This window comes from Exiguobacterium sp. s161, assembly GCF_018619045.1.
Lineage (GTDB): Bacteria > Bacillota > Bacilli > Exiguobacteriales > Exiguobacteriaceae > Exiguobacterium_A > Exiguobacterium_A indicum.
In genome coordinates this window covers 400,707-458,377 of sequence record NZ_JACSNH010000001.1, presented here as the reverse complement: position 1 = coordinate 458,377, position 57,671 = coordinate 400,707, and the positions used below count along the sequence as shown (strand labels likewise).

The following is a 57,671-nucleotide window of genomic DNA, read 5'->3' as shown; positions in this document are numbered from 1 at the left end:
CCCCGTTCGCTAAGTGCACGCGCGACACTAGTCGTAAAATCCATTCGAATCTGTTCCCGTCCACCGATTTCCTCAATTAAGGGGGTGATTAATCGGGTATAGTTAGATTGTTCGAGTCCATCTTCGAGCTGACGGATGACCTGCTGGAGCCGCGTTGCCGAGGCACCGACATAGTCTGTCGCTCCATCCTTGAGTCGAATCGTAGAAAATGATTGCATACTCCCACTCCTTTATCTTATTATCACTGTACCACGCTAAATTATTTAACGATAAGATACCGCGTTTCGGGCACATTGTCAATCGCTTTGCTTGCCAATTCTAAAAAATCGGAGGGTTACTCATGCAATTATTGAAATGGGACGGTCACGTCCACAGTCCATATTGTCCACACGGTACGAAGGATCCACTCGAAGCCTACATCGAGCGCGCCTTAGAGCAAGGCTTAGAACGGATCAGCTTCACGGAACATGCCCCTTTACCTGAAGGTGTGACGGATCCTGCGCCAGATAACGATTCCGGAATGTCGTTCGCGACAGCCGATGCCTACCTGAAGGAATTAACGCAACTCCGCGAGACATACAAGAATCAGATCGACATCCGGATCGGGATGGAGTTCGACTACTGGGAAGGACATGTCGACGGCACGCGTGACATCATCGCCCGCTACGCTGACGTCTTGACTGACGGCATTCTCTCATTGCATTACTTATACATCGATGAGCAATATTACGGCGTCGACTTCAGCAAGGAAAGCTTCGGTGAGATCGTCACGAAACTCGGAAGCGTCACGGCGGTCCACGAACGCTATTATGAAGGCATCCAAGCCCTCGTCATGACGGACCTCGGTGCACACCAGCCGAAGCGCCTCGGTCACTTAACGTTACCGACGAAATTCATCCAAGCCTATCCGCTTGAGTCGAACCCAACGAACCTCGACGACACGTTACGGAAAATCCGTCAGGCGAACTTCACACTCGACGTCAACACGGCAGGACTCCGGAAACCATTATGTGGTCTTTCCTATCCTTACCCGGAACTCCTGCAAGTCACGCAGTCGTTATCGATTCCGCTCGTCTATGGATCAGATGCCCATCTCGCAAAAGATGTCGGTGCTGATTTTGATTTCAAATGGTAAGAACGTAAATAGATAAAAGATCGCGCGCTTCACTTACTCTGACAGGAGTTGTGTAAAGCGCGCGATTTTTTTATTCTGTTTCGCTATACGGAAACGATCCTGACGTGACAGGTGGCAGTGATGCCGCAAGTATTTTAAGACGATCAACTGATACGTTACCGGCTAACAAAACCGTCTGTTCGCCGTCTTGATAAAACAAGCTAGCTTCTCGTTTCGTCTCATGGACGTAAGCTTCTATTCCATTCGCCAATGTCACGACCTCCGACGGTTTGCTGTCCATCGGTTGCTGCGGGAGCTTCGAAACCGTAAGGATTGATTCTTTTCCAGCAAACGTCCATGTGATTGGCGCGTCTTCCGCATCACTCCAACTCATTTCGTTCGTTGTGAATGTCGAAAATGGGAGCTTCAAGCCACGTGATTCCGAGCGTTCCGTTGTAACAGGTCCTGTCGCAGGAAGAACACCAGTTAATATCCAGCGATCAGACTGTTCATAAAACAAAACGATGTAATGATGTGGTCCTTCCGGAGACTGCAGCGTGACAATCGCTTTTTGACCAAGAATCGCTTCCGACAAGATATTATCATTAGTCGGTACGGCGGTTTGTCCGTTTTTATAGGTCAGCTGTATTTGCTCGACGCTCGCTTTGCCTGGTGTATCTGCATCGACGGATGGCTCTTTAATTAAAATTTCTTCGATTTCATCTTGTCCTTTAGTTGGTTTCACGGATGTAACTTCTGCAGATGGTTTTACAGCATGATCTTTTGTCTCCGTTGCACACCCCGATAAGACACAACTACTGATCAATACGACAGTTGTCATCGACTTCATAAAACGCATTGCTCCTCCCCCTTACCATACCTTTACTTCTTTTAGTATGGCAGGTCGATTCCTGCTAGTATCCGAATAAATTCTCACAAACAGGAAACGTTTTATTAAAAATCAAGTCAAAAAAGACCGGTAAACGTATCGCATACGTCTACCGGTCTTCTGGTTTATCTATTCTAAGTTGGCATGTTTCCCGTACATCGTTTGCGAATCGAGCTGTTTGTCTTCCATGATTTGCAGAATCAAGGCATCATAGAACAACAACATCGTCTGTTCGAACAACGATCCCATCGGTTGAACCGTCTCGTCCGCTGATACCGTTTGTTCTTTCGGAACTCCAGGCAATTGGACGACCAAGTCGGCTAATCGTGCTAACGTCGACGTCGGATTGATCGTGACGACGGCAACCGTTCCACCAAGTTCCTGTGCTTTCTCGACGATTGGTACCAACGTTTTCGTCTCTCCCGATCCGGAACCGACGATCAACAAGTCACCGTCACGCAAGTTCGCTGTGACCGTCTCGCCGACGACATACGCGTCGAGTCCCATGTGCATCAACCGCATAACGAACGCTTTCCCCATCAAGCCGGAGCGACCGGCTCCTGCGAGAAAGATTTGGTTCGCTTGCAGCACAGCGTCTGCCAGTTCTTTCGTCTCGGTCGCATCGATTGCTTCGACCGTCGAAGTCAGCTCTTCGATAATCGTTTGAATGTGTGTCATTTACGCCTCTTGTAGCATCCGGTGCATCGTTGACGCTGTTTCTTGTTTATCATCTTGTCCTGTGATCCCACCACCGACGATGATCAGATCAGGACATGCAGCGATGACTTCCGGTAACGTCTCCATCTTGATGCCACCCGCAACAGCTGTTTTTGCATTTGTCACAACCGATTTGATTGTCGCGAGATCCTCGAACGAGTTTTGACCGACTGCTTGGAGATCGTAACCCGTGTGGACACAGATGTAGTCGACGCCTAACGCATCGAGTTCTTTTGCACGTGTTGCGATATCTTTCACGGCAATCATGTCGACGAGAATCTGTTTGCCTGATTTTTTCGCTTCTTCGACTGCCCCTTTGATTGACATGTCTTCGGCTGCACCAAGGATCGTCACGATGTCAGCACCATGTGCGACGGCTTGGCTGACTTCGTAACCGGCAGCATCCATGATCTTCAAGTCAGCGAGGACCGTTAAGTTCGGGAATGCGGCTTTCATTTCTTTGACGGCGCGGAGCCCTTCGTTGATGACGACCGGTGTGCCGATCTCGACGATATCTAAATTGTCTTCCCCGATTTCTTTGACTAAAGCGATCGCACCTGCTGTATCGACTAAATCAATTGCGAGTTGTAATTTCATTTTGTATCTCTCCCATTCTTCTCTGTATTGTCGTACCTGACACTTCCTTCAAACGTTCATGAAGGAACAGGACTAAATATAATCCGCAGGAGCATTCTTGAGAAGTACGCACTTTTAATTTACATAGTGCGTTTTTTCATACATAGTGCAGAAAAGTATACTGTCGATCGGAAGAAAGACTATACTGGAGCAGGAGGTGGATCGATGCCACATTTTGAAGACCGTCAGTTTAACTGTGAGAAGGAATTGACCCTCTCAATCATCGGGGGCAAATGGAAGATGCTCATTCTTTGGCACTTAGGCAAGGAAGGGACGAAACGCTTCGGGGAACTGAAAAGTCTGATGCCCGGGATCACACAACGGATGCTCGTCAATCAACTGCGCGAACTCGAGGACCACCACATCATTCATCGGGAAGTCTATCCGGTCGTACCACCGAAGGTCGAATACTCGTTGACGCCGCACGGTCATAGCTTAATGCCGATTTTAGATGCGATGTACGACTGGGGTAAGGATTATGCGAAAAACGTCCTGGAGATCGACTTCGAACAACAAAAGATATCGCCATAAAAAAGATGCTCACGGTCTCGTCTCTTTTCAGAGATAAGTCCATGGAGCATCTTTTTTTAGGATTCTTCCGTCGTATAGATTTTCGACATCGCCAGTTCATCGACGTATTCGCCATCGATGAAGAGTGACGCGATGCGTGTCCCTTCGATGTTGAAGCCAAACTTATGATAGAGCTCGATTGCCCGCAAGTTGTCCTTGCGAACCGTCAACTCGAGTCGGATGAGTCCTGCTTCAATCGCAAAGGCATCCACCGCTTCAAGTAGACCTGCACCGAGTCCACGACCTGTGTAGGCGTCAAGCAAGCCGATAACGAGATTCGCCCGGTGACGAATCCGACTCGGCTCACCACCAACGACGAGCACATAACCGACGAGTTGCTCGTCGACATCCACGACGAAGATGTCCGAGTTCGCAGCCTGACCGAATTTCTCGATGAACGCCTCGGCCTGTTCCGTTGAAAGGACGCGTTCTTCCGGCTCATACAACATGTATTTTGTTTCGCGATCAATGCGTCGCATTAAGTCCGATAAGGCTTTTCCGTCCATCAACGTGGCGCGTCGTATCATAAGTGTCAGCTCCATTCTAAAATTTATAATTTTATAATACTCTTTTGTATGTTTTTTCGCTAAAAAATTTAAAAAGTGATAACCCTAAAATTAATATAAAAAATAAAAAAATCCCAATTTAAATTTTAAATTGTAAAAAAATATAAATTATAATACGATGTTGTTATCTTGAAATATATGGAGGTTTTTTTGTGGATTCTATAAAAATAAGTAGTGGATTATGGAAAAGATTATTTTTATTTAGTTTTCTAAATATTTCTTTTATAGTCACGCTACTCTTCATTACTAACGGTGATATTATTGGATTGTTACCTTTTTTACTTATCTATTCTTGTACAGCCCCTTTTGTAAGTCTATTATTTTCAAAACAAGCTGCCAAAAAGGCATTTAATTTATTTATTTTTCAAGATGATCAACATTATAGTCCTGAGTATGAGTGGTATTTCCAAACTACACATAAACTTGCAACAAAAGCAGGTTTTAAAAAAATGCCAGAAGTAGCAATTTATGAATCATCTGACATGAATGCTTTTGCAACAGGAAGATCAAAAAATAGTAGTTTAATTGCTATTTCAACTGGATTGTTACATAAAATGGATTCAAATAGTATTGAAGCTGTAATCGCTCATGAAATTGCTCATATAAAAAATGGAGACATGGTAACACAAACACTTCTTCAAGCTTTTATAAATACTTTATTAGCTACAATTTTATTACCCATCACATTTTATAAATGGGCTTCGATTTTTATTTCAGACAAAGATTCTGAACCATTTATTTGGTTGATTTGGTTGTTTGAAGCCATCGTAACTTTAGTACTTTTATTTTTCGCCAATTTAATCACAAAAATGTATTCACGAAAACGAGAATTCGGAGCTGATTTTCTTGCAGCTCAATTAACAAATCCGCAAAAGATGATATCAGCTCTTCAACAATTAAATGGTGAACCGGACCTTTTACAGTCACAAAAAAAATTCGCATCTTCTCAATTTAATGGAACAAAAAAATGGTTACAGATATTTTCTACCCATCCATCAGTAGATAAAAGAATTAAAAGTTTACAAAAAAAGTTCAAATTAAATGACTTCTATTAAGTAAAATTTTTAAAAAAATATTAATAAAAAGTGTCAAAATCCTTAATAAGGATTTTGACACTTTTTTTGAAATCAACTGATTTCGTCGTATGGAGACGGTGGGAGTCGAACCCACGTCCGAAGGCATCGTATACTTAAGCTTCTACGTGTGTAGTCAATTTATTGGGATCTCGTCGTCAGGCTGCCAATTGACAGGCGTCCGTTCGACCAGTCTGATTCCATCTCTTCTCTTTCCCTCCAGACGGAAGGGTCCAAGCGTAGCCTGTTTAAAGTGAGACCCTAGAAATCAGCCGACCAGGCGACAGCTGCTAGGATCCGTAGCGGCAATTAAGCTGCTGCGAGTTGTGTGTTAGTTTTGCCAGTTATGGCTGGTGCGTTTTAACGAGGCCGACCCCTCGACACGCCACAGAAGACCGAACTACCCCCGTCGAATCCGTAACGTCCCCAAGATAATAAATTGGGGCTTTCCGAATACTAATATTCTAGCAGAAAAGTGTTACGGGTTCAATACTTTTGCTTATCGCGTAGTGCTCGTTCGATATCACGCTTCGCATCCTTCTTCTTCAGATCATCGCGTTTATCGAATTTCTTCTTCCCGCGTCCGAGTCCGATCAAGCATTTCGCGTAACCATTCTTGATGTAGACCTTCAGCGGCACGATTGTATAACCGTCCCGTGAGACCGCCCCGATCAAGTTCGTGATCTGTTTCTTGTGCAGCAACAGTTTCCGCGGGCGGAGCTGTTCATGGTTGTACCGGTTCCCCTGTTCGAAGTGGGCGATGTTTGAGTTCCAGAGAATCGCTTCTCCCCCGTCGAACCGGACGAATGCGTCCCCGATACTGATCTTTCCTTTTCGGACCGATTTGATCTCCGTTCCCGTCAAGACGAGACCGGCTTCAATCGTATCCTCGATCGCATAATCGAACGAGGCCCGTTTGTTGTTCGCTAAGACTTTCGAATCTGTTCCCTTTGGCATGTTCGTTCACCACATTTCCGATGCGGAAGCGCTTATTTGCGCTTCCGTTTCTTATTCGAGACCGCTTTATGGAACGGCGGTTTATCTTTCTTATTCTTTAACGAGAATCCTTTTCCTTTGCTTTGGTCGCTCTTACCTGACCGTTTCTTGCCGCGACGATCGTCCTTCTTCTTATCATCGCGTTTTTGTCCCGGACGTCCGCCGCTTGAGCGGATCGTCTTCGACTCGAACCGTTTCTTCGGTTGCCGTTCTGGCATCCCGACGACACTGAAGTCAATCGTCCGTTCATCGATGTTGACGTTCGTGACCTTGATTTCAACGACATCACCAATCCGGAACTGTTGCTTCGTCCGCTCACCGATTAGCTGATAGTTCGCTTCATCGTAACGGTAGAAGTCATCCGTCATCGCTTGAATGTGGACGAGTCCTTCGATCGTGTTTGGCAATTCGACGAACATCCCGAAGTTCGTCACACCACTGACGACACCTTCAAACGTCTCACCGATGTGTTGCTCCATATACTCGGCTTTCTTCAAGGCATTCGTTTCCCGCTCCGCATCTACCGCGCGACGCTCGCGTTTCGACGAATGGTCAGCGATTTCCGGTAAGATTTCCGAGTAACGGTCTTGCGTCTTTTGCGATTTGTCATTGTAGATGACATATTCACGCAACAGACGGTGAACCATTAAGTCTGGGTAACGACGGATCGGTGACGTGAAGTGCGTGTAGTAGTCCGTCGACAGACCGAAGTGGCCAATCGGTTCGATGTCGTATTTCGCTTGTTGGAGCGAACGGAGCATGACCGTACTGACGACGGCTTCTTCCGGCTCACCTTCGACGGCGTTGAGGATCGATTGCAACGTTTTCGGTGCAACTGACTCACCCTTGCGTTCGACGTTGATTCCGAAGTTACCGATGAACTTGAAGAACGTATCGAGACGTTCTGCTTTTGGCTCATCGTGGATCCGGTACATGAACGGCAGTTTTTGACGCTGGATGTGCTCGGCGACCGTTTCGTTCGCTGCGAGCATGAACTCTTCGATCAGCTTCTCAGCAACTGACCGTTCCCGGAGGATGATCTCACTCGTCTTGCCTTCTTCGTTGACGAGGACCTTCGCTTCTGGGAAGTCGAAGTTGATCGCCCCGCGACGTGAGCGGCGTTCGCGCAGGATTGCTGCGAGTTCCGCCATCTTGTCGAAGTACTCGACGAGATCTTGGTACTTTGCAATCACTTCTTCGTCTTCACGTTCGATGATTTTCCGGACGTCCGTGTACGTCATCCGTTCCGTCGTCTTGATGACACTTTGGAAGATCTCATGGTTGACGACAGCCCCGTTCGCATCGATTTCCATGATACAGCTGAGCGTCAGACGATCAACGTGCGGATTGAGCGAGCAGATCCCGTTCGATAGACGGTGCGGAATCATCGGGATGACACGGTCGACGAGATAAACACTCGTTCCGCGCTCACGCGCTTCTTCGTCGAGTGCTGAATCTTCTTTGACGTAATGCGAGACGTCAGCGATGTGGACACCAAGCTCGAAGTTACCGTTCGCTAATTTCTTGACGTGCACCGCATCATCGAGGTCTTTTGCGTCCGCCCCGTCAATCGTCACCGTCAATTCGTTTCGTAGATCGACGCGTCCGACTAAATCCTTCTCATCGATCTGATCCGGTACAGCATTCGCCTCAGCGATCGCTTCCGGTGAGAAGTCGACGTTGATCCCGTGCTTATGGACGATCGACAAAATATCGACGCCTGGGTCATTTTTGTGACCGATGATTTTTAAGACTTTTGCCGTTCCGGCGTAGCGACCGTCAGGATACTTCGTAATCCGGGCGAGGACTTTATGGCCATCGACGGCACCGAGTGTATCGTCGTTCGCGACGACCGGTAAGAACGTCAGTTTCGTATCATCCGGTTCGATGTAAGCGATTGATTCGATCCGTCCTTTTGGACTGACGAACGTTCCGACGAAATCAGCTGGTCCGCGTGAGAGAATCTTGAGCAGTTTCCCTTCACGACGATCGCCGCCGTTTGACTCGGCAAACACTTTGACGAGGACACGGTCGCCGTTATAGACGTTCTTCAGTTCCGGTGCCGGTAAGAAGATGTCGCCTTCTGAGCCGTCTTCCGGTGAGACGAAACCGAACCCGCGTTGGTGGACGGAAATCTTCCCAGCGACTTGACCGATTTGCGCGAGCGTTCCGTACTTGTTCGAGCGTGTCCGGGCGATCAACGCTTCGTCTTCCATTGCGTTTAGCGTCCGGATCAATTCCTTGAATGCTTCCGTATCCGCTAGTTCTAGTTTTTTCGTTAATTGATCAATCGAAAACGGACGTTCTTCCGTCGTGATGACCGTTAGTATTCGTTCACGTAATTCCAACGTGACACCTCCAGTTACTTGCTCCAGTTCAATGACTCCAGGAAGTCCAAGATGTCAGAGTGGAGCTGGTCTTTTTCTTTGTCGAGCGTAATGACGTGACCTGAGTTCTCATACCAGATCAGCTCTTTTTGGAAGGCACTGACTCCATCATGGATGATGTTCGCGGAGTCGGTGTTGATCATGTGATCATTGCGCGCTTGGACGACGAGCGTCGGTGCGTAGACGTCCTCGAGCGAATCGCGTGTCTCGCGCAGCAGTTCCTGTAAGTCCTTCAAGGTCGGCATCGGTTCGAAGGACGCCATCTCTTGGTCGATTTCTTCTTGTGATTTGCCTTCTCGCTTCTTGAATTCTCGTGCGTACTCGGTGACTCCTGCATACATGACTTCTTCACTTTTGATGTAGGCGGGCGCACACATCGGGATGACCGCTTTGACCGGACGGTTCATCGATAACTTCAGCGACATGACGCCACCGAGCGACAGTCCGCAAACAGCGATTTCGTCATAGCCTTTATCGACGAGTTCCTGATATCCGGCAAGGACATCCTGCCACCAGTCGGCTGGCCCGGTCTTCGTCAGCTCTTCGGGTGGGGCAGCGTGCCCTTTATATTGTGGTGCTAGGGACGTATAGCCTTGTTTTTGCAAGTAGCGACCGAGGATGCGGACATCCGCGCTCGATCCCGTGAATCCGTGTAATAGTAAAACGGCACGTGGGCCGGCTTCGAAAAAGAATGGTTTTGGTAAAGTGATTTTCATAAAATGATTCCCCCTCTAACTCTATACCCCATATCCGTAAAAAATGAATATCGAGAAATACAAAAAACGACAGCGCGATCATACGGCTGTCGTTTCAATGCTCACTTATAAAAAGCGACGAGTAACGCCAAGATGAAGAGTAATGCTCCTAAGATAGACGCCACACGATTTAGGACCGCATCCAAGCCACGAGCTTTTTGGCGACCAAATAATTGTTCTGCTCCACCCGTCAATGCTCCGAGTCCGGTCGTACGACCCGACATCAATAGAACGACGATGATGAGAAGAACGGAAACGACGATGAGGCCGACAAGAGCCACGTTATGAATGATCATCGATGATCCTCCTTCAGTAATATACGCTTCTTTCATTATAGAGAAAAACAAGTACGGGAACAAGGAATAGATTTAGGAACTTTTTCCTGCCTGCTCCACCTGATGAAAAAGAGACACCTGAATCGTCGACTCAGGTGTCTCGTCTCCTTATTGTTTAATCAATTCGAGATCAACTGGGATGTTCTTCTCGACTGTTTCACCTTTTAAGTGCTTGATGGCTGTCTCGACACCCATCTTCCCGATCTCAGTCGGTTTTTGAGCGATCGTTCCTGCCATTTTTCCGTCTTTGACGGCTTTGACGGCATCATCCGTCGCATCGAAGCCGATGACTTTAACATCATTCAGACCCGCTGCTTTTAACGCTTCAACCGCACCGAGTGCCATTTCGTCGTTGTGAGCGAAGACGGCTTTGATGTCTTTGTTGTTCTGGAGGATGTTCTCCATGACCGACAAACCTTTTGCTCGGTCGAAGTTTGCTGCTTGTTTTGCGACGACGTCAAGTTTACCGTCGACTGCTTCATGGAACCCTTTACCACGGTCACGAGTTGCGGATGCTCCTGGAATCCCTTCGAGCTCCACGACTTTAGCTTTATCGCCGACGAGTTCGATCATATACTCACCTGCTTGTTTCCCACCTGCGACGTTATCTGACGCGATGTGTGCGACGACGTCGCCTGCTTCTGCATTCCGGTCAACTGTAATGACGGGGATGTTTGCATCGTTTGCTGTTTGGACGGCTGCACCAACTGCTGCTGAATCCGTTGGGTTGATCAAGATGAGATCAACTTTCTTTTGAACCATGTCTTCGATGTCGCTTGCTTGTTTTGCCGCATCATCTTGTGCATCCGCGACTTGAAGCGTTGCGCCTTGTGCTTTTGCTTCTTGTTCTGCCCCTTCTTTTAACGAGACGAAGAATGGGTTGTTGAGGGTTGAAATCGAAAGACCAATCTTAAAGTCCTTCGTCTTTTTCTTCGTATCACTGTTGCTGCTGCCCGGCTGTTCCGTCGAACAGGCGGCTGCGAAGACCATTAATGCCATCATGACGACTGCAAGTAGTTTTTTCATCGGTAGATCCTCCTTTTGGAATATGGGTTACGCTGCTTGTTTCCGGTCCGCGAGTACCGCGAACAAAATGACTAAACCTTTGACGACGAGTTGGAAGAACGAGGAGACACCAAGCAAATTAAGTCCATTGTTCAGTGTTCCGATGATCAAGGCACCGATCAAGGTACCGACAATCCAGCCACGACCACCTGACAGGCTCGTCCCACCAAGGACGACCGCTGCGATGGCGTCGAGTTCGTACGATGTCCCCGCCGTCGGCTGCGCCGAGTTCAGACGGGACGTCAGGATGATGCCGGCAAGTGCTGCCATCAAACCTGAGAGTGAGTAGATCATGATTTTGACTTTATTGACTTGAATCCCCATCAACTTCGCTGCTTCTTCGTTGCCACCGATCGCATACGTATAACGACCGAACGTCGTCTTCTTCAAGATGAAGTAGAGGACCGCGAAGGCGATTAACATCGTTAGAACCGGTACCGGGAAGATCCAGAAGTAACCGCGTCCGAACAATTCGAACCAGCCACCTTGGCTCAGACCAGTGATTGGTTTCCCGTCCGTATAGACGAGCGTCAATCCCCGGAAGATCGTCATCGTCGCAAGTGTTGCGATGAACGGTGCGACTTTCCCGAGTGAGATGACCATTCCGTTTAAGGCACCCATGACAGCTCCGACGATCAATCCAGCCAGAACAGCAATCAACGCTGACGTTCCGTCCGTCATCAGACCCGCGACGAAGGCGGACGAGAGGGCGAGAATCGAGCCAACCGATAAATCAATCCCACCCGTCAGAATAACGAACGTCATTCCGAAGGCAATCAAGGCATTGATCGAGACTTGCCGTAAGATGTTAAATAGATTATTCAATGTTAAAAAGTCCGGTTCCATGATCGAGACGACGAGGACGATCGCGAACAATCCTGCGAGTGGTCCAAGCTTTTGTCCGATCCCAAGACGTCTCGGTTTTGCTTCCGTTACCTTGCCTTGCATCAATTCCATATCATTGTCCTCCTGTCGCAAGTGTCATGATGCTTTCTTGCGTCGCTTCCTGTCGTGTCAACATGCCGCTCATCTTGCCTTCGCGCATGACGTAGACCCGGTCGCTCATCCCGAGAATCTCCGGGAGGTCCGAGCTGACCATGATGATCGCGACACCCGCCGCAGCGAGTTCGTTCATGATGAGGTAAATCTCTTTCTTCGCCCCGACGTCGACACCACGTGTCGGTTCGTCGAGGATCAAGACTTTCGGTTGTGTCCCGAGCCACTTCGCGAGGACGACCTTCTGTTGGTTCCCACCGGACAGTGACTTCGCCGGCTGGTCCATCGAGCTGTGCCGGACCGAGAGCGACTTCAAATACCCTTCTGCGAAATCGCGTTCTGCCTGATCCTTGATGACACCAGAGCGGGATAACGAACGAATCGTTGGCAATGAGATGTTCTCACGTAGTGAAAAGTCGAGGAACAAGCCTTCGCCTTTACGGTCTTCGGTCAAAAAGCCAATGCCCTGGCGGATCGCGTCGTACGGTGTCTTGATTTTCAGCGACTGTCCGTTCAGTTCGATCGTTCCTTCTTTCAGGCGATCGACCCCGAACAATCCCCGCATGACTTCCGTCCGCCCAGCACCCATCAAACCAGAGAAGCCGATGATTTCGCCTGCCTTAACGGAGAATGAGACATCGTCGAATCGTTTCCCACTCGCCTGTTTGACCTCAAGGACGGTCGCGCCGATTGACACATCACGGTCCGGATACCGTTCACCCATCTCACGACCGACCATCTCTCGGACGATCTGTTCGAACGATGTCTCGGGAATCGCGTGTGTCGAGACGGAAATCCCGTCCCGTAAGACGGTGATTCGGTCGCAGAGCTCGAAGATTTCCTCCATTCGGTGTGAGATATAAACGATCGAGACACCTTGGTTGCGCAGTGCCGTTGCGACGCTAAACAAGGCACGAATTTCCCGCTCCGTCAGTGCGGCTGTCGGTTCATCCATGATGATGACCTTTGCGTCCGTCATCAAAGCTTTTGCGATCTCGATCATCTGTTGTTGACCGACTGATAACGTCCGAGCGAGTTGATCGACGTCCATGAAGACGTTCAATTCCGCAAGTTCACGTTCTGCCTGCCGCTTCATCTCCCCTTGCTTGAGAATCCCGAAGCGTGACTTCAGCTCCCGTCCGAGGAACAGATTCTCCGTTACCGTCAAATCCGGGAGGATGTTCAGTTCCTGGTGGATGAAGGCGATTCCCGCTTCTTCAGCAAGCTTCGGATTCTTATATTCGATGTCCTGTCCATCGACGCGGATTGTACCTGCGTCCGCTTTATGGACACCGGTCAAAATCTTCATCAGCGTCGATTTCCCGGCACCGTTCTCTCCCATCAAGGCATGGATCTCACCCGCAGCGAGTTCGAAGTCGACACCTTTCAGGACAGGGACGGGACCGAATGCTTTTTTGATACCTGTCATCTCGATACGCATCGCATGACCCCCTTAAAAGATTACGCCGGAATGGAAGATGACATTCGCGTACGGTGTCGCTTCTCCGGTCCGGATGATGACCTTCGCCTGCTGTGTCTGTTTCTTGAACTCTTCGTGCGAAACGAACGTCGTCTCGATCTGCATGGCTTCCAGTTGCTCGAGGACGTCCGGATTCGCTTCTTTGATCTCTGTCGCCAGTGTCAGCTGTTCAATCGCCATGTCACCGGTGACGACACGGACGACGTCGAGAAATGATGGTGTGCCGAGTTCCAACGCTAAATCAATTCGTGCGACCCCGTCTGGAATCGGTAAGCCACAATCGGCGATGACGATCGTATCGGTATGACCGAGATCGGTCAGGACTTTGCTGATATGACTGTTTAAGATACCGTGCTTCTTCATGCGTCTCCCTCCATCTGTTCCCGTGTCGGCATGCCGCCTTGAGCGCCAAGCGCACGGATGGATAAGCCAGCTGCCCGGTTTGCGAAACGAATTGCCTCAACAAGCGGTTGTCCTTCCGTTAACGCAACGGCTAGGGCACCGTTGAACGTATCCCCTGCTCCTGTCGTATCGACGACCGTCGTCTCGATCGCGGGAATCGTCACGATCGACGCTCCGTCGTAGAAGCGTGCCCCGCGACTGCCTTCCGTCACGATCAGTTTATTCGGGTATTCCATGAGCCAATGTTCGATCGGCTGGTCTTGTCCGAAGATCAAGCCACATTCATGTTCGTTTGGCGTTAAGTACGTGACGTGTTCAATCAATTCCGGACTGAGTGACATCGCCGGTGCTGGATTCAAGACGACTGGAATGCCGGCTGCATATGCTTCGCGAGCAACGGTCTCAACCGTTTCGATTGGAATCTCGAGCTGGAGTAAGATGATTTCACTGTCTGCGAGAATCGGTGCGAGTGTATCATCCGTAAATTGGACATGTTGATTGGCAGACTGAACGACGACGATCGAGTTGTCGCCTTCAGCGAGTGTAATGTGTGCCGTTCCTGTCCGTTCGCCTTCAATCGTTTTTAAGTGTGTCGTCTGCACTCCTTGCATTTTGAAGTTTTCGCGGATCGCTTCACCGTTCGCGTCACTGCCGACGCAACCAATCATTTCGACGGTACTGCCGAGACGCGCAATCGCCACCGCTTGGTTTGCACCTTTTCCACCCGGTACGGTATGAAAGGCATCGCCGATGACCGTTTCGCCTGCGCCTGGGCGGCGTTTACTTTCAACGACGAGATCCATCGAGATACTGCCGATGACACTGATTTGTTTCATGCTTCCTCATCCTTCCGTTTCGTCGTTTCCCGTTCGATGATCTCAACCGTCAACTCATGATGAACGGCAGCAATCGGTGTGCCTTCAATCCGTTGAATCAGGAGTTTCGCGGCCAGCTCTCCCATTTGGTAGATCGGCTGCGCAATCGTCGTCAACGGTGGTGAAATCATTTGTCCGAGTTCGATCCCGTCATAACCGATGACTTGGAGTTCATCTGGAATCGTAATCCCGCGTTCCGCCGCAACTTGGATTGCTGCCGCGGCAATGACATCACTCGCAGCAAAGATCCCGTTGCAATGATAGTGATCAAAGAGATAGTTCGCGGCGTCAAGCGCCCCTTGAAAATGGAATGGTGACTCGATGCTTGCAACGAGATGGGTTCCGGCGATTTCTTCGAAACCATCCCGTCGTTTCTTGATCGTCGGGAGTTTCGAAGGACCGCTGATGACAGCGAGCTCCGTCGCACCAGATGCAAGTAAAAATGATGCTGCCTTCTTCCCGCCTTCGTAGCCGTTTGAGGTCACCGTCGGAATCGCTCCTTGTAACACACGGTCTAACGCTACGACCGGCACTTCGAGTTCTTCATAGTTCGGATTGTTCGAGTAGTTCGTCGTGATGATCAATCCGTCGACATGCATCGCCTCGAGTGACTTGATATATTCGCGTTCTTTCTGAAACTGTTCGTCTGTGTTACACAAAATGACTTGAAAACCATGTTGATGTGCCATATCTTCCACAGCTCGCGCGAGTTGTGGGAAGAACGGGTTCGTGATGTCTGGAACGATCAATCCGATCAGTCCGGATCGTTTTTGGAACAACGATCGCGCGACCCGGTTCGGTCGATAATCCAATTGTTTGATTGCCTGAAGCACCGCCTTACGCGATTTCTCACTGACATAACCCTTTTCATTCATGACGCGTGAGACCGTCGCGACGGAGACATGTGCCGCTTTCGCTACTTCCCGGATGGTCGACATGTTTCGCCACCTCTTTCTTTTGATAACGCTTACAAGAATCATCATATTGTGTAACCGGTTACACATCAATCCTTTTTATATAAAATATATTTTATTTTTTTCGATTCCTCGGATTAGACTATAAAAAAGAAGCCTGACGCGGCGTCAGACTTACGATCATTCCGTATGATCATGCACTTGAACACTCTGAATCATGTCTTAAATAAAGACAATCAGTGAAAGACCAATCAAAATATTAATGAATCCTAGCCCATCCGTCGCTTTCGTGTACAATGACGGTTTATCTTTTTTGACGCTGTCATTCAGAAACATCAATGTCACGGCAATAACAGTCGTGATGCCGAGTGGCGCATTCAAAAAACTATCGGAATACGTAAAAAAGTTATTCGTAATGTAGGCACTGTTTAAGACGGACAATCCGAACAGTATTTTATGCATGCAAGTCACTCCTATAATCACCAGGATCTTACGAAACCGACTACTATCTAATTTCGCTTCTCCTTCATTATAGAATATTCTTCCAGTTACTCTTCCTTACACTATTGAAAGAAAGTAATTGGATGCATACGCAAATACACCGCAAGACAGCGTCACGCCAGCTTACGGTGTATTGATAGATAGCACTAGACGATTGATTTTCAGAGAAGACGGAGACTCCTGCGGGAATAGCGGAATAGGTAAGACCCCGCAGGAGCACACGCGACGAGGAGGCTTGCCTTCCGCCCGCAAAAAGCGACGTCTTGGACGAAAATCAATGAATATCTTCGCTTTGATTCTTTTTATTTTTCTTCTCTGTATACAAACGTCGAATCAAAGCCACAACGAACGCAATGATTGCCAGCGGCTCAAACAAATAAATCAATAGGAACGTGACATCGATGACGGCATCCTCCGGATTATAACGGATGATATAGAGCGCACCGGGTAAGATGGCAATCAGTCCGCCAATTCCGAGTGCCGTTCCCAAAATCAGACTCTGACGTGAAAATCGGCTCGTGATTTGATACAAACCGATGAATAGTATGAGTTCCGTAAAATAGATGAGGCGCAACGGGATGTCACCAATCGACGTATCAAGCCCTAAAAACAAAAACCGAAATAGCATGTCGATTCCCCCTTCCCTCTAGTTCTACCCCGAACAGCGTCCTCGTAATGCTTCATTTCCAGTTTCCCTGCATATCCTCGCTTCAATTAGGGAATAGCTAGAGAGTTACAGTCACATACAGAGAGTTGGGATCGGATGAAAGAAGAACACTCGATGAAGGTCGTCAGTTGTCTGAATGATTATTTCGAACGTCATCAGCAGCCCCTTCAGGTCGATCTCTTACGAGGTCTACCACCGATCGTGCTATTGTTGCGCGATGACGCGAAACGTGCCTTTCCGAAGGAAGCGAACTTGCACGATGAACTGTTACAAGACATCAAACGTTTGATTCAGGAATGTTTGGATCCCGATACACTACGCGAATTGGGAATCGATGTCGATCTCCCGGACTTTTTCGTGACCCGTGCACCGCTTCATTCTGCCCATCATTATCTCGTTACATTCATCGAAGACTGACTTCATGTTAAAAGCAGCTATTTCTTCTTTCACAAAACATGTGAAGCAAGAGATAACTGCTTTTTTTTTAGGGATAATAAAAATTAGGGATAATAAAAAACCGATAGCGCCAAAGCACTACCGGTTTTACTTCCCTTCACGTATGGTAAAGACGACTTAATTCTCAACCTCAAGAATCGCTTCGATTTCAGCTTCTACTTCTTTGTTGACCATTTGCGAACGTTTTTTACGTAATTCGAGATCCATCTCCTGATCGATGAACTGGTTTGTATGCTTATCGAAGCAATCAAAGCAGATCGGATAAAAATCTTTTGCTTCTTTGTTCAATGAGTTGAATTCCCACGTGTCGAGTTCCAAGTAACTGACTTGGTTGTTCGTTTCAGTTCCACAGATTTCACACTTCATCTTCATTCCCCCTTACGCGTCAATCTTCGCTTTTTCGAGTTGGCGCTCTTGACGTTCCTTGATACGCTTCAGACGTCCATGATACTTCATGATGTTCGCTTGAGATTGTTTCGCTTCGTCAGTTGTCGGTTCTAAATCGGCGATGCCCCAGAATTTGACGACGACGTCTAATACTTGGTCGAAGTATTGGAGTGGTCCATAGTTCGTATCAACAGCAATCGTCTTCATGCGTTCCGTGAAGTCAGGCATGACAGCACCTGGCATCGAGAAGTTGATGATGACGTCTTCGAAGAAAACGATGAAGTTCGGGTCAAGCTCTAGGTGTGCTTTGACCGTGTCACGATAGAACGCATAATGCAGTGCTTCGTCTTTCGCTAGACGACGGAGTAGCGTTGCTAAGTCTTTGTCGTGTGCCCCTGCGATTTTTGCGACGTTGTTGTAAAAGACGAGTGTCGCTAACTCTTGCAGTGACGTATATGCCATTGTCGCTAACGGGTTCGTGAAGTCTGGGAACCAGCCGTTCTCAACGACACGTCTTCTTAATTGATGAAGTCGCGTTGGATTGACGTTTCGCGTGACGAGTAAATACGTCTCGAGTAAGTTCGAGTGCTGATCTTCTTCTGCTGTCCATGTCCGAACGAAATCATTGATGACTTCCATCGAGTTTTTGAACGTATAGTCTAAGTGCGATGTGTACCACGGTAAGTTGACCTCTGTCAGTAATGCCGTCTCGATTGCGACGATGACACCTTCCGGAAGCGTGACTTGGCTTTCGTCCCAAGGAACGCGTTTGAACGACATCGCCTTATCCCACGGAATGAACTCGTGGTAGCTCCAGTCGATGTTGGCTGAACGCTCCTTGTGAAGTCGATATAACTCTTGAATGCGTGGTTCTAAACGGATATCTAAATCTGAATTTAACATGATCGTATCTCCTTTAGACGTATTTGTCATCTTCATCGAGCAAGATGTAATTAATGCCTATAACTATTTAATTTGCACTTATTTATGAGTATAACATTTTAGTCATCTACTAGGATGAATCAATTTTTTGACAGTTCAGTATAGTTTTGATGACAAAAGCGACTTTTTGGTTTGACATTGCTTGATATACAAAAACCTCCTATCCGTGTGTACGTATCACACGAATAGGAGGTTTTCCTTATAGCTTGTTCAAACGATCAACCTGAAATTACTTCTTGAGGTTGTAGAATGATTTGATTCCGTCGTAGACAGCAACGTCTGAAAGCATGTCTTCGATACGGAGAAGTTGGTTGTATTTCGCGATACGGTCTGTACGTGAAAGTGAACCAGTTTTGATTTGACCAGCGTTTGTCGCAACAGCGATGTCAGCGATCGTTGAATCTTCAGTTTCACCAGAACGGTGAGAAACGACAGCTGTGTAACCAGCTTTTTTAGCCATTTCGATTGCGTCGAATGTTTCAGTCAACGTACCGATTTGGTTAACTTTGATGAGGATCGAGTTAGCGATGCCTTTTTCGATACCTTCAGCAAGTTTCTCAGTGTTCGTTACGAACAAGTCATCCCCAACGAGTTGGACTTTGTGTCCGATACGATCTGTAAGAAGTTTGTGACCATCCCAGTCGTTTTCGTCACAGCCATCTTCGATTGAGATGATTGGGTATTTGTCAACGAGTTGTGCGTAGAATTCAACAAGCTCTTCTGTTGAGAGGACTTTGCCTTCGCCAGCGAGGTTGTATGTTCCAGCTGCTTTATCGTAGAACTCAGAAGAAGCGACGTCCATTGCAAGGTAAACATCTTCGCCTGCTTTGTAGCCAGCTTTTTCGATTGCTTCAAGGATAACTGTGATTGCTTCTTCGTTTGATTTCAAGTTTGGAGCGAATCCACCCTCGTCACCAACTGCTGTGTTAAGACCCATTCCGCTAAGAACTGATTTCAACGCGTGGAAGATTTCAGCACCCATACGAAGTGCTTCTTTGAATGTTGGAGCACCGACAGGCATGATCATGAACTCTTGGAAGTCCACGTTGTTGTCTGCGTGTGATCCACCGTTGATGATGTTCATCATTGGTGTTGGTAATGTTTTCGCGTTGAATCCACCGAGGTATGTGTAAAGTGGAAGACCAAGCTCATCAGCAGCAGCACGTGCAGCAGCCATAGAAACACCAAGGATTGCGTTAGCGCCGAAGTTACCTTTGTTTTTCGTACCGTCGAGATCGATCATCTTTTTGTCGATTCCAGCTTGGTCGAAGACATCGTAACCGATGATTTCTGGTGCGATTTTTTCGTTGACGTTGTCAACAGCTTTCAAAACACCTTTTCCGAGGTAACGTGCTTTGTCGCCATCACGGAGTTCGACTGCTTCGTGCTCACCAGTTGATGCACCTGATGGTACGAGTGCGCGACCGAAACCGCCATCTTCTGTATAAACTTCTACTTCTACTGTTGGGTTACCGCGTGAATCAAGAATCTCGCGTGCGTAAATCTCTGTAATCATTGACATTTAAATTCGCTCCTTTTGTGTGTAAGAAATATGTGGTGTAGCTACTTCGATCGACGGGATTATTTCTTCAATACGATCGATTTACCAGTCATTTCTGCTGGCTGGTCCGCTCCGAGGAGATCAAGGACCGTTGGTGCGAGGTCAGCGAGTGCACCTGTGAGTGGTTCAAGGAGTTCAACGTCCTCGACCGTCACGATACATGGAACGGGTTCTGTCGTATGCGCCGTCATCTTACTGCCGTCCGCATTGAGGACTTTATCCGCGTTCCCGTGGTCAGCCGTGATGACTGCCGCGCCGCCTTTGCTGAGAATCAAGTCAACGACTTTCCCAAGACACTCATCGACAGCTTCGATCGCCTTTTTCGTCGGCTCGAGCATACCCGAGTGACCGACCATATCCGGGTTAGCGAAGTTGAGGATGATCGCGTCGTGTTTGTCCGAGTTGATTGCGTCGACGAGGGCATCTGTGACTTCATAGACGCTCATCTCCGGTTTCAAGTCGTATGTCGCGACTTTTGGTGAAGGGATCAAGATCCGATCTTCCCCTTCGTATGGTTCTTCACGTTGTCCGTTGAAGAAGAACGTGACGTGCGGATACTTTTCCGTTTCCGCGATGCGTAGCTGTTTGAGACCTTGTTTTGACAATGTCTCACCCAGCGTGTTCTTGATGTCTTCAGGCGGGAAGACGATGTCCGTATCAATCGCATCCGAGTACTTCGTCATTGAGACGAGTAGCAGGTTCTTCGGTGCGTTGTCCGGAATTTCGAAACCGTCGAAGCCACCTTTTTCTTTGTAGACCTTCGAAAGCTGAATCGCACGGTCAGGACGATAGTTGAAGAACACGATCGCATCGTTATCGTGGATCGGTGCGACTGGCGTACCGTCTTCCTGCACGACAACAGTTGGTTCGATGAACTCATCCGTTACGTCTTGTTTGTACGAAGCTTCAACCATGCCGATTGGATCCTTCGTCGTTGGACCTTCACCGAACGTGATGACGTCATAGACTTTCTTGACGCGCTCCCAACGGTTATCGCGATCCATCGCATAGTAGCGACCAGAGATACTCGCGAATTGTCCAACATTCAATTCATCCATCTTCGCTTGCGCGTCACGGAGGAAACCAGCGCCCGATTGTGGGTCGCAGTCACGACCGTCCGTGAAAGCATGGAGGTAGACTTTTTCGATTTCGTGAAGTTTCGCGAATTCGAGCACCGCATATAAGTGGTTGATGTGACTGTGGATTCCACCGTCAGAGACCAAACCGAAGATATGAAGCGCTGAACCGTATTTCTTCACGTGACCTGCCGCATCGTTCATCGCTTGACGCGAGAAGAACGAGCGATCCTTGATTGCGTTGTTGATTCGGGATAGCGATTGATAGACGACGCGACCTGCACCGATGTTGAGGTGACCCACTTCTGAGTTCCCCATTTGACCTTCAGGCAAACCGACGTATTCGCCTTTCGCATTCAACAACGTATGCGGGTATTGACCCCAGTAACGGTCGAAGTTCGGTTTGTTTGCCGCCGTAACGGCATTTCCGAACTCCTCGTCACGCATACCAAAACCATCAAGGATGATCAGTGCGACTGGACGTTTTTTCATTTAAATCGCCTCCAACAGTTTGAGGAACGATCCTGTCTCAAGACTTGCACCGCCGACGAGCGCGCCGTCGATGTCTGGTTGAGCCATATATTCTTTGATGTTTTCCGGTTTGACGCTACCACCGTATTGGATGCGGACAGCTTCTGCTGCTTCAGCACCAAATTCAGCTGCAACGACGTCACGGACGAATTTACAAGAATCTTGTGCATCTTGTTCTGTCGCTGATTTACCTGTTCCGATTGCCCAGACAGGCTCGTATGCGACGACGAGATTTTTCACTTGGTCGACAGTAAGACCTTTGAGGCTGTTTGCTGTCTGTTCGCGGATGACGTCTTCGAACTTGCCGCCTTCACGTTCTTCCAGTGTTTCACCTACACAAACGATTGGAACGAGACCGTGCTCGAACGCTTTTTTCGCTTTGCTGTTGATGAACGCATCTGTTTCGCCGAAGTACTCACGACGCTCAGAGTGACCAAGGATGACGTAAGTCACGTCGAGTTCTTTGAGCATGAGCGGGCTGATTTCACCAGTGAACGCACCGCTCTCTTTGTCGTACATGTTTTGAGCACCGATCTTAAGATCCGTACCAGCTGCTGCTTCTGTCAAGTGTGCCAAGAATACTGCTGGCGCACAGACGGCTGCGTCGACTGTCGTCGAAGCAGGTACAGCTCCTTTGACTTCCTCAACGAATGCGACTGCATCCTTGAGCGTCAGATTCATCTTCCAGTTACCTGCGATAATTGGTTTACGCATTGAGAAACACTCCCTTGTGAACTTAGATTACTTGTCGTTTAGCGCTTCGACACCAGGAAGAGCTTTCCCTTCCATGAATTCGAGACTTGCTCCACCACCTGTAGAGATGTGGCTCATTTTGTCAGCAAGACCGAATTTCTCTGCCGCAGCAGCTGAGTCGCCACCGCCGATGATTGAGTACGCATCGCTGTCCGCAAGAGCTTGCGCGACACCTTTTGTACCGTTTGCGTATTTATCGAGTTCGAATACGCCCATCGGTCCGTTCCAGACGACGAGTTTCGAGTTCTTGATTGCCTCTGCATAGAGTTCAACCGTTTTTGGACCGATATCAAGTGACATGTGATCGGCTGGGATCTCTGTGATGTCACGTGGTCCGACATATGTTTCTTCTCCGAATTCCTTCGTGATGACGCAGTCGATTGGCATGAGGAACTTAACGCCTTTTTCTTCTGCTTTCTTCATGAATTCCTTCGCTTGGTCGATTTTATCGACCTCAAGAAGTGAAGTACCGACTTCGATACCACGAGCTGTGAGGAACGTGTACGATAAACCGCCACCGATGATCAACGTATCGACGATGTCGAGTAAGTGATCGATGACACCGATTTTGTCCGCTACTTTCGAACCACCGATGATTGCCGTGAACGGGCGATCTGGGTTAGAAAGAGCTTTACCGAGAACTTGAAGTTCTTTTTCGATGAGAAGACCGGCAACTGCTGTGTCGACATGGTGTGCGATACCTTCTGTCGATGCGTGTGCACGGTGTGCTGCGCCGAACGCGTCGTTGACGAAGACGTCAGCGAGTTTCGCGAATCCTTTAGCGAGCTCTTCGTCATTTTTCGTTTCACCAGGGTAGAAGCGAACGTTCTCTAAGACGACGACATCGCCGTTTTCGAGTTTGCTGACTGCTTCTTCTGCAACTGGACCGTATGCTTCTTCAACGAGCTTGATGTCTTTACCAAGCAATTCGCTGAGGCGTGCTACGACTGGTGCAAGTGAGAACTCAGGGTTCTTTTCGCCTTTTGGACGACCCATGTGGCTAGCGAGAATGACTTTTGCTCCACCGTCGATCAAGTGTTTGATCGTTGGGAGTGCAGCACGGATCCGTGTGTCATCCGTGATTTTACCGTCTTCCAACGGTACGTTGAAATCCACGCGTGTAAATACGCGTTTTCCTTGTACATCGATGTCGCGAATCGATTTCTTATTCATACATTCGTCCTCCGTCTCTTACGTATAGTGAGGGGCGAATGCCCCTCCCGCTTTTTTCCGCAATAAGAGCGGAGACTGATATCGTTTCCGCTCTTATTCAATTGCTATTTAATTGCTCGAATTACTTAGCGATTTCTGCGAAGTGTTTGAGTGTACGAACGAGTTGGCTAGTGTAAGACATTTCGTTGTCATACCAAGCAACTGTTTTAACGAGTTGTTTGTCGCCGACTGTCATGACTTTAGTTTGTGTTGCATCGAAGAGTGATCCGTAAGAGATACCAACGATGTCAGAAGAAACGATTTCGTCTTCAGTGTAACCGTAAGACTCGTTAGCAGCTGCTTTCATTGCTGCGTTGACTTCTTCTACAGAAACTTTTTTGTCGAGTACAGTTACGAGCTCAGTGAGTGAACCTGTAGCGACTGGTACACGTTGTGCAGATCCATCAAGTTTACCTTGAAGTTCTGGAAGAACGAGACCGATTGCTTTTGCAGCACCAGTTGAGTTTGGAACGATGTTTGCTGCTGCCGCACGTGCACGACGGAAGTCACCTTTAGGGTGTGGAGCGTCGAGTGTGTTTTGGTCACCAGTGTAAGCGTGGATCGTAGTCATGAGACCTTCAACGATTCCGAACTGATCTTGGAGAACTTTAGCCATTGGCGCGAGACAGTTTGTAGTACAAGAAGCACCAGAGATAACTGTTTCAGTTCCGTCAAGGATTTCGTGGTTCGTGTTGAAGACGACTGTTTTCATGTCGCCAGTTGCAGGTGCAGAGATAACGACTTTTTTAGCGCCAGCTTTTAAGTGAAGCTCAGCTTTTTCTTTGTCTGTGAAGAAACCAGTACATTCGAGAACGATGTCAACACCGAGCTCGCCCCATGGGAGTTCTTCTGGGTTGCGGTTAGCAAGTGTTTTGATTTCTTTACCGTTGACGAGGAAGTAACCGTCGTGTACTTCAACTTCGCCGTCGAAACGACCTTGAGTCGTATCATATTTGAGAAGGTGCGCAAGCATTTTAGTGTCTGTAAGGTCGTTGATCGCGACTACTTCGATTCCATCGAATTGAAGAATTTGACGAAGTGCCAAACGTCCGATACGTCCAAATCCGTTAATACCAACTTTTACTGCCATGATAATTTTCCTCCTTTTAATGTAAAGCGAGTTATCTATTATTCAAAAGGGGGTTACCCTTTCAAAATCGAAGCTGCTGCGCCTTCATCCGTAATCAGGATGATGTCTGGCGACTGTTTGACATAGGCGTTGATCGCTTCTGCCTTCGAATGACCACCTGCGACGACGATGACGTGTTCGACTTGCTTCAAGTCAGCCAGTTGAAGACCAACCGTCTTGACCCGGTGCACGATGTTCCCGTTTCGGTCGAAGTAATATCCGAATGCTTCCGCTACTGCCTGTTCATGTTCCAGTCGGGTCAGGAGATCCGCAGACGCACGACGACGTTTTGCCATCGTTTTCGCCTCACCAATTCCATGTACCACGATTGAAGCACCTTTAATCATTTGAAGCACATTTTTTATGCTCGGCTCTTCAATCATCTTGACGAACGTCTCTGTGCTGACCATGTCTGGGATGTGAAGCAGATGATAATCACTTTGAGCGCGTGACGCCATCCGTGAGCATACTGTGTTCGCTTGTAGTTCGAGCGTTTCTCCTAATCCTCCGCGTGCCGGAACGAACGTCATTGGACGGTGTTCCTTATCTGGCGACATCATCGCCGCGACGGAAGCCATCGTCGTACCGCCTGTGACAGCGATCGTATTGTGATGGTCTGAAGAAAGCTCTCGTTTGAGTCGTGCGACGGTCGCCCGCCCCATGTCTCGTTGTACCCAGAAGGTCTCATCGGAATCACCCGGTACGATGACGACGTCCCGTACTCCGAGTCTCTCTTTCAAGGCTTTCGCCATGTCTGAGATCCCTGCGAGTTCTCCCATGATGCTGTGCATGCTGCGAAGAACGTTTCGTCCTTCATCCGTCAAGGACATCCCTTGCGTCGCGACCTCTAGGAGGTCTTGTTGCTTCAAAAAGTCGACTTCCCGTCGTAAGACGCGTTCCGTCAAGCCAAGGCTTGTCGCAAGCGTACGTCGTCCGATCGGTTGCATCAGTCGTACGTAATGAAGGATGTCGTAGCGTGTCTGCATTTCTTCGATCAGATCAGGCACGATTCGTTTTTGGATCTGGACTAACTGCCGAATCATGTATTTCCCTCTCCTCTCAAGTAGCTGGACGCTTTCTGTCCCGCATGTCATAACGTGTCCCACTTGGTACACCGTTATCATAACAGTCCATTTCTCGCCTTGCAAGTCTCGTTTCTCAAGTTTTTTGAAGTAAGCGGTTTCTTATCGTTTCCGTCTCGAATTTGCCATAACTCCAGATTTCCTCATCATGCATGACGACCGGAATCTCGTATAAGAACCGTAGACTGAGCGCTTCATCCTGATCAATGTTGACTTCCTCGAACGTCCATTCCGGAAACTCATCGAGTACGAAGTCGAGTAAGATGGCGGCCTCTTCACATAGCGTACATCCCGGACGTGAATACAGTGTTAAGTGTCTGTGTCGTTTTAATCCCATTCTGATTGCGCCTTCCTTTGCTGCATCGTTTTTTTCGTTAAACCAAGCGCTGCCCGGTACTTCGCGACCGTCCGTCGCGCGACTGTCAGACCGTCTGCTTGCAGGCGATCCGTCAATTGCTGATCACTTAACGGACGATCGCTGTGTTGAATGTATTCGGCGATCCGCCGTTTAATCAAAAAACTCGAATCTCCGGTTGTCGTCCGTGAGACGAACAAGTCTTCTAAAGCAACGAGACCATGGACCGTCTCGACATACTTCGCAGCAATCGCTCGACCAATCGTTGACGGATGATGCCCCGTCGCCTCAGCGACTTGTTTTTTCGTCAATGGCTCAAGATGCAGTTCTCCTTTGAACCAGCGTTCTTGTCGCTCAAGCAAAACTGAGAGGATGGCATGCATCGTGACACGGCGTCGTTCGTACGCGCGCAAAAAAGGCGTTGCCTCTTTTAGTTCGAGCCACGTCTGATCCGTATCGAGTGTCATCCAATCGATCTGAAGTTTTCCATCTAACAGGTGAATCCGTGCTTCTGCCATGACCAGTCGTTCTTCTTTAGGAAGATCCGGTGTCCGGCTCAGGCGTGTCAATCGTTTTCGCAACCGCGCTCGATCCGCCTCACTGTACTGAGCGAATACCTGACTCGCCGGTTCATGTCGCAACCGATCCGTTAGTCCGATCAATTCCGTGTCGTCTAGCTCGATTGCCTGTAACCATTGGCACTCGCGCTCCGAGCGGGCAGCGATGCCGACCGGTTGACATTCTTGTAAGAGTGTCCGTGCTTCTGTAATCGTTGCGACATCGGTCGAGAAGGATGCAGCGAGCTGCTCGTCCGACGTCCGTAATAAACCGTCCGCTTCTAAATACACGATGAGTTGTTCCGCCATATATCCTATTTCCTGTCTGACTGATTCTAAACGTATTTGTGCAAGAAGCTCGTCTTCATAGGATGCCATATTACCTGCCATCTGCTCGACCTCTAGCGAAACCTGATTCGGGTAATGACGATGCAACCGTCGTTTCAACCGTCGCCATTCCTCCTCGAGCTCTGCCGCCGGTTGCTCAAGCACATGTAATTGATACTGTTGTGACGCCGATAACGTCATCTGTTGCGTCTGTTCCTGGCGTTGATCCATCGATTCCCCTCCCTCACTTCTTATTATAGAAGAAACGTTTTAAGAAACGTGCTCTGAACCCCTTTTGAGTCGCCGGAGAAAAGAAAAGTCCTGCTTCCCTATTGCTTTTCTGAAAAAATGTCGCTATACTATTAATTGTTCAGTACATCAGATGCACCCGTAGCTCAGGGGATAGAGCACTGGTTTCCGGTACCAGGTGTCGGGAGTTCGAATCTCTCCGGGTGTACCATTTATTCAACTACAAGGCAATGCCAGCAATGGCGTTGCCTTTTTTCTATATTGATATGTTTCATTTGCCTTTGTAATGGAAAAATACCTAAAAGTCGCATCGTATCTTTTGACCAATATTGACCAAAGGATTATGATAAGGATAAGTCGAATAGGAAGCTACATACCAACTATAAGGAGGCAAAGACTATGTTAATTCCAACAGTCATCGAACAAACAAACCGCGGGGAACGTGCTTACGATATCTACTCACGTTTGCTAAAAGACCGCATCATTCTTCTCGGGAGCGCGATTGACGACAACGTCGCCAACTCAGTCGTTGCCCAACTTCTGTTCTTAGCAGCAGAAGATCCAGATAAAGAAATCTCGCTTTACATCAACAGCCCAGGTGGTTCGATCACTGCCGGTATGGCGATTTACGATACAATGAACTTCATCAAGCCACAAGTCTCAACGATTTGTATCGGTATGGCAGCATCCATGGGTGCATTTTTGCTCCAAGCTGGCGCAAAAGGAAAACGTTTCGCGTTACCAAACGCTGAAATCATGATCCACCAACCACTCGGTGGTACACAAGGTCAAGCATCGGATATCAAAATCCATGCGGAACGTATCATCAAAATGCGTGAACACCTCAACAAAATCATGGCTGAAAACACAGGACAACCACTTGAAGTCATCGAACGCGATACAGAGCGTGACAACTTCATGTCAGCACAAGCTGCTGCTGACTACGGTCTCATCGACCGCGTCATGGAACGTGCATAAGTCACCCAGAGTGTCTCCTTCGGGAGGCACTTTTTTTGTATCTGCAGGAAAGCGAACTCTTCTCTATTCATCTGTATACAACAAAAAACCTCCCGTTCCTTGTAGAACGAGAGGTCGATGATCAGTCGATCAAGTCTGTGATATCTGAAACGATGTCGTGGTTTTCACGAATCAGCGAGTAGATTGCGTTCGCATGTGGCGAAAGCTCTTCTTCTGCTTGTAATTGTTTCAGGAATAAAGATGTTGCGAACGCAACGAGTGTGCTTTTCGGTACACCGATTGATTTTGCTTTTTTCGTTAATACTTCGTCAAACTTCGCGTCTACAGTGAGCGAAATACGTTTCTTTTCGTTAGCCATTTCAAAAACTCCTTAATTCGAACATTTAGTTGCATCGACTATATATTATAGTAGACTATGGTTCATCTCGCAAGCGACCCTCTTATAAGGCCCCTGTCATCGACTCTCCATTCCGTACTTTTTCAGCGATTTGATCAATCTTCCGCAACCGGTGATTGATTCCTGATTTTGAGATGGAGCCGCTTTCGACCATCTCCCCGAGCTCTTGTAACGTCACGTCTTGATGTGTCACGCGCAAGATCGCGATCTCCTTCAGCTTATCCGGTAAGACGTCAAGACCGACCGTCCGCTCAAGGAACTTGATGTTCTCGACTTGGCGTAATGCCGCACCGACCGTCTTGTTGAGGTTCGCTGTCTCACAGTTGACGAGACGGTTGACCGAGTTACGCATGTCTTTTAAGATCCGTACGTCCTCGAACCGTAGCATCGATTGTGTCGCATCGACGAGTTTAAGGAAATCGGAAATCTTCTCGCTCTCCTTGATGTAGAGGATGTGTCCCTTTTTCCGTTCAATCGCCTTCGCGTTCAAATCAAAGACGTTCGATAGACCACGGAGCGCTGCATTATGTTCCTCATATAAGCTAAAAATCTCTAAGTGATACGACGACGTCGCCGGATTGTTGAGCGAACCACCGGCGAGGAACGCTCCTCGTAAATACGCGCGTGCCTTCCGTTCATCGTTTAAGATCGTATCACTGATCGAACGAATCATCGTGAATCCTTCTCCAAGGATTCCGAGGTCTTGCAAAATCTTGTCCGCCTGTTGCTTAACACGGACGATGTAGACATTATTCTTTTTCAGACGCATTTTCTTCCGCACGAGCAGATCGAGATGGACTCCGTATGCTTTTTTCAACAGCGAATAGATCCGGCGAGCAATCGAAGCATTCTCGGTCGAGATATCGAGTGTCAGACCACGTCCGAGACCGAACGAGATCGCACCGTTCATCCGTGCGAGCGCCGCGAGTTCCGCCTTCATCTCATGATCGGTGATCGGAATCTGCGTTAATTCTTTTTTGACTTCTGAGGCAAAGCTCATGTCAGCTCCTCCTTCCCTTCGAGTTGACGCATTCGACGAATCGATAGTACTTTTCGCATGACGAGGCTAGCGACCGCATCTGAGTCATGGCGAATGAAATGATGATTGTAGTCGACAATATCATCTGCCAGCACTTCAACGCCTGCGAGCTCGAATTGTTTTTCATTATAGGTGACAATGTCGGCATGATCCTTTCGATACTTTTTCAAGTAACCGGCATCGATTGACTCATTATTGACGATGATCGTATCAACGACGCCTTGACCGAGAAAACGTTCGAGCGTCGATAAATGCTCATTGGCTGTAAATGCTGTCGTCTCGCCTGGTTGTGTCATGACGTTACAAATATAGACGACTGGCGCCAGTGATTGCTGAATTGCTTCCCGGATCTCATCAATCAAGACGTTCGGGATGATACTCGTATAAAGACTTCCTGGTCCAAGGACGATCACATCAGCATCGAGAATCGCTTGAATCGCTTCCGGTACCGGACGGACATCTTGTTCTTCAAGGAAAATCCGTTCAATCTTCTTACCGACCGTCGGAATCAGTGACTCGCCTTTGACGATCGTCCCGTCCTCGAATTCGGCACATAACGTGATTGTGCGCTCTGTCGCCGGATAGACTTTTCCTTCTGCGTTCAACAGTTGTCCCATGACACCGATCGCTTCGACGAACGAACCGTTACAGAGTTGTGTCGCTGCCGTCAGCATCAAGTTGCCGAGCGAATGCCCATGCAATCCTTCGCCGGTCTCAAACCGGTACTGCATGATCCGGTCCATCAAGGTTTCCGATTTCGACAAGGAGACGATGACATTGCGAATATCGCCCGGCGGCAACATATTGAATTCTGTCCGCAGACGACCAGAACTGCCACCGTCATCCGCGACCGTAACGATCGCTGTAATGTCGAGCGGGTAATGCTTCAGTCCACGAAGAAGCGTTGAGAGTCCTGTCCCGCCACCGATGGCGACGACTTTACGTTCCCATTTCATCACTTCTCCTCCTTCGCATGCACATAATCCCGGTGATTCGTCTCGATGTGATACTGCGTCGCGAATTCCTTGCTGATGGCTTCCGCAAACGTGATCGACCGGTGTTTCCCGCCTGTACAGCCGAGGGCGATCACGAGTTGCGACTTTCCTTCCCGCTCATATTGCGGAATCAAGAACTCGAGTAGATCAACGAGTTTTTTATAAAACAGCTTCGCTTCCGGCCACTGCATGACGTAGGACGCGACTTCCTCATCGAGTCCTGTCTTTGGACGCAGTTCCGGAATGTAGAACGGGTTCGGTAAGAACCGGAGGTCAAAGACAAGATCGGCATCAAGCGGCAATCCGTGTTTGAAGCCAAACGACATGACGTTGACTGTAAACGGAATCCGCTCTCCTGTCGTAAACTCTTTCAGCAAACGTTCTTTTAAGGCAAGTGGTTTAATGTCACTCGTATCGATCAGCATTTGTGCTTTATCACGGAATCCTTCAAGTAACGTCCGCTCACGTTCAATTCCGATCAGTGGTGAGTCAGTCGGTGCAAGCGGATGCGAACGACGCGATTCCTTATAACGGCGTACGAGAACATCGTTACGCGCATCGAGATAGAGCATCCGAGTCTGTAAGTTCGTCTTTTTCAAATCCTCATAAACGACAAAAAAACTATCAATGAAATCACGCGCACGTGTATCGATGGCAACGGCGATTTTAGGACGCACTTGTCCGATGACTTCGATGAGTTGTGGCAATAACGTCGGTGGTAGATTGTCAACGCAAAAATAGCCTAAATCCTCAAAGCTGTTCATTGCGACTGTCTTTCCAGCCCCACTCATACCCGTAATGATCACAAGTTGCGGTTGATTCTGTTCCATCTTTTCGCCCTCCAGACAACAGTTCCGTGTGTATTTTTCGCTTCTTTCTCAGTATATCATAAAAAAAGAGCCAGCCTCACTGAAGGTACCTTCAATGAAACTGGTTCGTTATTACGCGTGTGAGGATTCTTGTAATTCTTCAAGTAACGCTTCGATGAAGTGTTGCGCGTTTTGCGCGGCAATCGAACCATCGTTTGTCGCTGTAACAACTTGACGCAATGTTTTTTCACGAACGTCACCAGCAGCAAAGATGCCTTTGATGTTTGTTTCCATCGCTTCGTTCGTTACGACGTAGCCTTGGTCGTTTAAGATACCGAGATCTTGGACGTAGCCTGTGATTGGGTTCATCCCGATGTAGATGAAGACACCATCGATAGGATGCGTCGTCACGTCAGCTGTTTTTGTGTTGATCAGCTCGATACCGCCGACTTTCCCGTCTTGTTCGTTAATCTGTTTGACCGTATGGTTCCAGATGAAGTCGATTTTCGGGTTGTCGAACGCACGTTTTTGAAGGATTTTTTGAGCGCGGAGCTCGTCACGACGGTGAACGATCGTGACTTTTTTCGCGAAGCGTGTCAAGTAGACGCCTTCTTCAACCGCAGAGTCGCCTCCACCGATGACGAAGAGTTCTTTTTCTTTAAAGAACGCCCCATCACAGACGGCACAGTATGAGACACCGCGACCGCCGAGCTCTTCTTCACCCGGTACGCCGATTTTCTTATATTGTGCACCAGACGCGATGATGATCGCCCGTGCGTAGTAATCTTTGTTGTGTGCATGAATCGTTTTATACGCTTTACCGTCTTCAATGCTCCGAACGTCTCCGTACGCGTATTCTGCGCCGAATGCTTTCGAATGGTCAAACATTTTTTGCGAGAGATCTGGTCCGAGGATGCTATCGTATCCTGGATAGTTCTCGATATCTTCTGTGTTCGCCATCTGACCGCCCGGAATCCCGCGTTCGATCATCAATGTCGAAAGGTTCGCACGTGATGCATAAAGTGCGGCTGTCATCCCAGCAGGACCTGCCCCGATGATGATGACGTCATAAATTTTTTGTTCTGTTTCCGCCATGATTCCACCCCATTTATCGTAATCGTTGTAGTTTGAGTATAGGTGAGAATCGCCTAAACGTCTAACACTTTGCTTGCAGCGGTGCCAGCATCCGTTCATGTGTCCGGATCATCGACGCGACGTGATCAAACGAACAATCGACGAGCGATGCGCATTCTTCGATCAACATCCCGTCCCGTAAATCATGGAACAGATAAAGCAGTGATGCAGCCGATGCTTCAATCGAATCGAACGATTCCCCACTTAAGACGAGCTGTGCGAAGCGTTCATAAAAATCCCCTTCGAGACTCATCCGTTCTTCGTCTGAAACGAACCGTTCCGCAAGACGGATCGTCTGCAATGCCCGGTGAATGCGTTCATCCACGACCTCAGTCCGTCCTTCCATCTCGATGACAATCTGTTCCGTCAATAACAGGACGTCTTCCTGATCCGTCACTTCTGGCATCATCGACAATGCAAGCCGTGCTTCAGCATCGTTCAGTTTGCCAAGGAGAAGTGCCGTAAAGATCCGCGAGACATCATCTTCCGTCTTCAGCGCTTGGATGAGTGCCGAGCGAAACTGCAGGTTGTGGCGGATGTCATACGTATCCGTCTCTTCCTTTAACGCTTGTGCTTCGTCCGACTTCAAGAAAGCGGCTGCTTCTTCGACGTGTCCTGTCTTATAGGCAGAGATTGATAACCAGTGCCCAAAGAGTGGATCTCCCCGGTAACCGCGACGCTCGAGCAACTTCAACTCTTCATAGGCGATATCGTATCGTCCGATGATCGCAAGCGTTGATGCGACCTTATAACGTGTCTCAAGGTGCACGGAACGGACGTGTTCGAGTTGACGAGAGAGACGATGCGCCTCTTCGTCCTGACCCATCTCGTGTAGCAAGACGAGCGTGTTACAGAGGGCATGCAAATTCCCCGGATTCCCTTCAAGGACCCGTTCAAGGGAAGCGAATGCCTGATCGTTCTCTCCTAAATAGAACTCGACGATCGCGAGGTTGTTGTAGGCAGGCCAGAACGTCGGGTACTGAGCAATCAGTCCCGTCAACGTCTCCTGTGCCGCGAACAACATCCCTTTATCGATCTGGCGTTGTGCCTGACCGTGCAGACGAATCAATTCGTCCTCTTCGTCGTCTTCCATCTCTTGTTCGAGATCAATCAGTTCCACGAGTGCGGCCGATGCCTCCGCGTGTTTGCCGTTTGGTGCTTGCTCTAAATATTCCATCGCATGTTGTCGCGCTTCTTCATAAAGTGAGACGTGTGCGTAGTTATTCGCTAAATAAAAGAGTGCTTCCGTATTTGATGCGTCGAGTGCGCGTACTTGTTTCAATACATCATTCGCATGATTGATTTCTCCTGTCTCGAATAAGACACGGGCATAACGGAGCAAATAACGGATGTCCGCTGGCTGAAGTGTCGTCGCCTCATCTAAATGATAGACGGCTTCGTCCAGTCGCCCTTCCCGGTGCGCCTTCCGTCCGCGGAAATAAAAAAGTTCCGCTTGGCGCGCTGTTATCGCAAAGGGGTCTGCTTTGTATTTGGTTAATTCCATCATGATTCAAGCCCCCATAAATAGTAAACTGGTTTCGTAGTTGCAGACACAAGAATACCCTATCTCTAGGAGGCATGCAACAGAAAAAAACGCCGGAGTTCATCCCCAGCGTTTCGCATAAATCGATTCCAGTTCTTTGTAATTCTCTAAGCATTTTCGTACAAAAGCATCCGTCTCTGGATTCAGTCCTTCAAGACGTGCCACGTCCTTGTCATATGCCTGCTGTAAGCTCGTCGCATAATCCGGAATCTCTCCGTCATACGCATAAACGACTGCGGGCGAAACCGTGATCTTTTCGTGCTTATGCAAGGCGGTCCGGATATGGAAGAGTGGAACATCGACTTGGTTCGGTTGGTGAAGATCCCCTTGAACGGGATGCTTCTCAACAGCCAACACCTCAACGACGAGACCTTGTGGACGTTCGGCGAATAATCTTCCGAAATACTTTCCTGTCTTATACGTAAAGCGGATGTGCGTCATCTTTTTTCCTTCTTCCTTCTCACAGTTTTGTCACATTTCGTGCCGGCGAAGCGGCTGACTCGAGACGCGTTCATTCGGTGCAATATCCCGGTGAACGACCGATCCGGCACCAACGACGGCACCATCTCCGATCGTTACGCCCGGTAGGATCGTCACGTTCGCACCGATCAAAACATTGCTTCCGATGACGACGTCACCTAAACGGTACTCCGTTGTCAAATATTCATGACAGAGAATCGTCGTATTGAAGCCGATGATCGTATTGTCACCAATCGTGATCCGCTCCGGGAACATCGTGTCCGGCATCACCATCAAGGCAAGTGCCGTCTTCTCCCCGATCTTCATCCGAAGACATGTCCGGTAGAGTGCGTTCTTAAAACGTAGCGACGGAGCAAACCGACCAATCGTGATGATCGTAAAGCACCACATCACTTTAAAGAACGACACCGTCCGGTACATGTGCCAGAGTGGATTCGTCGTCCCGACCTGAAACCGATCAGTTCGCCGCGCCATTTTGTTCCTCCAGCCAAGCAGCAAGATGATCCATCGAATCAATGATGACGTCCGGCTCGAGTGCCTCTAAGTACGCGCGTCCTTTGATCGCCCAACCGACCGCGACCGTCTTCAGTCCCGCGTTCTTGCCACCGAGAATGTCCGTATCGTTGTCGCCGACCATGATCGTTTCGTCTGCTGTTGCTCCAAGCAACTGCATCGCTTTTTCGAACGGCTCGACAGCTGGTTTTTCTTCCGTTACGTCGTCGGCTGCGATGACAGCGTCAAAGAGTGACGTCAATCCAAACAACTCGATGCCGCGGAGAGCGACACGACGACTTTTCGACGTGACGACCGCCATCTTGTATCCTGCTTCATGCAGTCGACGTAATCCGTCGAGCACACCCGGATACTCGAGCACGAGCGCATCATGCATCGCAATGTTGTAGCTACGGTAAAAAGCGACCATCTCTTTCCACTGTTCCGCATTCATTGCCGAGAACGACTTCTCAAGCGTCGGACCGATGAACGGAAGCAGTTCCGCTTCCGTAAACGTCCGGTCCGGATAATAGTAACTGAGCGTATGCTCGAAGCTTTTTAAGATCAATGGATTCGTATCGATCAACGTTCCATCTAAATCAAACAGTAGCGTGCGAATCATCGATTACTTCGCCTCCTTTTTCGAACCGTCCAAGTAACGAACGGCGTTACGGCGAACAACCATCATGATCACACCGAAGATGATCAAACAAATTGAGACGATTTGTGCCGTCCGGAGTCCATCACCCATCAACAGACTGTCCGTCCGGAGTCCTTCGATATAGTAGCGTCCGATCGAGTACCAAACGAGGTAACCGAGGAAAACATACCCACGACGTGGATTGAACTTCATCCGCCAGACGATCAACAGAATGACACCGATGATGTTCCAGACGCTTTCATAGAGGAACGTCGGTAAGTAGTACGTTCCATCAATGTACATCTGATTGACGATCCAGTTCGGTAAGTGCAGCGTATCTTGTAAGTACGACCATGTCGTCTCGCCACCGTGTGCTTCTTGGTTGAAGAAGTTGCCCCATCGTCCGACGGCTTGTCCGAACAAGAGCGATGGTGCCAAGATATCGGCGATTTGCCAGAACGAGATCTTTTTCTTACGCGTATAGATGATGACCGTCAAAATCGCACCGATGATCGCACCGTGAATCGCGATTCCGCCTTGGCGGATGTTGATGATTTGGTCAAGATGTTGACTATAGTAGTTCCACTCGAACGCGACGTAGTAAATCCGGGCACAGATGATACTGATCGGAATCGACCAGATGACGACATCGACCGCATACTCTTCGTTGAAGCCGATCCGCTTCGACTCGAAGATCGCAATCAGGAGACCGACGACCGCACCGAGTGCGATGACGATGCCGTACCAGTAAATCGGTACCGGCCCGAGTTCGATCGCCACGCGGTCAAACGTTGGTTGTACAGAGGCTAAAGTTCCCATCAAAGACCACCATTCCCATCTTCAATTGCTTGCGCGAGACGTCCCGCGAATTCTTCTGCTGTGTTGATGCCCATGTTCTTCAGACGATAGTTCATCGCTGCGACTTCGATGATGACAGCAAGGTTTCGTCCAGGACGGACGGGAATCGTCAGGAACGGTATTTCCGTATCGATGATTTGGAGTGTCTCTTGGTCAAGACCGACGCGGTCATAGACTTTCGATTGATCCCAAATCTCGAGGTTACAGACGAGGCTGATCTTCTTATGCGAACGAACAGCACCTGCACCGAACAACGTCATCACGTCGATGATCCCGATTCCACGAATCTCAAGCAGATGCTGAATCAACTTCGGTGCTGTCCCGACGAGAATCCCGTCACCGGTTTGACGAATCTCGACCGAGTCGTCCGCCACTAGACGGTGACCCCGCTTAACGAGTTCGAGTGCCGTTTCCGATTTACCGACACCACTTGCTCCTTTGATGAAGACACCGACACCATAGATATCGACGAGGACACCATGCATCGCTGTCGTTGGCGCAAGTTCCGCTTCGAGGAAGTTCGTGATCTGTGACTCGACCGATGTCGTATGCCCTTTTGTCGTCAACAGTGGCACGTTCGTCTCGTCTGCGGCTTGGATGATCGCTTCCGGTACTTCGAATCCACGTGTGATCAAGATACCAGGTGTTTCATCCGTACAGAGGACATTCGCTCGTTCGCGTTGTTCCTCGTACGTTAAATTATTGAAGAACGTCAATTCTGTTTTTCCGAGAATCTGGAGACGTTCTGCCGGGTAATAGGCATAATAACCGGCAAGCACAAGGCCAGGTCGGCACAAATCAGCCGTCAGAATCGGACGATGTAAGCCCTCTTCTCCCGTGACGATGTGGAGATTGAATTGTTTTACGATTTCAGCTGTTCGCACTTTTGGTTGCACGCTTCGTCAGCCCCTTTCACTTGAAGTATTGTACCATATTTTTATTCGATTCATGGAATTGGATTAGAAGCATGATTTCTTGGGAATGGAATAAAGAGTTAATATTTTGAAGGAGGTTTTGCCGTGATGTCAGGCGGTGGTATCGGATTAATTTTAGTCATTATCTTATTTGCGGTTCTAGCGATTGCTGGTTTCGTCTACCTCATCATCTCACTGATTGATATGTGGAAAGCGTATTCGCGTAATCAAGATCAAACAGCTCTTTTATTCTTCATCATCTCAATCATCGGAATCTTCATCAGTGGTTCATTTATTTCCTACGTCCTCGCGATCATCTTCTATTGGAATCGCGCACGCGGAAAGAGTTGGCTCGGAATCGGTCTGATTCTCGTTTCAATCGTTCTTGCAATCATCGGTGTCATTGCCTTACTCTCGTTCGGTTACGATATGAATAATATCGAGAACATGAACTTCGACGAGCCGATGATGGATCAGGATTACGATTATTGATGTAGGCTACACCCATCCTTTTCAGTAAGGATGGGTGTTTTTGTATATGCAGCTGACGTCTGCCCGTTTGCGTGACTCCTACAGGAAAAAGCGCGGACATCCGCGCTGTCAGAGACAAACGAGACCCGGCTACTCGTGTAGCCGCGGCTTGTGTCTCGCCTGAGGAAAGCATGCAAAGCGGATACGACGTCATAAGAAAAGCGCAACCTCTTTTTCGAGAAGTTGCGCTGGTATGCTTATAACGCTTGTGGACTGAGGTGAACACCATGCGTGACCGAAATCGTACCTGTCTTCGTATCCGCTTCAACCTCGATTTTTGGTGAGCGACCGCGACCTGATACGAAATGGAGCTTCCGGTTGACGATCTCTTTTTGATCCCGGATTAATTCCATGTCATCGAGGTTGCAGTTGAGACCACCGAAGTTTGTCTCAAGCTCCCCGTACACTTCTGCGCCATGCGGCAACATCAAGGCGATGCTTCCGGCAAGCGACGACGCTTTGACCTTCGCGTTTTGCACGGTCTTCAGCTCGCAGCGGACGTTTCCGTTCGCCGTTTTTAGTTCTGAACGTTCGAAGACACCTGTCGTGATGATTTGTCCATTGGCTGTCTTCGCCTTCAAGACTTTCAACTCCGACTCTTCGATTTCGATCGAACCGTTCGCTGTCGATACTTTGACATCCTCACTGAACAGATCACGGACGTTGACTCGACCGTTTGCTGTCATCAGTTGAGCAGATGTCGTATCGAGCGACGTCAACGAAATTTCCCCGTTCAACGTCTGTAAGACGAATGATTCGTAATGACGGCGCGGAACTTTCAGATGGACCGTCGCACGGACACTCTTATCCTTCAAGCGGATCGAGAGCGTGTTTGCTGAGACCGCATGTTGAACGGCTGCCTGAAGTTGCTCAAGCGCTTGTTCTTCTGTCACCTGTTGGCGACGAAGCGGACGTCCCGTCACCGTCAACTCACATTCTTCAAGATCACTTGGTTCAACGACCAAGTTCGCATTGAACAGATCGACATGAACCGTCTCACCGCTGAATGGGAATTGTTTGACGTAGGTGACGTTCGGACCGGACGCTTGATTAAGCGAAAGATCACTATCCTTGATCCGACTGACGAGATTATCGAACGCTGACATGACTTTCGTCGTCAGCGAATCGACGGAATACTGGTCGACCCGATCATATTGTTCTGGTTCATCGACGTACTTATGTTCACTGGCAGAAGTTGCACGTTCGTCGATCGCTTCGAGCCGCTCGAGTTTATCGAGTGCCTCATCAATCGTTAACTTTCCTTCTTTGACTTGCTCCAATATCAATTGACGCATATCTTGCTTCATGAACCGTTCCCTCCTATTCCTGAACCTCAAACGTGTGTTACATGATACTTTCGTTTAAGTTCCCTTAGTTTCTCCCTACGAATCCTCATCCACAAAAGTTTCACGATTCAATTCGTGCCGCATCGCGTTCAAGGACAGGTGCGAGGTATCGTCCCGTGTAGGATGCTTCAACTTCAGCGATGTGTTCCGGTGTACCGGCAGCAACGATAGTTCCGCCACCGTCGCCACCTTCAGGTCCAAGATCAATCAAGTAGTCGGCCGTCTTGATGACGTCCAAGTTGTGTTCGATGACGAGTACCGTATCGCCATTGTCGACAAGACGTTGCAACACTTTCAGGAGACGCGCGATATCATGGACGTGAAGCCCTGTCGTCGGCTCATCGAGAATATAGATCGTCTTCCCAGTCGAGCGTTTATGCAACTCGGACGCCAGTTTAACACGTTGCGCTTCCCCGCCGGACAGTTCCGTCGCGGGTTGACCGAGACGCATGTACGTCAGACCGACGTCAGCGATCGTCTGCAGTTTCCGCGTAATCTTCGGAATGTTCTCGAAGAAGGCAAGGGCATCTTCAACCGTCATCTCAAGCACGTCGGCAATCGTTTTGCCTTTATATTTCACTTCGAGTGTTTCGCGGTTGTAGCGTTTTCCATGACAGACTTCACACGGAACATAGACGTCCGGTAAGAAGTGCATCTCAATCTTGATGATCCCATCGCCACGACACGCTTCACAACGTCCACCCTTGATGTTGAAACTAAAACGTCCTTTTTTGTAACCACGGAGTTTAGCTTCGTTCGTCGAAGCAAAGACGTCCCGAATGTCATCGAAGACACCAGTATACGTTGCCGGATTCGAGCGCGGTGTCCGACCGATTGGTGACTGATCGATATCGATGACCTTATCGATTTGATCAAGACCGGTGATCCCTTTATGAGCACCCGGTTTTTCTTTCGCCCGGTTCATCTCGTGCGCAATCGTCTTATAGAGAATTTCATTGATCAACGTCGATTTCCCGGAGCCCGAGACACCGGTGACGGCGACGAACAGACCAAGCGGAATGTCGACATCGACGTTCTTCAGGTTGTTTTCCGATGCTTTGTGGATATGGAGCATCCGACCGTCTGGCTCTTTGCGTGTTGACGGAACAGGAATGAACTTCTTCCCGGACAAGTATTGACCAGTCAACGAGTTCGCATCCTGCATCAACTCTTCCGGTTTCCCGGCTGCCGTGACGAATCCACCGTGATCGCCGGCACCAGGTCCGATATCGATCAAGTAGTCGGCTGCCATCATCGTGTCTTCATCGTGTTCAACGACGATCAGCGTATTGCCGAGATCACGCATCGCCTTCAGCGTATTGATCAGACGATCATTATCACGTTGGTGTAAACCGATCGATGGTTCATCGAGAACGTAGAGGACGCCCGTCAGACGCGAACCGATTTGTGTCGCAAGACGAATCCGTTGCGCTTCCCCACCGGACAACGTACCGGCTGCGCGTGAGATCGTCAGGTAATCGAGACCGACGTTCTCAAGGAACGACGCCCGTTCATGAATCTCACGGACGATCATCCGCGAAATCGTCTGATCCTTCTCACTTAATTTCTCCGGTAGTTCGTCGAAGAACATGACCGCTTGTTTAACAGACATCTTCGTCACTTCACCGATATGGTGATCGGATACTTTGACGGCGAGCGATTCCCGTTTCAAGCGATGTCCTTTACACGTCGGACACGCCTTCTTCGCCATGTAGCCTTCCATCTGTTCCCGGATATAATCAGACGACGTCTCCTTGAAGCGACGTTGTAAGTTATTGAGGACCCCTTCGAAGTAGAGGTTCGTATTTCGGACCATCCCGAAGTCATTCTCATAACGGAAGTGAATCTCTTCCTTCGTGTTTCCGTTCAAAATCGTTTCGCGATGTTCTTCTGACAATTGTTCGAACGGTGTATCCATATCGATCTTGAAGTGGTCACAAACCGCTTTAAGCAATTGTGGATAATACTGCGAGCTCGTCGGTTCCCACGCTACGATTGCCCCTTCGTTCAATGACTTATCAGGATGCGGCACGACGAGATCAACATCGACCTCAAGCTTCGTTCCGAGACCGTCACATGACGTACAAGCACCAAACGGTGAGTTGAACGAGAACATCCGTGGTTCGAGTTCGCCGATCGAGAAGCCACAGATCGGACAAGCATGATGTTCACTGAACAACAATTCGTTGCCGTCCATCGTATCGACGATGACCCGACCGTCTGCGAGGCGAAGGGCAGTCTCGAGTGAATCCGCAAGACGGGCTTCGACATCTGGTCGCACGACGACACGGTCGACGACGACTTCGATCGAGTGTTTCTTGTTTTTCTCAAGCGTGATCTCTTCGGCGAGATCCATCGTCTCTCCGTTGACACGAACGCGGACGAAGCCTTCCTTCTTCAAATCGTCGAGCACCTTGACGTGCGTCCCTTTACGTCCGGAAACGATTGGCGCGAGAATTTGCAGACGCGTCCGCTCCGGCAACTCCATCACTTGGTCGACCATCTGACTGATCGTCTGGCTCGAAATCTCGATTCCGTGATTTGGACAAATCGGTTTACCAATTCGTGCGTACAACAGACGCAAATAATCATAGATCTCTGTGACCGTTCCGACCGTCGAACGCGGGTTTTTACTTGTCGTCTTCTGGTCGATTGAAATTGCTGGACTCAGTCCCTCGATCGTATCGACATCCGGTTTATCCATCTGTCCGAGGAACTGACGGGCATAGGCAGATAAACTTTCGACATAACGCCGTTGTCCTTCCGCGTAAATCGTGTCGAAGGCAAGAGACGATTTCCCTGACCCGGACAAGCCCGTCAAGACGACGAGCTGATCGCGAGGAATTTCGACATCGATGTTTTGTAGATTATTGACGCGAGCGCCTTTGATGATAATCTGATTCTTCTTTTCTCCCAACTTAGGCACCTGCTTTCAATTCTAATATGAGATCGCGGAGCTCAGCAGCTCGTTCGAACTGCATGTCTTTCGCCGCTTGACGCATCTCTTGATCAAGCTGTTCAAGCAACGTTTCGCGCTCCGGTTTTTTGAGTTTGTTGAACTTCTCGAGTTTTTCGACGGTGTCGTCGCTCTCGATCGTCGTACTGATGACACCACGAACGTCTTTTTTGATCGTCTGCGGCGTGATGCCATGTTCTTCGTTGAACGCCATCTGGATTGCGCGACGGCGTTCCGTCTCATCGATTGCGCGTTGCATCGAATCGGTGACTTTATCAGCAAACAAGATGACGTGTCCTTCCGAGTTCCGCGCCGCCCGACCAATCGTTTGAATCAGCGAACGGTCCGAACGGAGGAAACCTTCCTTATCGGCATCAAGAATCGTCACGAGTGAGACTTCCGGAATATCGAGTCCTTCTCGTAATAAGTTGATCCCGACGAGGACATCGTATTTCCCCAGCCGCAAGTCACGGATGATTTCAATCCGTTCCAGCGTCTTGATCTCCGAGTGCATGTAGTTGACCTTGACGCCATTCTCTTTCAAGTAATCGGTCAAATCTTCTGCCATCTTCTTCGTCAGTGTCGTCACGAGAACACGTTCGTTCTTCGCGACCCGGTCACGGATGTTATCCATCAAGTAATCGATTTGTCCTGTGATCGGATGAATCTCGATCGTTGGATCAACGAGACCGGTCGGACGGATGATTTGCTCGACCATCTCTTTCGAATGTTCGAGTTCATATGGTCCTGGTGTCGCCGAGATATAGATCGCCTGACTGACTTTTTCCTCGAACTCCTCGAATCGTAACGGACGGTTGTCTTTTGCCGACGGAAGACGGAAGCCGTGATCGACGAGGACTTGTTTCCGCGCCTGGTCCCCGTTATACATCCCGCGAATTTGCGGCAGCGTGACGTGTGACTCATCGGCAACGAGTAAGAAGTCTTTCGGGAAGTAATCGAGCAACGTATACGGTGTTGCCCCTTCCGGCATCAAGTTCAAGTGACGCGAGTAGTTCTCGATTCCGGAGCAATAGCCCATCTCACGCATCATCTCAAGGTCGTAGTTCGTCCGTTGTTCGAGCCGTTGCGCTTCGAGCAACTGATTGTCTTCGCGCAACTTCGCAAGCTGGACCTCTAGTTCCTTCTCGATGTTCGCGATCGCCTTCTGCAGACGGGTATCCCCCGTCACGAAGTGGGACGCCGGGAAGATCGAGATGTGCTCACGGTCCGCGACGATCTCACCTGTCAGCGGATCCATATCACGAATCCGTTCGATCTCGTCACCGAAGAACTCGACCCGGACACACTGTTCATCGCGTGACGCCGGGAAGATTTCGACGACGTCTCCGCGGACGCGGAACCGTCCGCGCTGGAAGTCGATGTCGTTACGCTCATACTGGATGTCGATTAGACGACGGAGCATCTCGTTTCGCCCCATCTCATTGCCGACACGCAGTGACAAGACGTGGTTGTTGTACTCTTCCGGGTTACCGAGACCATAGATACACGAGACAGAAGCAACGATCAAGACGTCCTCCCGTTCGAACAGGGCGGACGTCGCCGAGTGACGTAGTTTATCAATCTCATCGTTGATCGAAGAGTCCTTCTCAATGAACGTATCCGTCGACGGTACATACGCTTCCGGTTGATAATAATCATAAAAACTAACGAAGTATTCGACCGCATTGTTCGGGAAGAATTCCTTGAACTCCGAGTAGAGTTGTCCCGCTAGTGTTTTGTTGTGGGCAAGGACGAGTGTCGGTTTCTTGATTTCCTTGATGACGTTCGAGACCGTGAACGTCTTCCCGGTACCGGTCGCCCCAAGCAACGTCTGATGTCGTTCGCCTTGTTTTAGCCCAGTCACCAATTTTTCGATTGCCGTCGGCTGATCACCGCCTGGCTCAAATGGTGAAACGAGTTCAAAATCCATCGTTTGCTTCCCCCTCATCACGTAAAAAATCTATTTTTATTGTACCACTTTACGAACAAACATTCGATTATGAAGTGCTCCTTTTAGGAAGTTACCCTTTTTTTCGAAAATGCAAAAGTTTCTTTTTACTTCGAGTGTTGATCCTCGATTTTTCTGCTCACAAAAAAAATCCCCGTCACGGCTGTTCCGTGACAGGGATGTACTAATTTAATGCAAAGACCGTACTTTAGTGCGACCATGGACCGGCTCGTTGACGAACAGGATACCAAGTTCATGATGATCTTGTTCATAGAAGGCACGTTGCGCAAACCGGATGTCACCGTTATGGTTCATGACTTCAAGACGCAGATACGGTTTGTGTTTTTGGATGGCTTCGTAGAACGATGCTTCCGAATCGACCTTCTCACCATTGACCTTATAGATCGCTTCACCCGGAATCAAGCCCATCTCGGCAGCTGGTTTATCAGGTAGCGTTCCAAGAATGACGGCACCACGCGTTCCATTGAGGAACAATGGTGTCTGTGCCCGGTTCAAGCGTTTGACCCGCTGATGCAATAGGATATGCAGAACGAGCAACAAAACGATCCCGTACAGCCATTCAGCTTGTCCGGTGACGTATGCAAGAACCGTCAATAGAATCGCGACGAGACTCGTGATCAAACGTCCTTGAACGAGCGGACGCATCAATTCTTTCGGCAACTTACCCGTAAAGAGGAAGCTGAAGCCGATCGGTAACCAAAGCACGATCGGAACGAGCTCTGGGAAGCTGTAACGTGGCCACCAAGCTTCAAGCACGTCGCCCGGAACAAAGACGAGCAAGGGCAATAGCCAAAGTTTATTCGCTGACAGCCCACCGATGAAGCGACCACGCTTCGAGACGACGAGTGACGGTGACAGGCGTCGCTTTCCGCGCCACCAGACGAGGAGACATTCCGCGACGAGCGTTAACGTCGCAAGCAATAAAATCATTTTCGGCTCAACCGCTCGAACCGGATCAAGACGTGAATCCATTAGGAACCAGCCGGCAAGTCCAAGCAAGACGATCGGCCAAAGCGGTACGTTCAAGCGGACAATCCCGACCAACAGCAAGACGCTTGAGAGTCCGAGTAACAACAGAGCGTATTGCGGTGTCAGCGTCAATCCGAGCCAGCCACTGGCGACGGATAAGACGAGACCAATTAGTAACCCGGGTAAAAGTGTTTCGAGGACATCGCTTCGTTTACCGTGTGTCCGGGAGCGGAACAATCCGCGTTCCCGTTTGACACGCCGGATGCCGATGACCCAACTGACAAGGAGTGCTAACCACAAGGTCGGACTGGCGATGAGACTAATCGCGGTCCAACCAATTTCATCGAGTAATTCCACGCGCATTCAGACCTCTTTCCATTCCTTATTATTGAGCAGCGACCTCGAGTGCTTTTTTCCGCTGGACGTCATTTTTGTCGTCCTCGAGTTTCTTCAGGAGACGTGTCTCCATCTCACCCGCTGTCTGCTGATCGATTTTTCCAGTGACGTCGAGTTTCGCATCCTTTTGCAAAGCTTCGACAGCTTGCTTCATCGTGTCACCGAAATACCCATCCTGTCCTTTTGGCTCGAAACCGATCGCTTCGAGGACGAGGTGAGCGTTTTCGACCGATTTACCGTAGTCACCAACTGCAAGTGACTTCTGATCAGTCAGGATCTTCGTCACGTTGAAGTATGCTGGTTGCTTGACTTCGATCGTCGGTTCGACCCCTTTTTTGTGAATCCAGTTGCCGTCCGGCGTCAGCCATTTGTTCGTCGTCAACTTCAAATCACTACCGTCCTTTAAATCGTACGCACTTTGGACGATGCCTTTACCGAACGATTTCGTACCAACGACCTCAGCCCCGGCACCTTCCTTCAGACCGGCTGCCAGAATCTCAGACGCAGACGCGGATCCGCCGTCTTCGAGCACGACGATGTTATATGGTTTCTTCTCGTCTGCCTTCCCGAATTCCTGCTGACGCTCTCCCTTATTGTTCTCGACTTGATAAATCGGAACGTCCTTCGGAATGAACGGTGCAATCATGCTTGAGACAGCTGTTAAGAGACCACCCGGATTTCCGCGAACGTCGATGACGAGTCCATCGATGTTCTCACTCTCGAGTTTCGCGAGCCCCTTCTCGAACTCTTTAGCCGTCGGTTCTGAGAACTGTGTCACTTGCAAGACACCAATTTTCTTCCCGTTGACGTCCTCGGTCGACGTATAGACCGTCTCGATTGGAATCGTATCCCGTTTGATCGTGATGTCCATCGCGTCTTGTCCACTGCGTTGAATCGTCAGGACGACATTCGTTCCTTTTTCACCACGGATTTTCTTGACGGCTTGATCCGTCTTTTGCCCTTTCGTCGACTTGCCGTCGATTTCTAAGATGACGTCACCCGGTTTGATGCCAGCTTTTTCAGCGGGTGATCCTTTGATTGGTGAGACGATGACAATCGACTCGCCTTTTTGTTCAAGCGTCGCACCGATTCCTTCGAACGAAGACGATAGATTCGTATTGAACGATGCTGTCTCCGACTCATCCATATAGACGGAATACGGATCGTCAAGCACTTCCGCCATACCGGATAATGCACCGTCGAGTAGTTCTTTATCCGTTACGTCCTCTAGATAGTTCTGTTCGATCATTTGACGGACCTGATCAACTTTTTTCCAATCACCCGTCGCATTCGCAGACGACGATGACGTCGAGACAGAATCCGTTCCGCCCGCCGCTAACATACCGACGGCACCTGCCCCTAAACCAAGCCCGAAGGTACTGACCGCGATGACTGCTGTTGTAGATTTTTTCACGCTTGATTCCCCACTTCCGTTAAAAAACGCATTATTTTTTTCAGTATAGCAAAAAAAGATAGGTTACCCTATCTTTTCAGTATTCTATGGGATGTCAAAAGATGTACGGTGCCGGGTCGACTGCATTCGGTTGACCGGCAGCCCACTCTCCCTTATGCAATTCGAAATGCAGATGCGGTCCTGTCGACCAGCCGGTTGATCCAAGTGTGCCGACGGTTTGACCCGGCATGACCGTTTGACCGGCTTTGACATCGATTGACTCCAGGTGGGCATAAACGGTCGTATAGACCTGATCATCAATTAAATGAGTTACCATGACGACATTGCCGTACCCCGTCGCACTGCCTGCACGCAAAACAATTCCTCCGGCAGCCGCATGAATCGGTGTCCCTTTCGCATTGACGAGATCGATTCCCTTATGGATCTCCGGCTTTCCAGTCAACGGATTGTTTCGTGGACCGAACGGTGATGAGACATAGCCTTGCACCGGTAAATGGAACGGACGATTCGAATCGACGTCTGCTGGTGTATCAGGTGTTTCAGAAGGTACTTCGACTTCAGGGACGGGTGGCTTCGTTTTCTCAGCATCCGCTTCCTGTTGTTTCGCTGCAGCAGCACGCGCAGCTTCTGCTTGCCGTTTGGCTTCCGCTACTCGCTTCGCTTCGGCTTGACGTGCTGCCTCGATTGCCCGTCGCTTTGCTTCTTCTTTTGCTTTTCGTTCTGCTTCTTTCAGTGCAGCCAGTTCATTTTGAATCAACTGTCGCTGATCAGCGAGAATTTCTGCTTCTTCAGCTTTTGAGAACTGCTCTTGTTGCAACGCTTTTACCTTCGTGTTCAACCGGACGACCAGCTTTCGCTTCAACTCCGATTCCGCGATGATTTGCGTCTGAAGGACAAGTAATTTCCGTTGCTCCCGCTTCAGACTCTCGAGCAACAACGCTTGCTCGGATCGCTGTTCGTTCAACTGGCTGACGTTCGTCTTATATGTTTGCAGGACATCATCATCTTGCTTCATGATCTCACTGACTGTGCTGAAGCGCGAAATCAAATCACCGAAGTCTTTCGCGTCAAGCAAGACCTCGATGTAGGTAACGTCTCCTTTTTGCTGGACGGAACGTAAGCGACTGCCTAGTAAATCTTCTTGTTGATGTAATTCCTTCAACGTTTCGGAAATGGATTCTTCCGTCAGACGTAATCGTTCCTTAGATGCAACAACAGCCGCTTGTTGATCGGCTATCTTACGCGCTAAATCATCCAAACGGCTGTTGACTTCATCCAGTTGCGCACGGGCTTCCTTGCGCTGCTGTTTCGTCAAGATCAACTTCTCTGATGTCTGATTCTGTGATCGTTCCGTCTCTTTTAGACGGCTTTCGACCTCCTGTTGTTCCTTCAACAAATCTTCTTTCGACGTGGCATGAACGGACACACTAGTTCCAATCAAAGCTAAGCTCAGGACGACAGAATAGAATCGGACTTTCATGAGAAGCATCTCTCCTCTATTTTATTTTTAAATGAATCGATTAAATCTTCAAGAAACGACCGAGTGACGTTGTCGATCCCCAGACACCGATAAATGCACCGAGACCGAGTAAGATTAAGACGACCTCTAGTGATAATTGTCCTGGCGGAATCAGTGAGAAGATTCCTTCGTTAATCGTTGCCAGTTGAGGTTGAATCACATTATACGAGGCTTCATAACCAAAGTAGACAACGACAATTGGGATGATCGCACCCAATATCCCCATCAACAACCCTTCAACGAAGAACGGTGCACGGATGAATCCGTTTTTCGCTCCTACGAGACGCATGATCTCGATTTCCCGACGACGGGAGAAGATCGTGACTTTGATCGTATTCGAAATGAGGAACATCGCCATGAACGTCAAACCGACGATCAGGATGATTCCACCGATCCGAACTCCTTCAAGGAAGTTAAACATCTTTTTAACATAGTCCTTACCATATTCGACACTATCTATATTTTCCATTTTATTGATGGAATTTGCAAGTGTTTCTGTCTCTTTTGGTGAGGTAGCTTTGACGATGTATCGATCGTGAAGCGGGTTATCTTTTTCAACAGACCGATACGCTTGTGAACCTTCGCCAAGTTGCTCCTTGAAGCGGTCCAGTTCTTCTTCTTTCGAACTATAACGGACAGAGGCGACACCCGGTAATTGCTTCAATGAATCGCCAACTGAATCAATTTTTGCTTGGTCTGCTTCCCGTTCAACAAAGACTTGGATTTCGACATCTTTTTCGACGTTATCAGAAATCTTGTTGACGTTGAACATGAGCATTGCGAATATTCCTACGAGAAGTAGTGTGACGGTAACGGCACTGACTGAAGCGAATGTCATCCAGCCGTTCCGGACGAGACCTTTTGCCCCTTCCCGTAAATGACGGAATCCATTAAACTTCATAGCCGTACATTCCTTTCTCTTCGTCTCGGACGATTTTTCCACCGTCGATCGCTAAGACACGATGACGCATCTTGTTGACGATGTCTCGGTTGTGTGTCGCCATTACGACCGTTGTCCCACGGCGATAGATCTCTTCGAACACTTCCATGATCTCCCATGCAGTATCCGGGTCCAAGTTTCCTGTCGGTTCATCGGCGATGACGAGTGACGGACGGTTGACGATGGCTCTCGCGATCGAGATTCGTTGTTGTTCGCCCCCAGATAATTCATCCGGATAGTTCCGTTCCTTATGCTTGAGCTTGACGAGATCGAGTACCTCGAGCACCTTCTGGCGGATTTGTGACTTGTCTTCTCCTACGACCTCTAATGCGAAGGCGACATTTTCATAAACCGTCAATGACGGGAGTAGTTTGAAATCTTGGAAGATGACGCCGATTTGGCGACGAAGTTCGGGGATTTGACGGTTCTTCAACTTACCGACTTCGATTCCTTTAAATAAAAATGAACCGCTCGTTGGTTTCTCTTCGCGGTACATCATTTTCATGAATGTTGACTTACCCGCACCCGACGGACCGACGATATAGACGAATTCGCCTTGATCAATCGTCAAATCGACCTCACGGAGTGCCGTGACGCCGTTCGGATAAATCTTACTGATTCGTTGCATCTTGATCACGTACTTCACATCCTTACTTATTTACTGATGCTGAATGGATAGGTCTAAAAACCTACCGACCACCATTATAACAGGGACGAAATTGAACGCACATTACAATCAAATGTCATTTCAAGCGATGATACCATAAAAAAGAGGTACGAGATGACGAACACATGTCGTGTCTGTCATCTCATACCCCATCATATCCCATAATTACTTTTTATCCGCGAGCCAGTCAGCAACGGCAACGATTTCTTCATCCTCTTTGAGGATTCCAGCCGGCATTTGCCCTTTCCCGTTCTTGATGATCTCTTGAATCTCTTCTGAAGAGTATTTCGAGCCGACCTTCGTCAGATTTGGTCCGACATTTCCTTCAAGGTTGTTCCCGTGACACGATGCACAGTTGTTCGCGAAGATTTTTTCCGCATCAACAGCTGTTTCCGTCTTCGACGAATCATCGTTCATCGTCGACTCTTCCTTCGTACTTGACGAATCGCTAGAGCTGGAGTCGTCACTACCACCACATGCTGCGAGTGCAAGCGTTGTTCCTAACCCTAACGCGAGTAACAAGTTTTTCAGCTTCATCCGGATATCCCCCTCTTGTAAGTATCTAAGTAAACACTTCTGACCTAGTTAGAGTATAACCGTTATCCGGAAGAGTTAAGCATGATTTCACAAAAACTTCACGAGTTTGGAACAATTACGGCACATTCCGGTAGCGTTTGTCGTCCGTAAAACCGAGTCCCAGCACCTCATGCGCCTCGCTGACGACGAGGAACGCTGACGGATCGATGTGTTTGACGATCTCTTTAAGCGTTGTGATTTCTCCTTGGCGGACGACGACCATCAGCATCGGTTTCCGTGTCCGCGTAAACGCACCTGCCGCCTCGATCTCCGTCGCTCCGCGATCGAGCGTTTCGAAGATTTCCTTCACTAACGCTTCCCGTTGATCGGAGATGATATAAGCGAGCTTGTCGTTCGTGATCCCGAGTTGGACGACGTCGATCATCTTGATCGTGATGAACAAGGCGACAAGCGCGTACAGTCCGATCTCAAGCGAGAAGATTGTCGCTGCACTGATGACGATCGTTCCGTCGAGCAAGGCGATACAGAGATGAAGCGGCAATTTCGTGAAGCGATGCAAAATTTGCGCAATCAAATCCATTCCCCCGGTCGAGGCACGTCCCCGGAAGATCAGACCGAGTCCGATCCCGACACCGGCACCACCGAAGATCGCGGCAAGCATCGGATTCATCGTCGCAGCCGGAACATCGAACCGCTCGTAGACAAGGATGACGACCGGTAAAAAGATTGACCCGACGAGTGATTTGACACCAAAACCCATCCCGAGGATCATCCACCCGATCGTCAGCAAGACGACGTTCGCGACGAGTTGGAACAAGCCGGGTGAGATCCCGAACAGATCGTTCAAGACGATCGATAAGCCACTAACGCCTCCTGAAGCGAGTTGATTCGGTGCTAAAAATAAACTAAAGGCACTTGCGACGAACAAGGACCCGATTAACAAATACGCATAATCGCGCACGACTTCCTGACGTGTCGATGTCATGACATTCCATTTCCCCTTATCGATTGATTCTCGTGTTTCATTTTAGCGGAAAAGTCAGACAACGACTAGAGAGGCGGAACAACTCACAGTGTTCCCTTTATACCGCACTAAAGGGCGGACTGTAGCGGACGATGCCGCTGACGCCACGCAACCCATTCCGTTCGAGGGCAAGGACGAGAAAGACTTCTGGCGGAACGGGGAACGGTGGCTCAATACCGTAGTCGATCGCCCGTTCGAAACCAAACTGTGGATAGTAGCTGTCGTGACCAAGTACGACAATGTGTGATTCACCGGCGTCTCGTGCATCCTCGATCACCTGGCGGATCAACTCAGAACCGATCCCCTTTCGTTGCCAAGCCGGCAACACACCGACCGGTGCTAAGGCAAGCGACGAAATGTCACCGATATGGATTCGGCTCAAGAGAACATGACCGACGATCTCCCCTTTGTCGGTCACGGCGACGCGACCGAAGACCGGTTGCGCCGCTTCATCCTCGCGTAACGCATCCACGAGGTTCGCTTCGTTCGGTTGTTCGAACGCTGCTTCATGGACAAGCCGAATTCCCGCTGCATCCTTGAAGCCTTCTTTACGGATAATCATCAGCTATTGCTCCCTTCGAGTGGTTTCGTTGCGAGTAGCGTGAACTCGGACGGGATGTTCTCACCGTTCCAGCCACGATGCTCGTCGAATCGTTCTAATGTGAAACGTGTTGCGATGACGCCGTTTAAAATCTCACTCAGCGTAAAGTAACGGACGGAGACGTCCGGAAAATCGGTTTGTTCCGCGTCCGTAAAGTGTGTCTTATACGCCAAATCGCCTGATTGCAACGCTTGATCGAAATAACGCGGTCGATACGTCAAATCCGCATCAATCCAGCGTCCGACCGGATGAAAATCGCTAAGGATCAGCTGACCGCCAGGCCGCAAGATCGTAAACAGAATCTGCAGAAAACGCTCGAGATCCGCAAAATAATGCAAAATGCCACCTTCTAAGTAAAGGAGATCAAACGTATCGCGATATCGTTCAAGGTCAATCGCGTAGAGATCGCAGACGACATAGTGGATTGATGTCTCAGCATAGTGCGCCAGTTCAAGCGCATACTTGGCATTCTCCTCTGAGATATCGAACACCGTGACGTCCGCCCCGAGTAACGCTAACGGCACCGCCTTGCGTCCGTTCGAACCACAGATGTTCGCGATCGTCTTCCCGGCGACGTCTTCGAAATGACGACGATGTTTCTTCAAACATGCGGCTGGATCTTGTTTGATGATCGCAGCATATTCTGCCGGTGTTCCGTCGCGTTTCTCCCAAAACTCATACGCCCGGTACTCCCACGCCTGTTTGTTGATCCGACTTTGCTCCTGCATGACTGTTCCCCCTTTGACGGTCAAAAAACCAGTCGAACATCGTCCGACTGGTTGATTGTCTTACATATTCATCAGACGGAGGTACGCATCGATGAAGCCCATGATGTCACCATCCATTGCTCCTTGCGTGTTCCCGACTTCATAGTTCGTCCGGTGATCCTTGACCATGCTGTATGGGTGGAAGACGTACGAACGAATTTGGCTACCCCATGCGATATCCGATTTTTCACCACGGATTTCGTCGAGTTTCTTTTGTTGCTCTTCGATTTCGCGTTGGTAAAGTTTCGCTTTCAACATCTTCATCGCCGCTTCACGGTTTTTGATCTGCGACCGTTCTTGTTGACATGAGACGACAACGCCTGTTGGAACGTGTGTGATCCGGACAGCCGAGTCTGTCGTATTGATGTGCTGACCACCGGCACCAGAGGCACGGTACGTATCGATCCGTAAATCTTCCGTACGGACTTCGATGTCGATGTCATCGTTGAATTCCGGCATGACATCACACGAGACGAACGATGTATGACGGCGACCTGACGAGTCAAACGGTGAGATCCGGACGAGACGATGGATCCCTTTTTCGGCTTTTAAGTATCCATAGGCATTGTGCCCTTGAATACGGAGCGTGACCGATTTGACACCCGCTTCATCACCCGGTTGGTAGTCCATCGTTTCGACTTTCCAGCCTTGCTTGTCGCAGAAACGTTGGTACATACGGAGAAGCATCGATGCCCAGTCTTGCGACTCGGTACCACCTGCACCTGGGTGCAACTCGAGGATCGCGTTGTTCGCGTCATACTCGCCGTTTAAGAGGATTTGTAGTTCGAAGTCTTCGAACTTCTTCTTGAGGTCACCAAGTTCTGACTCGAGCTCTTCTTGAAGATCCGCATCCGGCTCTTCCTTGATCAATTCGTACGTCAAAGCGACGTTCTCGTGACCTGCTTCGAGTTCTTTGTATTTGTCGACCATCGCTTTTAAGCCGTTCGACTCATCGATGACTTTTTGTGCTGATTCCTGGTTGTTCCAGAAGTCTGGGTACGTCATCTCGTTTTCAAGTTCTTCGATCCGAGCAATCTTCGACTCGAGATCGAGTGATGCCTTATATTCGTCGAGTTTCTTTTCCATCCACTCGGCGGTGTTGCGAATTTCTGCTAATTCCATGTGTTCCACCTTCTCTTTCCGTGAAAAGAGGCAGGAATCTCCTGCCTCTCTTTCAGTCGATTCATCACTTATGCCTGACGGCCGTGACAGTTCTTATATTTCTTACCGGATCCACACCAGCACGGATCGTTGCGTCCGATTTGGTCGTTTGGATTTTTCCGGACCGGCTTTTTCTTGACCGCTTTATCTTCCTTACCCGAAACCGCGACTTCGTCTTGGACGACTTTTTCGCGTTTGAGGTTTGGATCGAGATCTGCCCGAAGGACGAATTGTGTCACTTCTTCAGCGATCGCAGCGTTCATTGCATCGAACATCATCGAACCTTCCGATTGGTATTCACGGAGCGGGTCGTTTTGACCGTATGCCCGGAGGTGAATCCCTTCACGGAGTTGATCCATTTGATCGATATGGTTCATCCAGTGTTGGTCAACGGCACGAAGAACGATAACTTTTTCGAACTCATCGAATGCTTCGGCTGGGACTTCTGACCGTTTGTGCTCGTAGTGTGCGAATGTCCGCTCTTTGAGCAACTCGATGATCTCTTCGCGTTCTTTTCCGAAGAGGTCGCTTTCCGTGACCTTCTCTTCGATCGCAAGCGTCTGGTTTGCCCACTCCGCAAGCGCACCGATGCTCCACTCTTCCGGGACGAACTCGACCGGCGTGTACTGATGAACGCCTGCTTCGATCGTCTGCTCGATCATCGGACGGACGATATCTGACACGGAACCCGCATCGAGAATCGCTGCCCGGTCCGCGTACATGACTTTCCGTTGGTCCGCCATGACGTTATCGTAGCCGAGGACTTGTTTCCGCGCATCAAAGTTGTTGCCTTCGACGCGTTTTTGAGCCGATTCAACGGCACGAGACACCATCCGGCTCTCGATTGGTTGTGAATCATCCATTCCGAGACGGTCCATCATCGACTGCAGCGAATCAGAACCGAAACGACGCATCAATTCATCTTCAAGTGAGAGATAGAATTGTGATGCCCCTGGATCTCCTTGACGACCAGCACGACCACGGAGCTGGTTATCGATCCGGCGTGATTCGTGACGTTCTGTCCCTAGGATGAAGAGACCACCTTTATCTAAGACACCTTCACCAAGCTTGATGTCGGTACCACGACCGGCCATGTTTGTTGCGATCGTGACCGAGTTCGCTTGACCGGCGTTCTCGATGATTTCCGCTTCACGTGCGTGGTTTTTCGCGTTCAAGACTTCGTGACGAATGCCACGTTTCTTGAGGATGTTACTGAGTAACTCCGACGTCTCAACGGCAACCGTACCGACGAGGACAGGCTGTCCTTCGCGGTGGGCGCGTTCGATTTCGTCTGCGACGGCAGCGAACTTCCCGTTCATCGTTTTGAAGATCAAGTCCGGCATATCGTTTCGGACGACGGGTTTGTTCGTCGGAACCGGTACGACGTGCATGTTGTAGATGTTACGGAATTCTTCTTCCTCCGTCTTCGCTGTACCCGTCATCCCGGCAAGCTTCGTATACATTCGGAAGAAGTTTTGGTACGTGATCGTCGCAAGCGTCATCGATTCGCGTTGAATCTCGACGCCTTCCTTCGCTTCGATCGCTTGGTGCAGACCTTCTGAGTAACGACGCCCTTCCATGACACGACCTGTGAACTGGTCGATGATCATGACTTCGTCTTCACGCACCATATAGTCGACGTCGCGGTGCATGACGGCATTCGCCCGCAGTGCGAGGCTCAAATGATGGTTGAGTGAGACATGCTCGAGACCAAACAGGTTATCGATGCCGAAATATTTCTCAGCGCGGTCGATCCCTTGCTCCGTCAACAGAACACTCTTCGTCTTGATGTCGACCGTGTAGTCTTCATCTGCTTTCATGATTTTCGCGAACGTGTCCGCTTGCGAATAGAGCGCTGTCGATTTCTCGGCAGACCCTGAGATGATGAGCGGTGTCCGCGCTTCATCGACGAGGATTGAGTCGACTTCATCGACGACAGCGTAATGGAGCGGTCGTTGTACACGGTCTTCTTTATACAGGACCATGTTGTCACGCAAGTAGTCGAAACCGAACTCATTGTTCGTTCCGTACGTGATGTCACAGCTATAGGCTGCTTGTTTTTCCTGACGCGACATGCTTGAGAGATTCAAGCCGACCGATAGACCAAGAGCCGCATAAAGAGGTTCCATGATGTCACGGTCACGTTTTGCAAGATATTCGTTGACGGTAACGACGTGAACGCCGTTGCCAGCGAGGGCATTCAAATAAACAGGGAGTGTTGCGACGAGTGTCTTACCTTCCCCGGTCTTCATTTCGGCGATATCCCCGTTATGCAGGACATATCCACCGATCAACTGAACGCGGTAGTGACGCATGCCGAGAACGCGTGTCGAAACTTCGCGACAGACCGCGAAAGCTTCCGGTAAAATATCATCTAAGTCTTCTCCGTTAGCGAGACGCTCACGGAATTCAACGACTTTTCCTTCGAGTTCTTGATCCGATAACGCACCGATTTGTGTCTCGAATGCTTCCACAGCGTCTGCTGCTTTTTCGGCTTTCTTCAGGACACGTTTCGTTGGTGCAAATAATTCTTTTAGAAAATTAGCCATGCCTTACAGTCCCCTTACTTCGAACGATTCTTTGAACGAACAGAATTCCGAGATTTTTCCTTTATTCAGTGTACCGAATACGACGTCAAATTTCAACAAGCGGACCGAGTAGCGGTCTCGGTCTTTCGTCATAGAGCAAACGTATCGTGTTTAAAAATAGTTTTCCATCATATCAAAAAGGGACTCGCCCGTAAGAGCGAGTCCCTGTTGCATTCATTATTCTGGTTCAATCAAACCGTAACGACCATCCTTACGACGGTAGACGACGTTCGTGTTGCCCGTTTCTGCGTCTGAGAAGACGAAGAATGCGTGTCCGAGCATGTCCATCTGAAGAATCGCTTCTTCCGTGTCCATTGGTTTGAGTGTGAAACGCTTCGTCCGAACGAGTTCGAGTTCTGCCTCGTCCTCTTCATAGACTGGCGCTTCCGCTTCCGGTCCTTCGAGCGTTTTGAAGTACTCTCCGATGCCGCCTTCTTTAGCGCGTCCTCTCC

59 protein-coding genes, 1 tRNA gene, 1 other RNA gene and 1 pseudogene (2 of these 62 cut by a window edge) are annotated in these 57,671 nt (G+C 49.1%); 7 read left to right on the top strand and 55 right to left on the bottom strand.

The genetic code is table 11. The features are described 5' to 3' along the window. Positions 1-218 carry the beginning of an ATP phosphoribosyltransferase regulatory subunit gene (locus tag KNQ14_RS02155; protein ID WP_214859485.1) on the bottom strand. The gene continues 604 nt to the left of window position 1, outside the view, so 218 of the gene's 822 nt are visible here — the first part of the coding sequence; its start codon is at positions 216-218; the stop codon falls past the left edge of the window. Positions 219-340: 122 nt separating this feature from the next. Here KNQ14_RS02155 and hisJ point away from each other — a divergent pair, with 122 nt between their 5' ends. Beyond that, entirely contained in the window at positions 341-1,135 is a 795-nt protein-coding gene (gene hisJ / locus KNQ14_RS02150) for a histidinol-phosphatase HisJ (protein WP_055968870.1), read from the top strand. Between the two features lie 70 nt (positions 1,136-1,205). On the opposite strand, the gene KNQ14_RS02145 is transcribed toward hisJ, so the two are convergent. The 3 genes from KNQ14_RS02145 to hxlA all read right to left on the bottom strand — a co-directional run bounded on the left by KNQ14_RS02145 (position 1,206) and on the right by hxlA (position 3,317). Further along, positions 1,206-1,973: a hypothetical protein gene (locus KNQ14_RS02145; protein WP_214859484.1), complete on the bottom strand. Its 768-nt coding sequence runs from the start codon at positions 1,971-1,973 to the stop codon at positions 1,206-1,208. 159 nt (positions 1,974-2,132) lie between these two features. After that, positions 2,133-2,681, bottom strand: a complete 549-nt coding sequence (gene hxlB / locus KNQ14_RS02140; RefSeq protein WP_214859483.1) for a 6-phospho-3-hexuloisomerase — start codon at positions 2,679-2,681, stop codon at positions 2,133-2,135. Further along, entirely contained in the window at positions 2,682-3,317 is a 636-nt protein-coding gene (hxlA, locus tag KNQ14_RS02135) for a 3-hexulose-6-phosphate synthase (protein WP_214859482.1), read from the bottom strand. A gap of 204 nt (positions 3,318-3,521) precedes the next feature. Between hxlA and hxlR the strand changes: the two genes are divergently transcribed. Next, the gene (gene hxlR / locus KNQ14_RS02130) at positions 3,522-3,887 is read left to right on the top strand and encodes a transcriptional activator HxlR (RefSeq protein WP_029342458.1); all 366 of its coding nucleotides are present in this window, start codon (positions 3,522-3,524) and stop codon (positions 3,885-3,887) included. A gap of 56 nt (positions 3,888-3,943) precedes the next feature. Here hxlR and KNQ14_RS02125 read toward each other — a convergent pair whose 3' ends face one another. Continuing rightward, positions 3,944-4,453, bottom strand: coding sequence for a GNAT family N-acetyltransferase (locus KNQ14_RS02125; RefSeq protein WP_023469196.1), 510 nt, complete (start codon positions 4,451-4,453; stop codon positions 3,944-3,946). Positions 4,454-4,644: 191 nt separating this feature from the next. On the opposite strand from KNQ14_RS02125, the gene KNQ14_RS02120 reads away from it, so the two are divergent. Next, on the top strand, positions 4,645-5,547 hold the full coding sequence (locus tag KNQ14_RS02120) for a zinc metalloprotease HtpX (protein WP_214859480.1): 903 nt from the start codon (positions 4,645-4,647) through the stop codon (positions 5,545-5,547). 87 nt (positions 5,548-5,634) lie between these two features. Here KNQ14_RS02120 and ssrA read toward each other — a convergent pair. From ssrA to KNQ14_RS02055, 13 genes are all read right to left on the bottom strand, one after another. Then, positions 5,635-5,993, bottom strand: a transfer-messenger RNA (tmRNA) gene (gene ssrA, locus KNQ14_RS02115). A 58-nt stretch (positions 5,994-6,051) separates the two neighbouring features. Then, positions 6,052-6,522, bottom strand: coding sequence for an SsrA-binding protein SmpB (smpB, locus tag KNQ14_RS02110; protein ID WP_214859479.1), 471 nt, complete (start codon positions 6,520-6,522; stop codon positions 6,052-6,054). A 32-nt stretch (positions 6,523-6,554) separates the two neighbouring features. Beyond that, positions 6,555-8,909 carry a ribonuclease R gene (gene rnr / locus KNQ14_RS02105; protein ID WP_214859478.1) on the bottom strand — a complete coding sequence of 785 codons (2,355 nt, stop codon included), beginning with the start codon at positions 8,907-8,909 and terminating at the stop codon, positions 6,555-6,557. 14 nt (positions 8,910-8,923) lie between these two features. Continuing rightward, on the bottom strand, positions 8,924-9,664 hold the full coding sequence (locus KNQ14_RS02100; protein WP_035409936.1) for an alpha/beta hydrolase: 741 nt from the start codon (positions 9,662-9,664) through the stop codon (positions 8,924-8,926). Between the two features lie 101 nt (positions 9,665-9,765). After that, entirely contained in the window at positions 9,766-9,999 is a 234-nt protein-coding gene (gene secG, locus KNQ14_RS02095) for a preprotein translocase subunit SecG (protein ID WP_023469201.1), read from the bottom strand. Positions 10,000-10,146: 147 nt separating this feature from the next. After that, positions 10,147-11,064 carry a ribose ABC transporter substrate-binding protein RbsB gene (gene rbsB / locus KNQ14_RS02090; RefSeq protein ID WP_214859477.1) on the bottom strand — a complete coding sequence of 306 codons (918 nt, stop codon included), beginning with the start codon at positions 11,062-11,064 and terminating at the stop codon, positions 10,147-10,149. A gap of 27 nt (positions 11,065-11,091) precedes the next feature. After that, positions 11,092-12,060: a ribose ABC transporter permease gene (gene rbsC / locus KNQ14_RS02085; RefSeq protein ID WP_050678685.1), complete on the bottom strand. Its 969-nt coding sequence runs from the start codon at positions 12,058-12,060 to the stop codon at positions 11,092-11,094. A 1-nt stretch (position 12,061) separates the two neighbouring features. Then, positions 12,062-13,540 carry a sugar ABC transporter ATP-binding protein gene (locus KNQ14_RS02080; RefSeq protein ID WP_214859476.1) on the bottom strand — a complete coding sequence of 493 codons (1,479 nt, stop codon included), beginning with the start codon at positions 13,538-13,540 and terminating at the stop codon, positions 12,062-12,064. Positions 13,541-13,552: 12 nt separating this feature from the next. Further along, positions 13,553-13,942, bottom strand: a complete 390-nt coding sequence (gene rbsD / locus KNQ14_RS02075) for a D-ribose pyranase (RefSeq protein WP_214859475.1) — start codon at positions 13,940-13,942, stop codon at positions 13,553-13,555. After that, on the bottom strand, positions 13,939-14,817 hold the full coding sequence (gene rbsK / locus KNQ14_RS02070) for a ribokinase (RefSeq protein ID WP_214859457.1): 879 nt from the start codon (positions 14,815-14,817) through the stop codon (positions 13,939-13,941). The genes rbsD and rbsK overlap by 4 nt, the downstream gene beginning before the upstream one ends. Beyond that, positions 14,814-15,794, bottom strand: a complete 981-nt coding sequence (locus KNQ14_RS02065) for a LacI family DNA-binding transcriptional regulator (protein WP_214859454.1) — start codon at positions 15,792-15,794, stop codon at positions 14,814-14,816. The genes rbsK and KNQ14_RS02065 overlap by 4 nt, the downstream gene beginning before the upstream one ends. Positions 15,795-15,992: 198 nt before the next feature. Further along, the gene (locus KNQ14_RS02060) at positions 15,993-16,232 is read right to left on the bottom strand and encodes a hypothetical protein (RefSeq protein WP_195864538.1); all 240 of its coding nucleotides are present in this window, start codon (positions 16,230-16,232) and stop codon (positions 15,993-15,995) included. 313 nt (positions 16,233-16,545) lie between these two features. Further along, positions 16,546-16,899 carry a hypothetical protein gene (locus KNQ14_RS02055; protein ID WP_058264670.1) on the bottom strand — a complete coding sequence of 118 codons (354 nt, stop codon included), beginning with the start codon at positions 16,897-16,899 and terminating at the stop codon, positions 16,546-16,548. Between the two features lie 135 nt (positions 16,900-17,034). Here KNQ14_RS02055 and KNQ14_RS02050 point away from each other — a divergent pair, with 135 nt between their 5' ends. Continuing rightward, positions 17,035-17,355 carry a hypothetical protein gene (locus KNQ14_RS02050; RefSeq protein ID WP_035409954.1) on the top strand — a complete coding sequence of 107 codons (321 nt, stop codon included), beginning with the start codon at positions 17,035-17,037 and terminating at the stop codon, positions 17,353-17,355. A 156-nt stretch (positions 17,356-17,511) separates the two neighbouring features. Here the strand turns inward: KNQ14_RS02050 and KNQ14_RS02045 are convergent, their stop codons facing one another. The 10 genes from KNQ14_RS02045 to KNQ14_RS02000 form a co-directional block, all read right to left on the bottom strand. Further along, the gene (locus KNQ14_RS02045; protein ID WP_230088506.1) at positions 17,512-17,760 is read right to left on the bottom strand and encodes a hypothetical protein; all 249 of its coding nucleotides are present in this window, start codon (positions 17,758-17,760) and stop codon (positions 17,512-17,514) included. A 12-nt stretch (positions 17,761-17,772) separates the two neighbouring features. Beyond that, positions 17,773-18,684 (bottom strand): acyl-ACP desaturase, encoded by a 912-nt coding sequence (locus tag KNQ14_RS02040; RefSeq protein WP_035396308.1) that lies wholly within the window; start codon positions 18,682-18,684, stop codon positions 17,773-17,775. Between the two features lie 268 nt (positions 18,685-18,952). Then, positions 18,953-20,245: a phosphopyruvate hydratase gene (gene eno, locus KNQ14_RS02035; protein ID WP_023469213.1), complete on the bottom strand. Its 1,293-nt coding sequence runs from the start codon at positions 20,243-20,245 to the stop codon at positions 18,953-18,955. 59 nt (positions 20,246-20,304) lie between these two features. Further along, positions 20,305-21,852 (bottom strand): 2,3-bisphosphoglycerate-independent phosphoglycerate mutase, encoded by a 1,548-nt coding sequence (gene gpmI / locus KNQ14_RS02030; protein WP_035396306.1) that lies wholly within the window; start codon positions 21,850-21,852, stop codon positions 20,305-20,307. Then, positions 21,853-22,605 carry a triose-phosphate isomerase gene (gene tpiA, locus KNQ14_RS02025; RefSeq protein ID WP_023469215.1) on the bottom strand — a complete coding sequence of 251 codons (753 nt, stop codon included), beginning with the start codon at positions 22,603-22,605 and terminating at the stop codon, positions 21,853-21,855. It abuts the gene before it with no gap. 27 nt (positions 22,606-22,632) lie between these two features. Then, entirely contained in the window at positions 22,633-23,817 is a 1,185-nt protein-coding gene (locus KNQ14_RS02020; protein ID WP_035396304.1) for a phosphoglycerate kinase, read from the bottom strand. A gap of 121 nt (positions 23,818-23,938) precedes the next feature. Next, positions 23,939-24,946, bottom strand: coding sequence for a type I glyceraldehyde-3-phosphate dehydrogenase (gene gap / locus KNQ14_RS02015; RefSeq protein ID WP_023469217.1), 1,008 nt, complete (start codon positions 24,944-24,946; stop codon positions 23,939-23,941). A 53-nt stretch (positions 24,947-24,999) separates the two neighbouring features. Next, entirely contained in the window at positions 25,000-26,028 is a 1,029-nt protein-coding gene (locus KNQ14_RS02010; RefSeq protein WP_251138260.1) for a sugar-binding transcriptional regulator, read from the bottom strand. 115 nt (positions 26,029-26,143) lie between these two features. After that, positions 26,144-26,404, bottom strand: coding sequence for a glutaredoxin family protein (locus KNQ14_RS02005; protein WP_023469219.1), 261 nt, complete (start codon positions 26,402-26,404; stop codon positions 26,144-26,146). Continuing rightward, positions 26,395-27,537: an RNA polymerase factor sigma-54 gene (locus KNQ14_RS02000; protein WP_214859452.1), complete on the bottom strand. Its 1,143-nt coding sequence runs from the start codon at positions 27,535-27,537 to the stop codon at positions 26,395-26,397. The genes KNQ14_RS02005 and KNQ14_RS02000 overlap by 10 nt, the downstream gene beginning before the upstream one ends. 153 nt (positions 27,538-27,690) lie before the next feature. On the opposite strand from KNQ14_RS02000, the gene KNQ14_RS01995 reads away from it, so the two are divergent. Together KNQ14_RS01995 and clpP are read left to right on the top strand one after the other, a co-directional pair. Then, positions 27,691-27,766, top strand: a tRNA-Arg gene (locus KNQ14_RS01995). A 182-nt stretch (positions 27,767-27,948) separates the two neighbouring features. After that, a pseudogene (clpP, locus tag KNQ14_RS01990) lies at positions 27,949-28,533 on the top strand (ATP-dependent Clp endopeptidase proteolytic subunit ClpP); the annotation flags it as partial. Positions 28,534-28,654: 121 nt separating this feature from the next. On the opposite strand, the gene KNQ14_RS01985 reads toward clpP, so the two are convergent. The 11 genes from KNQ14_RS01985 to hprK form a co-directional block, all read right to left on the bottom strand. After that, positions 28,655-28,891: a hypothetical protein gene (locus KNQ14_RS01985; protein ID WP_023469221.1), complete on the bottom strand. Its 237-nt coding sequence runs from the start codon at positions 28,889-28,891 to the stop codon at positions 28,655-28,657. An 82-nt stretch (positions 28,892-28,973) separates the two neighbouring features. Continuing rightward, the gene (whiA, locus tag KNQ14_RS01980; protein ID WP_023469222.1) at positions 28,974-29,930 is read right to left on the bottom strand and encodes a DNA-binding protein WhiA; all 957 of its coding nucleotides are present in this window, start codon (positions 29,928-29,930) and stop codon (positions 28,974-28,976) included. Continuing rightward, positions 29,927-30,925, bottom strand: a complete 999-nt coding sequence (locus tag KNQ14_RS01975) for a gluconeogenesis factor YvcK family protein (protein WP_214859450.1) — start codon at positions 30,923-30,925, stop codon at positions 29,927-29,929. The genes whiA and KNQ14_RS01975 overlap by 4 nt, the downstream gene beginning before the upstream one ends. Then, positions 30,925-31,794 (bottom strand): RNase adapter RapZ, encoded by an 870-nt coding sequence (rapZ, locus tag KNQ14_RS01970; protein ID WP_055968920.1) that lies wholly within the window; start codon positions 31,792-31,794, stop codon positions 30,925-30,927. Before rapZ ends, KNQ14_RS01975 begins: the two co-directional genes overlap by 1 nt. 111 nt (positions 31,795-31,905) lie before the next feature. Next, on the bottom strand, positions 31,906-32,868 hold the full coding sequence (gene trxB / locus KNQ14_RS01965) for a thioredoxin-disulfide reductase (RefSeq protein WP_023469225.1): 963 nt from the start codon (positions 32,866-32,868) through the stop codon (positions 31,906-31,908). Positions 32,869-32,929: 61 nt separating this feature from the next. Then, positions 32,930-34,414, bottom strand: coding sequence for a tetratricopeptide repeat protein (locus tag KNQ14_RS01960; RefSeq protein ID WP_214859448.1), 1,485 nt, complete (start codon positions 34,412-34,414; stop codon positions 32,930-32,932). A gap of 96 nt (positions 34,415-34,510) precedes the next feature. Then, entirely contained in the window at positions 34,511-34,891 is a 381-nt protein-coding gene (gene kapB, locus KNQ14_RS01955) for a kinase-associated lipoprotein B (protein ID WP_214859446.1), read from the bottom strand. A 30-nt stretch (positions 34,892-34,921) separates the two neighbouring features. Next, positions 34,922-35,404, bottom strand: coding sequence for an acyltransferase (locus tag KNQ14_RS01950; RefSeq protein ID WP_035396297.1), 483 nt, complete (start codon positions 35,402-35,404; stop codon positions 34,922-34,924). Then, positions 35,388-36,044, bottom strand: coding sequence for a pyrophosphatase PpaX (ppaX, locus tag KNQ14_RS01945; RefSeq protein ID WP_035396294.1), 657 nt, complete (start codon positions 36,042-36,044; stop codon positions 35,388-35,390). Before ppaX ends, KNQ14_RS01950 begins: the two co-directional genes overlap by 17 nt. 3 nt (positions 36,045-36,047) lie before the next feature. Next, on the bottom strand, positions 36,048-36,881 hold the full coding sequence (lgt, locus tag KNQ14_RS01940; protein WP_050678701.1) for a prolipoprotein diacylglyceryl transferase: 834 nt from the start codon (positions 36,879-36,881) through the stop codon (positions 36,048-36,050). Beyond that, a complete protein-coding gene (gene hprK / locus KNQ14_RS01935) occupies positions 36,881-37,816 on the bottom strand; it encodes an HPr(Ser) kinase/phosphatase (protein ID WP_035396292.1) in 936 nt (311 codons plus the stop codon). Before hprK ends, lgt begins: the two co-directional genes overlap by 1 nt. Before the next feature lie 126 nt (positions 37,817-37,942). Here hprK and KNQ14_RS01930 point away from each other — a divergent pair, with 126 nt between their 5' ends. Continuing rightward, positions 37,943-38,326: a hypothetical protein gene (locus KNQ14_RS01930; RefSeq protein ID WP_023469232.1), complete on the top strand. Its 384-nt coding sequence runs from the start codon at positions 37,943-37,945 to the stop codon at positions 38,324-38,326. A gap of 236 nt (positions 38,327-38,562) precedes the next feature. Here the strand turns inward: KNQ14_RS01930 and KNQ14_RS01925 are convergent, their stop codons facing one another. From KNQ14_RS01925 to hpf, 16 genes are all read right to left on the bottom strand, one after another. Next, positions 38,563-39,672, bottom strand: a complete 1,110-nt coding sequence (locus tag KNQ14_RS01925; protein WP_035396288.1) for a DUF4097 family beta strand repeat-containing protein — start codon at positions 39,670-39,672, stop codon at positions 38,563-38,565. 100 nt (positions 39,673-39,772) lie between these two features. Then, positions 39,773-42,628, bottom strand: coding sequence for an excinuclease ABC subunit UvrA (uvrA, locus tag KNQ14_RS01920; protein WP_035396286.1), 2,856 nt, complete (start codon positions 42,626-42,628; stop codon positions 39,773-39,775). A 1-nt stretch (position 42,629) separates the two neighbouring features. Beyond that, on the bottom strand, positions 42,630-44,597 hold the full coding sequence (gene uvrB, locus KNQ14_RS01915) for an excinuclease ABC subunit UvrB (RefSeq protein ID WP_023469235.1): 1,968 nt from the start codon (positions 44,595-44,597) through the stop codon (positions 42,630-42,632). 207 nt (positions 44,598-44,804) lie between these two features. Further along, a complete protein-coding gene (locus tag KNQ14_RS01910) occupies positions 44,805-45,968 on the bottom strand; it encodes a PDZ domain-containing protein (protein ID WP_214859444.1) in 1,164 nt (387 codons plus the stop codon). Positions 45,969-45,990: 22 nt separating this feature from the next. Continuing rightward, the gene (locus tag KNQ14_RS01905; protein ID WP_214859442.1) at positions 45,991-47,415 is read right to left on the bottom strand and encodes a S41 family peptidase; all 1,425 of its coding nucleotides are present in this window, start codon (positions 47,413-47,415) and stop codon (positions 45,991-45,993) included. 94 nt (positions 47,416-47,509) lie between these two features. Continuing rightward, complete coding sequence (locus KNQ14_RS01900) at positions 47,510-48,895, bottom strand: M23 family metallopeptidase (RefSeq protein WP_214859440.1); 1,386 nt, start codon at positions 48,893-48,895, stop codon at positions 47,510-47,512. Between the two features lie 40 nt (positions 48,896-48,935). After that, complete coding sequence (gene ftsX / locus KNQ14_RS01895; RefSeq protein WP_023469239.1) at positions 48,936-49,835, bottom strand: permease-like cell division protein FtsX; 900 nt, start codon at positions 49,833-49,835, stop codon at positions 48,936-48,938. Continuing rightward, complete coding sequence (gene ftsE, locus KNQ14_RS01890) at positions 49,825-50,511, bottom strand: cell division ATP-binding protein FtsE (protein WP_023469240.1); 687 nt, start codon at positions 50,509-50,511, stop codon at positions 49,825-49,827. Before ftsE ends, ftsX begins: the two co-directional genes overlap by 11 nt. Positions 50,512-50,706: 195 nt before the next feature. Then, positions 50,707-51,078 (bottom strand): cytochrome c551, encoded by a 372-nt coding sequence (cccB, locus tag KNQ14_RS01885; protein WP_023469241.1) that lies wholly within the window; start codon positions 51,076-51,078, stop codon positions 50,707-50,709. 115 nt (positions 51,079-51,193) lie between these two features. Further along, positions 51,194-52,063: a YitT family protein gene (locus KNQ14_RS01880; RefSeq protein ID WP_214859438.1), complete on the bottom strand. Its 870-nt coding sequence runs from the start codon at positions 52,061-52,063 to the stop codon at positions 51,194-51,196. A 97-nt stretch (positions 52,064-52,160) separates the two neighbouring features. Continuing rightward, positions 52,161-52,664 (bottom strand): GNAT family N-acetyltransferase, encoded by a 504-nt coding sequence (locus KNQ14_RS01875; protein WP_035396270.1) that lies wholly within the window; start codon positions 52,662-52,664, stop codon positions 52,161-52,163. Continuing rightward, positions 52,664-53,431 carry a class I SAM-dependent methyltransferase gene (locus KNQ14_RS01870; protein ID WP_035396267.1) on the bottom strand — a complete coding sequence of 256 codons (768 nt, stop codon included), beginning with the start codon at positions 53,429-53,431 and terminating at the stop codon, positions 52,664-52,666. The genes KNQ14_RS01875 and KNQ14_RS01870 overlap by 1 nt, the downstream gene beginning before the upstream one ends. A gap of 60 nt (positions 53,432-53,491) precedes the next feature. Continuing rightward, positions 53,492-54,592 (bottom strand): peptide chain release factor 2, encoded by a 1,101-nt coding sequence (prfB, locus tag KNQ14_RS01865; protein WP_023469245.1) that lies wholly within the window; start codon positions 54,590-54,592, stop codon positions 53,492-53,494. 68 nt (positions 54,593-54,660) lie between these two features. Further along, complete coding sequence (secA, locus tag KNQ14_RS01860) at positions 54,661-57,180, bottom strand: preprotein translocase subunit SecA (RefSeq protein ID WP_023469246.1); 2,520 nt, start codon at positions 57,178-57,180, stop codon at positions 54,661-54,663. Positions 57,181-57,183: 3 nt separating this feature from the next. Beyond that, positions 57,184-57,312: a hypothetical protein gene (locus tag KNQ14_RS16860; protein ID WP_255343755.1), complete on the bottom strand. Its 129-nt coding sequence runs from the start codon at positions 57,310-57,312 to the stop codon at positions 57,184-57,186. 84 nt (positions 57,313-57,396) lie between these two features. Then, positions 57,397-57,671: the end of a ribosome hibernation-promoting factor, HPF/YfiA family gene (gene hpf, locus KNQ14_RS01855; protein WP_023469247.1), read on the bottom strand. It continues 289 nt past the right edge of the window; only the last 275 of its 564 coding nucleotides appear in the window; the start codon falls outside the window, past its right edge; it ends in the stop codon at positions 57,397-57,399.

Coding starts and splice junctions, on each gene's coding strand:
- gpmI (WP_035396306.1), bottom strand. CDS start 21,852: ATGAAAAAACGTCCAGTCGCACTGATCATCCTTGATGGTTTTGGTATG.
- kapB (WP_214859446.1), bottom strand. CDS start 34,891: ATGACGCACATCCGCTTTACGTATAAGACAGGAAAGTATTTCGGAAGA.
- trxB (WP_023469225.1), bottom strand. CDS start 32,868: ATGGCGGAAACAGAACAAAAAATTTATGACGTCATCATCATCGGGGCA.
- KNQ14_RS01975 (WP_214859450.1), bottom strand. CDS start 30,925: ATGAAATGGGAACGTAAAGTCGTCGCCATCGGTGGCGGGACAGGACTC.
- KNQ14_RS01985 (WP_023469221.1), bottom strand. CDS start 28,891: ATGGCTAACGAAAAGAAACGTATTTCGCTCACTGTAGACGCGAAGTTT.
- KNQ14_RS02055 (WP_058264670.1), bottom strand. CDS start 16,899: ATGCTATTTCGGTTTTTGTTTTTAGGGCTTGATACGTCGATTGGTGAC.
- rbsD (WP_214859475.1), bottom strand. CDS start 13,942: ATGAAGAAGCACGGTATCTTAAACAGTCATATCAGCAAAGTCCTGACC.
- secA (WP_023469246.1), bottom strand. CDS start 57,180: ATGGCTAATTTTCTAAAAGAATTATTTGCACCAACGAAACGTGTCCTG.
- rapZ (WP_055968920.1), bottom strand. CDS start 31,794: ATGGAACAGAATCAACCGCAACTTGTGATCATTACGGGTATGAGTGGG.
- KNQ14_RS01925 (WP_035396288.1), bottom strand. CDS start 39,672: ATGAAGCAAGATATGCGTCAATTGATATTGGAGCAAGTCAAAGAAGGA.
- smpB (WP_214859479.1), bottom strand. CDS start 6,522: ATGCCAAAGGGAACAGATTCGAAAGTCTTAGCGAACAACAAACGGGCC.
- KNQ14_RS02145 (WP_214859484.1), bottom strand. CDS start 1,973: ATGCGTTTTATGAAGTCGATGACAACTGTCGTATTGATCAGTAGTTGT.
- hxlA (WP_214859482.1), bottom strand. CDS start 3,317: ATGAAATTACAACTCGCAATTGATTTAGTCGATACAGCAGGTGCGATC.
- KNQ14_RS02040 (WP_035396308.1), bottom strand. CDS start 18,684: ATGTTAAATTCAGATTTAGATATCCGTTTAGAACCACGCATTCAAGAG.
- eno (WP_023469213.1), bottom strand. CDS start 20,245: ATGTCAATGATTACAGAGATTTACGCACGCGAGATTCTTGATTCACGC.
- KNQ14_RS02005 (WP_023469219.1), bottom strand. CDS start 26,404: ATGGGATTAAAACGACACAGACACTTAACACTGTATTCACGTCCGGGA.
- rbsC (WP_050678685.1), bottom strand. CDS start 12,060: ATGGAATTGATGCAAGGCAAGGTAACGGAAGCAAAACCGAGACGTCTT.
- KNQ14_RS01880 (WP_214859438.1), bottom strand. CDS start 52,063: ATGACATCGACACGTCAGGAAGTCGTGCGCGATTATGCGTATTTGTTA.
- whiA (WP_023469222.1), bottom strand. CDS start 29,930: ATGAGCTTTGCCTCAGAAGTCAAAAAAGAATTAACGCAGATTCCGATC.
- hxlB (WP_214859483.1), bottom strand. CDS start 2,681: ATGACACACATTCAAACGATTATCGAAGAGCTGACTTCGACGGTCGAA.
- KNQ14_RS02020 (WP_035396304.1), bottom strand. CDS start 23,817: ATGAATAAGAAATCGATTCGCGACATCGATGTACAAGGAAAACGCGTA.
- KNQ14_RS02045 (WP_230088506.1), bottom strand. CDS start 17,760: ATGAAGTGTGAAATCTGTGGAACTGAAACGAACAACCAAGTCAGTTAC.
- KNQ14_RS02050 (WP_035409954.1), top strand. CDS start 17,035: ATGAAAGAAGAACACTCGATGAAGGTCGTCAGTTGTCTGAATGATTAT.
- KNQ14_RS01870 (WP_035396267.1), bottom strand. CDS start 53,431: ATGCAGGAGCAAAGTCGGATCAACAAACAGGCGTGGGAGTACCGGGCG.
- KNQ14_RS16860 (WP_255343755.1), bottom strand. CDS start 57,312: ATGACGAAAGACCGAGACCGCTACTCGGTCCGCTTGTTGAAATTTGAC.
- cccB (WP_023469241.1), bottom strand. CDS start 51,078: ATGAAGCTGAAAAACTTGTTACTCGCGTTAGGGTTAGGAACAACGCTT.
- KNQ14_RS01875 (WP_035396270.1), bottom strand. CDS start 52,664: ATGATTATCCGTAAAGAAGGCTTCAAGGATGCAGCGGGAATTCGGCTT.
- rbsB (WP_214859477.1), bottom strand. CDS start 11,064: ATGAAAAAACTACTTGCAGTCGTCATGATGGCATTAATGGTCTTCGCA.
- KNQ14_RS02060 (WP_195864538.1), bottom strand. CDS start 16,232: ATGCATAAAATACTGTTCGGATTGTCCGTCTTAAACAGTGCCTACATT.
- KNQ14_RS02100 (WP_035409936.1), bottom strand. CDS start 9,664: ATGAAAATCACTTTACCAAAACCATTCTTTTTCGAAGCCGGCCCACGT.
- lgt (WP_050678701.1), bottom strand. CDS start 36,881: ATGGGAACTTTAGCCTCTGTACAACCAACGTTTGACCGCGTGGCGATC.
- KNQ14_RS01900 (WP_214859440.1), bottom strand. CDS start 48,895: ATGAAAGTCCGATTCTATTCTGTCGTCCTGAGCTTAGCTTTGATTGGA.
- KNQ14_RS02000 (WP_214859452.1), bottom strand. CDS start 27,537: ATGGATCAACGCCAGGAACAGACGCAACAGATGACGTTATCGGCGTCA.
- prfB (WP_023469245.1), bottom strand. CDS start 54,592: ATGGAATTAGCAGAAATTCGCAACACCGCCGAGTGGATGGAAAAGAAA.
- KNQ14_RS02080 (WP_214859476.1), bottom strand. CDS start 13,540: ATGCGTATCGAGATGACAGGTATCAAAAAAGCATTCGGTCCCGTCCCT.
- KNQ14_RS01960 (WP_214859448.1), bottom strand. CDS start 34,414: ATGATGGAATTAACCAAATACAAAGCAGACCCCTTTGCGATAACAGCG.
- tpiA (WP_023469215.1), bottom strand. CDS start 22,605: ATGCGTAAACCAATTATCGCAGGTAACTGGAAGATGAATCTGACGCTC.
- KNQ14_RS02125 (WP_023469196.1), bottom strand. CDS start 4,453: ATGATACGACGCGCCACGTTGATGGACGGAAAAGCCTTATCGGACTTA.
- KNQ14_RS01910 (WP_214859444.1), bottom strand. CDS start 45,968: ATGCGCGTGGAATTACTCGATGAAATTGGTTGGACCGCGATTAGTCTC.
- KNQ14_RS02010 (WP_251138260.1), bottom strand. CDS start 26,028: ATGATTCGGCAGTTAGTCCAGATCCAAAAACGAATCGTGCCTGATCTG.
- secG (WP_023469201.1), bottom strand. CDS start 9,999: ATGATCATTCATAACGTGGCTCTTGTCGGCCTCATCGTCGTTTCCGTT.
- gap (WP_023469217.1), bottom strand. CDS start 24,946: ATGGCAGTAAAAGTTGGTATTAACGGATTTGGACGTATCGGACGTTTG.
- uvrB (WP_023469235.1), bottom strand. CDS start 44,597: ATGGATTTTGAACTCGTTTCACCATTTGAGCCAGGCGGTGATCAGCCG.
- KNQ14_RS01950 (WP_035396297.1), bottom strand. CDS start 35,404: ATGGCGCGGCGAACTGATCGGTTTCAGGTCGGGACGACGAATCCACTC.
- hisJ (WP_055968870.1), top strand. CDS start 341: ATGCAATTATTGAAATGGGACGGTCACGTCCACAGTCCATATTGTCCA.
- KNQ14_RS01930 (WP_023469232.1), top strand. CDS start 37,943: ATGTCAGGCGGTGGTATCGGATTAATTTTAGTCATTATCTTATTTGCG.
- ppaX (WP_035396294.1), bottom strand. CDS start 36,044: ATGATTCGCACGCTACTGTTTGATTTAGATGGAACGTTGATCGATACG.
- ftsX (WP_023469239.1), bottom strand. CDS start 49,835: ATGAAGTTTAATGGATTCCGTCATTTACGGGAAGGGGCAAAAGGTCTC.
- hxlR (WP_029342458.1), top strand. CDS start 3,522: ATGCCACATTTTGAAGACCGTCAGTTTAACTGTGAGAAGGAATTGACC.
- rbsK (WP_214859457.1), bottom strand. CDS start 14,817: ATGAAACAAATCAGTGTCATCGGCAGTATCTCGATGGATCTCGTCGTT.
- KNQ14_RS02065 (WP_214859454.1), bottom strand. CDS start 15,794: ATGTCGACCATCCGGGAAGTAGCGAAAGCGGCACATGTCTCCGTCGCG.